We start from the raw sequence: 56140 nt of genomic DNA, 5'->3' as shown, positions 1-56140 counted from the left end.
CGTGACCCGGCCCTTGCTCGACAAGCTGGGGCTGCACCCGGCCGACCTGTCGGCCCGCACCAGCGCCGGGCTGACCGACAACAAGGTCTGCGTCGACATGGCCAGCGTGATTCCCGGCGCCAGCATGGCGTTCGAGATGTCCGACCTGCGCCTGGACACCAGCGTGCCGCAGGCCTACCTGGGGCAGCAGGCACGCGGCTACGTCGACCCGAAGTACTGGGACTCCGGTGTCAACGCCGGCCTGCTCAACTACAACTTCAACAGCTACCGCACCAGCAGCCACGGGCTGTCGCAAACCTCGTCGTACCTCGGCTTGAACGCCGGCCTGAACCTGGGCCGCTGGCACCTGCGCCACAACTCCTCGCTGAGCTGGCAATTCGGCGGTGGCGCGCGTTCCGGCCACCACTGGCAGAACATCGCCACCTACGCGCAACGCGACCTGCCGCAACTGCACGCGCAGCTGACCCTGGGCGATGCCTGGACCAGCGGCGAGATCTTCGACAGCATCGGCCTGCGCGGCGTGCAGATCGCCACCGACGACCGCATGCTGCCGCAGTCGCAGCGCGGCTACGCGCCGACCGTGCGCGGCATCGCCGACAGCAACGCCAGGGTGACCGTGCGCCAGAACGGCATGCTGATCTACCAGACCACGGTGGCGCCCGGTCCGTTCGTCATCGACGACCTCTACGCCACCGGCTACGGCGGCGACATCGAGGTCAGCGTGACCGAGGCGAATGGCCGCGTACACACGTTCTCGGTGCCGTACGCCTCGGTGCCGCAGCTGCTGCGCCCGGGCGTCACCCGCTTCAGCGTGGCCGCCGGCCAGCTGCGCAACGCGACGATCGAGCACCAGCCGAACCTGGTGCAGGCGACCCTGCAGCGCGGCTTCTCCAACCTGCTGACCGGCTATGCCGGCGCGGCGGCTTCGCCCGGCTACGGCGCGCTGCTGCTGGGCGGCGCGCTGAACACGCGCTACGGCGCGCTGGCCATGGACATCACCAGCGCGCGCACGCGCATTCCGGGGCTGGACACGCTGTCCGGCCGCAGCGTGCGCCTCAGCTACAGCAAGATACTGGCGCAGACCGGCACCTCGCTGACCGTGGCCGCCTACCGCTATTCGACCAGCGGCTTCCTCGCCCTCGGCGATGCCGCGCGCGCGCGCGACTATGCGCGCCGCGGCCTGCCGGTCTTCGCCAGCGGCCCGGCCCGGCCGCTGACGATCAACGGCATGCCGGTTTCCGACCTGCTCACCCCGGCGCAGCAGGCCGCGCTGGCCGGCGTCGACTACCGCGACTATCTGGTGCCGAACGGCGTCGACCGCCAGCGCAACAGCTTCAGCCTCACCCTCAGCCAGCGGCTGGGCAGCCGCGGCGGCTCGCTCTATGTCAACGGCTCGGTGCGTGACTACTGGAACCGCGGCGGCACCGATACCCAGTTCCAGCTCGGCTACGACAACTCGATCGGCCGAGTGAACTACAACCTCTCGGCCGGCCGCGAACGCGACCTGTTCGGGCGCAGCGACAACCGCTACATGGTCAACCTCACGATCCCGCTGGGCAACGGTTCGCACAGCCCCATTTTCACCGGCAGCCTCAGCCGCGACGGCAACGGCGGCATGCAGGAACAGGCCACGCTCGGCGGCAACGCCGGGGCCGACGACCGCTTCTACTACGGCGCCACCGCCACCCACGACAGCGGCCCCAGCGCCACCGGCAGCACCGCCAGCGTCAACGCCGGCTACCGCGGCAGCCATGCGCAGCTCAACGCCAACTTCGGCGCGGGCAGCGGCTATTCCCAGGCATCACTGAACGTGGCGGGCGGCATCGTCGCGCACCCAGGCGGGGTCACCTTCGGCCAGCCGCTGGGCGACACCGTGGCGATCGTGCAGGTGCCCGACGCCGAGGGTGCGCGCGTCGGCAATGCGACCGGCGTGCGCATCGACCACACCGGCTACGCGCTGGTGCCCTACCTCAGCCCCTACGTGCTCGACACGATCGAGATCGACCCCGCCGGCCTGCCGCTGGACGTGCAGCTGGACAACACCAGCACCCAGGTGGCGCCGCGCGCCGGCGCCGTGGTGATGGTGAAGTTCAAGAGCCAGAGCGGCCGCTTCATGCTGGTCCGGGCGCACCAGGCCGACGGCACGCTGCTGCCGTTCGGCGCGGAAGTGGAAGACGGACAGGACCAGGTCATCGGCATCGTCGGCCAGGCCGGACACATCATGATGCGGGCCAGCCGGGAAGCCGGCCGCGCCACCGTGACCTGGCAGGACGCAGGCCACGAGCGCCGTTGCAGCTTCACCTACCACGTCCCCGCCGCCCGCGGCGAGGGGGTCGGGCGCTATGCCGTGCAGGACGCCGTCTGCAGCGAGTCGCCCGCCACCGGTCCGGCCGCCGCTTTCGAGAGCACGCCGCCATGAGCATCCATCCACCGCGCCAGCGGACACCAACCATGGGCCTGGCCCGCGGCGGGCTGCTGCTGCTCATCGCGTTGCTTGCAATCATGCCCGGCCGCGGCTGGGCCAAATGCTATTTCGATCCGGGCAACTCGCAGGGGACCTACTCGGTGGCGCTGCCCGCGACTATCGTCAACGATCCGGCCACCCCGGTCGGCAGCGTGCTGTACACGTCGTATCCCACGCCGATCAACCAGCCGGTTTCCTTCACCTGCGACAGCAAGGGCGGCAACGACCGCTGGGGCCTGGTGAACAAAGCCGGCAGCACCCCCGCGACGACAGACAACCTGTTCCCGATCGGCACTACCGGCATGGGCTACCGGGTACTGCAGCGCGGCAGCTATATCTACCCGTACGACTACTTCAACCTGGGAAACGGCGCCTGGTACGAGAACGATGCCGTCACCATCGAGCTGGTGAAGACCGGCACGATTGCCAACGGCACCACGCTGCAGGGTCCGCTGGCCAGCTTCAAGGCGGGCACACCGGGCAACTTCATCTACGACGCGATGATCAACCTGGCCAACAGCCTGACCTTCACCGCGCCCGCCTGCCAGGTCAGCACCAGCAACATCACCGTGGCGCTGCCCACGGTCACCAGTCAGGCCTTCAGCGGTGTCGGTTCGGTCGCCGGCACGACGCCGTTCTCGATCGGGCTGACCTGTTCCAGCGGCGCCACCGTGCGCATCACGCTGGACACGGCCACGCCGGTCGCCGGCAAACCAGGCGTGATCGCGCCGTCGAGCGGCAGCACCGGCGGCGTCGGCGTGCAGGTACTGGATTCGTCGGGGGTGACACCGGTGTCATTCGGCGTGGCCCAGACCATTGGCGCCACGCCGAACGGTACGCTCACGGTGAACTATTTCACCCGCTACTACCAGACCGGGAGCACGATAAGCGCCGGCCTGCTTGGCGCCACGGCGACGTTCACGCTCTCCTACCAGTAATTTCGGACGCGTCACCAGGGCTCGCGCGGCAGGCATCCGCGCCTACGCGGCGTCGCTCGGTTCAATCGTAGGTGTGCACGACCAGCTTCGCCGCGGCGGCGCCGTCGGCATTGCGCCGGGCGTAGCTGACGAAATAATCCAGCAAACGATCGTGGCCGCGGTTGGCCGCAGTCAGGTCGATCACCTCGCGCGTGTAGCTGCGGCCGGCATCGGTGGCGGTGCGGCCGCAAGCCAGATGCTGCGCCGCCGGGCTGCCGGCTTCCTGCGCGATGGAACCGGCTTCGGCGACGACACACGTCGGCTCGACCACCGCACCGGAAAACACGACGCGACCGCTCGCCGCCCAGACGTTCGACGCGCCCACGAGCATGGCCAGACCTGCCAATGCAAAGCCAAGCGGACCGCTCATACCGCTCACCTCGTCGAGATACCGCTCCCTTGAACATGGAGCCTCTCAGCGGGCTATCGACCCCAGTCCGTCCGACCTTGATCGATTCCGGCGCACCCATTGCCGGAAATGTGATGGCGATCACATTGACCGAGCGAACCGTGACCCTGACGCGACTGGTCCGTCACTCCGCCACGGTCATTTAGCCTTGGGCAAGTGAAACGGCCGTGACGCGTCGGTGAACGGTAACCCCGCCGGGCGTCACAGCCGGGCGCCTCGCCGCGGCCGTGTTCAGCGCGACGAGATGTATTTCTCGCGGCGGATCTGCGCCACCGGCAGGCCGAAATCCTTCAGCGCATTGAAGGCGGCGTCGACCATGTTGGGGTTGCCGCACAGGTAGGCGATGTCGCGGTCGGCGTGGGGGCCGAGTTCGGCCAGCACGTTCTGCACGTGGCCATAGCGGTCGTCGGGACGCGACACGGCGCGGGCCTCGCGGCTGAGACAGGCATGGAAGGCGAAGCCGGGGTGGACCTGGGCGAACGCCTCGAATTCCTCGCCGTAGAGCAGCTCGGCCTCGCTGCGGGCGCCGTACAGCAGCACCACTTCGCGGCCGCCCGCGGCCAGCAGCTTCCCGATCTGCGGCAGCATGGCGCGATACGGGGTGACGCCGGTGCCGGTGGCCAGCAGCAGGTAGCGCGGGTGGCGATCGCTTTCCTGCAGATAGAAGCGACCGTAGGGACCGCTGGCATCGACCACCCCGCCGACCGGCAGCTCGCCGAGCAGTTTCGTCGCCGCGCCGCCCTCGACATAGCTCACCGCAATTTCGATGCGCCCGACTTCTGTCAATCCGCCCGGCAAGCTGCCGTCGCCGACGGTGCCCACCGAGTAGCTGCGCTTGGTCGCCGTGCCGTCGTCGTAGTGGAAATGCACCTGCACGAACTGGCCCGGCTGGAACGCCAGCGGCTGGCCATCGACGCGCTCGAGCACCAGGTGGCGCACGGTGGGCGCGAGCATGCGGCTGTCGACGAGGCGGAGCTGGAAGGGGTCGGCCATGGAGCGTTTCCGGAAACGGTGAGTGCCATCCGGCAGGGCCGGACGACGGGGCGTGGCCCGCTATAATACGGGTTAACCCCTCCGGTGCAGCCCATGTCCCCGCAGCTTCCCGATACGGTCCCGGCGCTCGCCGTCGACAACCTGCGCAAAACCTACGGCAACGGCGTCGAGGCCCTGAAGGGCATCAGCCTCACCGTGCAGCCCGGCGACTTCTTCGCCCTGCTCGGCCCGAACGGCGCCGGCAAGTCCACCCTGATCGGCATCCTGTCCTCGCTGGTGAACTCCACCTCCGGCGACGCCCGGGTGTTCGGCGTATCGGTCAACAAGCAGCGCAGCGAGGCAATGAAGTTGATCGGCCTGGTGCCGCAGGAGATCAACTTCAACCAGTTCGAGAAGTCGTTCGACATTTGCGTGAACGAGGCGGGCTTCTACGGCATTCCGCGGAAGATCGCCGCCGAGCGCGCGGAGAAGTACCTGAAGGAGCTGCGCCTGTGGGACAAGGCGCACGACCAGGCGCGCATGCTTTCCGGCGGCATGAAGCGGCGCCTGATGATCGCCCGCGCGATGATGAACGAGCCCCGGTTGCTGATCCTCGACGAGCCTACCGCGGGTGTGGACATCGAGATCCGCCGCTCGATGTGGCAGTTCATCAGCGGTATCAACGCGGCCGGCACCACGGTGATTCTGACCACACACTATCTGGAGGAAGCCGAGTCGCTGTGCCGCAACATCGCGATCATCGACCACGGCCGCATCATCGAGAACACCAGCATGAAGCGCCTGCTGGCGACGCTGGACGTGGAGACCTTCGTGCTCGACGTGGCCGCCATCCCGGCCGCGCTGCCAAGCATCCCCCACGTCACCCTGCGCCGCCGCGACGACCACACGCTGGAAGCCGAGATGGCCCGCTCGCACGACCTCAACTCGCTGTTCGCCACGCTGTCCGCGCACGGCATCACGGTGACCTCGATGCGCAACAAGACCAACCGGCTGGAGGAACTGTTCGTGCGGCTGGTGGAGAGCGGCCGGCACGCGCCGGATCGGGAGCGCGCTGCATGAGCCGCAACGCCGCCGCCAACCTGGTTGCACTGAACACCATCCTGCGCCGCGAAATCGTGCGCATCATGCGCATCTGGACGCAGACGCTGATCCCGCCGGCGATCACCATGACGCTGTACTTCGTGATCTTCGGCAAGCTGATCGGCAGCCGCATCGGCAGCGTCGAGGGCGGCTTCAGCTACATGCAGTACATCGTGCCCGGGCTGGTGATGATGAGCATCATCACCAACAGCTACGGCAACATCTCCAGCTCGTTCTTCGGCGCCAAGTTCAGCCGCGCGGTGGAGGAGATGCTGGTGTCGCCGATGCCGAACTGGGTGATCCTGACCGGCTATGTCGCCGGCGCGGTGGTGCGCGGCCTGGTGGTCGGCGTACTGGTGCTGCTGATCGCACTGTTCTTCACTGACCTGCACGTGATGCACCCGCTGATCACCTTCACCTCGGTGCTGCTGGGCGCCACCATCTTCTCCCTGGCCGGCTTCGTCAACGCGGTGTACGCGAAGAAATTCGACGACATCGCGCTGGTGCCCACCTTCATCCTCACTCCGCTGACCTACCTCGGCGGCGTGTTCTACTCGATCAACATGCTGGGCGAACCGTGGCAGGCGATCTCGCGCGCCAACCCGATCCTGTACATGGTCAACGCATTCCGCTACGGCGTGCTCGGCATCAGCGACGTGCACGTGGGCTGGGCCTTCGTGGTGATGCTGGGCTTCGTGGCGGTGCTCAGCGTGTTCGCACTGCAGCTGCTCAAGCGCGGCGTGGGGCTGAGGTCTTGAAGGCCGGGATTCGGGATTCGGGATTGGGGATTCGCAGAAGCCACAAGCCCGCGGGAATGCGCCTTGCCGAATCCCCAATCCCGAATCCCCAATCCCGGTTCTAATCCCATGCGCGTCAACAAGTACATCAGCGAAGCCGGCCTGTGCTCGCGTCGCGAGGCGGACGAGTGGCTGGCGGCCGGGCGCGTGACCATCAATGGCGAAGTGGTCTCGACCGGGGCCAAGGCGCTGGAAGGCGACGAGGTGCGGGTGGACGGCGAAATCGTCAAGGCGCGCATCCTGGCCGCCACGCCGGCGGCGAAGAAGGCGGTCTACATCGCACTGAACAAGCCGGTGGGCGTCACCTGCACCACCGACCAGGCGGTGGCCGGCAACATCGTGGACTTCGTCGACCACCCGCAGCGGATCTTCCCGATCGGCCGGCTGGACAAGGATTCCGAGGGGCTGATCCTGCTCACTAGCAACGGCGACATCGTCAACGAGATCCTGCGCGCCGAGAACCACCACGAGAAGGAGTACCTGGTGGCGGTGAACAAGGCGGTGACCGACGAGTTTCTCGCCGGCATGGCGAAAGGCGTGCGCATCCATGGCCAGATGACCCGGCCCTGCCGCACCCGCCGCATCGCGAAGTTCGGTTTCTCGATCGTGCTGACCCAGGGCCTGAACCGGCAGATCCGGCTGATGGCGGCCGCGTTCGGCTATCGCGTCACGCAGCTGCGCCGCGTGCGTATCGACAACGTGAAGCTGGGCCATCTCAAGCCGGGCCAGTGGCGCAACCTCACCGAGGCGGAGCTGAAGGGCCTGCTGCCCGGCCGCATGCAGTGGTGACCCCCACCTGCACTCGTAGGAGCCCGCTGGCGGGCGATGCTTTGAAGTCCGGGATTCGGGATTGGGGATTCGGGATTCGAAAAAGCGAAAGCATCGCCCGCGAGCGGGCTCCCCAACACAAGGTCGTGCCTGTCGCTCAGGCTGCCGGCAAAGTCTGCAGATCCCAGCGCGGGCGCACCTGCACGGTTTCGTCCTGATGCTGGCCGCCGGCCAGGCGGATCGCGCCGGCGAGCGCGATCATCGCGCCGTTGTCGGTGCAGAAGTCCAGCCGCGGGAAGTACACCCGGAAACCATCCTTTTCGCCAGCCTTGGCCAGCTCGCTGCGCAGGTGGCGGTTCGCACCCACGCCGCCAGCGATCACCAGCCGCTGCGCGCCGGTGGCCGCAAGCGCGCGGCGGCACTTGATGACCAGCGTGTCGACGATCGCTTCCTCGAACGCGCGGGCGATGTCGGCGCGGGTCTGCTCGGACTGGTCAGACTGCTGCCAGGCCAGCAACACCTGGGTCTTCAGCCCGGAGAAGCTGAAATCCAGCCCCGGCCGGTCGGTCATCGGGCGGGAAAAGCGGAACGCGCCGGCCGTGCCCTGCGTCGCCAGCTTCGCCAGCGCCGGACCGCCCGGATACGGCAGGCCCATCAGCTTGGCGGTCTTGTCGAAGGCCTCGCCGGCGGCGTCGTCCAGGGTGTCGCCCAGGATCGTGTAGCGACCAATGGCCTCGACCTCGACCAGCATCGAATGGCCGCCGGAAACCAGCAGGGCCACGAACGGCGGCTGCGGCGGATCGGCCTCCAGCAGCGGCGCCAGCAGGTGGCCTTCCATGTGGTGCACCCCGATCGCCGGCACGCCCAGCGCCCAGGCCAGCGCGCGCCCGGCCGAAGCGCCCACCAGCAGGGCGCCGACCAGGCCCGGGCCGGCGGTATAGGCCACCCCGCCCAGGTCGCGCACGCCCAGCCCGGCCTGGGCCAGCGCCTCGCGGATCAGCGGCAGCAGCTTGCGCACGTGGTCGCGGCTGGCCAGTTCCGGCACCACCCCGCCGTAGTCGGCGTGCAGCTTGATCTGGCTGTACAGGGTGTGGGCCAGCAGGCCGCGGCCGGGCGCGTCCGGCTCCCAGCGCAGCAGGGCCACGCCGGTCTCGTCGCAGGAGGTCTCGATGCCCAGCACGGGCTTTGAAAATTTGCCTGTTTCCACGGTATACTTCGCGGCTCGCTCTACCCAATAACCCCGTCAGCGGGGCAGATTACCACTCGGAGTTTCCATGCCCAACGTAAAAGTTCGCGAGAACGAGCCGTTCGAGATCGCACTGCGTCGTTTCAAGCGTACCTGCGAAAAGGCCGGCGTGCTGGCTGAGACGCGCAAGCGCGAGTTCTACGAAAAGCCGACCCAGGAGCGCAAGCGCAAGCGTGCCGCCGCGGTGAAGCGCCACCTGCGCCGACTGTCGCGCGACGTCTCGCGCAAGGTCCGCCTGTACTGAGTTTCCGCCCGCTCGCCCGTCGGCGAGCCGCCCGCGTCCTCACGCGGCGCATGCAGGAAACACGGTTGGCGCGGCCAGTCGCAGCCACCGCAAGCACTCCGGATTCGACCTCAGCCGGTGTTGTCCTCAGGACAACGCCGGCTTTGTCGTTTCCGTAGAATCATTACATCCACCTTCCGAGGTTCCGCCCATGACGCTCAAGCAGCAGATCACCGAAGACATGAAGACCGCCATGCGCAGCGGCGACAAGCACCGGCTGGGCGTGATCCGGCTGATGCTGGCAGCGATCAAGCAGCGCGAGGTGGACGAGCGGATCGAGCTGGACGACACGCAGGTGCTCAGCGTGCTGGAGAAGATGCTGAAGCAGCGCAAGGATTCAGTCAGCCAGTACGCCGCCGCCGGCCGCGAGGACCTGGCCGACGTCGAGCGCGCCGAGATGGTGGTGATCGAGGGCTACCTGCCGGCCAAGCTCGGCGACGAGGAGATCGACGCGCTGATCACCGCCGCGATCGCCGCCACCGGCGCCAGCTCGCCGCGCGACATGGGCAAGGTGGTGGCCGCGGTGAAGGAGAAGGCCGCCGGTCGCGCCGACATGGGCGTGGTCTCAGGGCGGATCAAGGCGCGCCTGGCCGGCTGAGCGTGCCGGCCAGGAACAGCAGCCCCAGCAGCACCAGCACGCCGGTGATCACGGCCAGCGCAATACGTTGGCGGCGCCGGCGCAGCCGCTGCCAGTTCTCCATGTCGAGGAAATAGCGGCCCTCGCCCGGACAGCGCAGCACCGCCAGGCTCACCAGCCGATGCCAGGCCATGCCCGGCTTCAACCCTAGCAGCCCCGCCGTGCAGGCGGTCGCCGCCGTGGTCGCGGCCGCCCGCTCGAACGCGCGCACGATCGCGCGTTGCCTGAGCATCATCACTGCATTGATCAGCATGGTTCGTCACTCCGGGCGGGCCAGGAAGCTTGCCGCGCCGCCGGCGCACCGGCAAGCCGCCATGCATCGCATTCACGCCAGCTCCGCTACAACCGGGGCAACGGGCGACCCCACCGTGCCGCGGGCGCCGCCGCAGGAGAAGCGCATGCTGAAGTGGGCCATCATCTTCGCCATCGTCTCGCTGGTCGCCGGCTGGCTCGGCTTCGGCAGTCTCTCCGGCGCCACCGCCACCATCGCCAAGGTGTTGTTCGTGTGCTTCCTGATCCTGTTCCTGCTGGCCGTGCTGGCGGTGATCGGCGTGGTCAGCCTGGTCTAGCAACGCTTCGGATCGGCGGCGGGACGGGAACGGCCTGGAGACGGCAGCTCGCCGTCCTCCCTGCGACATTTCGCCCCAGGTCAGCGCAAGCCGCCCAAGCCTCGTCGGCGGCGACCGACTAGACTAGGCGGTCTATGCGCGGCCTGATCCCCGACAGCTTCATCGACGAACTGCTCGCCCGCGTCGACATCGTCGACGTGATCGAGCGGCGCGTGCCGCTGAAGAAGGCCGGGCGCGAGTGGACCGCCTGCTGCCCGTTCCACAACGAGCGCACGCCCTCGTTCTACGTGAGCCCGGCCAAGCAGTTCTTCCATTGCTTCGGCTGCGGCGCGCACGGCAGCGCGGTGAAGTTCCTGATGGACTACGAGCGGCTGGAGTTTCCCGACGCCGTCGAGGAGCTGGCGCAGTCGGTAGGCCTGACGGTGCCGCGCGAAGGCGGCCGCGACGAGCGCCCGCGCGAGGACAAGACCGACCTGTACGCGCTGCTCGATGCCGCCACGGCCTGGTACGAGGGCGAGCTGCCGCGCAGCGCCGATGCCCAGGCGTATTGCAGGAAACGCGGCCTGGACGCGGAGACGATCAAACGCTTCCGCCTCGGCTGGGCGCCGGCCGGCTACGATGGCGTGATCAAGGCGCTGGGCAACACGCCGCGGCGGATGGAACTGCTCAACGAGGCAGGCATGGTCGCGTCGAGCGAGCGCGGCAGCAAGTACGACCGTTTCCGCGAGCGGCTGATGTTCCCGATCCTCGACCGCCGCGGCCGCGTGATCGCGTTCGGCGGTCGCATCATTTCCAGCGCACCTCCTGCGCGCGAAGATCAAGAAGCAGGCATCCCCGCCCGCACTTCTCAACAAAGCTCATCCCCCAAGTACCTCAACTCCCCCGAGACTCCGCTGTTCCACAAGGGCCGCGAGCTGTTCGCGCTGTGGCAGGTGAAGCAGGCCAACCCCAAGCTTGAGCGCATCGTGGTGGTGGAGGGCTACATGGACGTGATCGCGCTGCACCAGGCGGGCCTGCCGGTCGCGGTGGCCACGCTGGGCACGGCGACCACGCCGGAACACACCGAGGTGCTGTTCCGCGCCGCACCCGACGTGGTGTTCTGTTTCGACGGTGACCGCGCCGGCCGCGCCGCGGCGTGGAAGGCGCTGGAAGCGGCGCTGCCGCGGCTGCGCGACGGGCGCCAGGCGTACTTCCTGTTCCTGCCCGACGGCGAGGACCCGGACACGCTGGTGCGCAAGGAAGGCAAGGAGGGTTTCGAAAAGCGCATCCGGGAAGCAATGCCGCTGTCGGACTATTTCTTCAACGAACTGGCGCGCGACGTCGACATGGCCAGCCTCGACGGCCGCGCCCGCCTCGCCGAGCGCGCCCGCCCGCTGATCGCCCGCCTGCCCGACGGCGCCTTCCGCGACCTGATGGCACAGGAGCTGGAGAAGCGCAGCGGCGCCCGCGCGGTACTGCAGGCCGACCCTGCCACACGTCGCGCCGTGCAGCGGCCCACCGCGGTGCAGCGCAGCCTGGTGCGCAGCGCGATCTCGCTGCTACTGGCGCAGCCGGGCATGGCCGACCAGGTGGAGCGGCCTTACCGCTTCCTGCGCCTGGACAAGCCCGGCGTGGCGCTGCTGGCCGAGCTGCTCGACCTCGCGCGCGCGCGGCCCGGCATCAACTCCGCCATGCTGGTGGAGCATTTCGCCGAGCGGCCGGAATACCCTTCGCTGCAGAAGCTGATGGCGGCGCTGGCGGTGGGCGAGCCCGAGGCGCAGCGCAGCGAGTTCTTCGACGCACTGGCGCGGATGGAAGACCAGGCTGCGACCCAGCGTCGCGACGCGCTCACCGCGAAGAGCCGCGAGAGTACGCTCGACCCCGCCGAGAAGGCCGAACTGCGCGAACTGCTGGCCGCCCGCGTGCGTCCGCCGGTGACCTCGGCCTGACCACGATGAGCTGCCACCAGTCCACCCTTGCCGCAGCGGCCGCCGGACTCCACCCGACTGTGGGATCATGCCCGGCTGCGGCCGGCCAGGGCCCGCACCGGGGGGCACAAGGACACTGATGGACCTGCTGCAGCAACTGGTGACGATCTTCGCCGAGAACGGCTACGTGGCCGTGTTCATCGCGCTGATGATCTGCGGCGCCGGCCTGCCGCTGCCGGAAGACGTCACCCTGGTCGCCGGCGGCGTGATCGCCGGGCTCGGCTACGCCAACGTGCATACGATGTTCGCGCTGGCGATGTCCGGCGTGCTGCTGGGCGACTGCGCCATCTTCCTGCTCGGCCACCACTACGGCGCGCGCATGCTGCAATGGCGCTTCGTGGCGCGCGTGCTGACCCCGGCGCGCTACGTCAAGGTGCAGGAGAAGTTCGACCAATACGGCAACCGGCTGCTGTTCCTGGCCCGCTTCCTGCCCGGCATGCGCACCACCGTCTACCTCACCGCCGGCACCACCCACCGGGTGTCGTTCCTGCGCTTCCTGCTGATCGACACCATGGCCGCGCTGATCAGCGTGCCGATCTGGGTCTACCTGGGCTACTTCGGCGCCGACAACCACGAGTGGCTGGTGAAATGGATCCACCGCGGCCAGAGCAGCCTGTGGGTGCTGGGGGGAATCCTGCTGCTGACCGTGCTGGTGCTGTGGTGGAGGCACCGGCGCCGCACGCGTTGCGGGCTGGATTGAGCTGGCCGCATGTCGCTGCGTCGCTTTCGTCCGGACAACTTCACCCTCGCCCTGCTCGCCACCGTGCTGCTGGCCACGCTGCTGCCCTGCCGCGGTGGCACCGCACGGGTGCTCGACGGGATCACCGACGCGGCGATCGCACTGCTGTTTTTTCTGCACGGCGCCAAGCTGCCGCGCGCGGCGATCGTGCAGGGGCTGACCCACTGGCGGCTGCACCTGACCGTGTTCGCCAGCACCTTCGTGCTGTTTCCGCTGCTCGGGCTGGCGCTGCGACCGCTCGGCCACGCGCTGCTGACGCCGGAGCTGTATCTCGGCGTGCTGTTCGTCTGCACGCTGCCTTCCACGGTGCAGTCGTCGATCGCGTTCACCTCGATCGCCGGCGGCAATGTCTCCGCTGCGGTGGTCAGCGCGTCGATGTCGAACCTGATCGGCATCGTGCTGACCCCGCTGCTGGTCGGCCTGCTGCTGGCCAGCCACGGCGGCGGCGCCTCATGGCGCGGCGTGCTGGACATCATGCTGCAACTGCTGTTGCCGTTTGCGCTCGGCCATGTCGCGCGGCGCCGGATCGGCGGCTGGGTCGACCGCCACCGGCCGCTGCTCGGCTACACCGACCAGGGCACGATCCTGCTGGTGGTCTACACCGCGTTCAGCGCCGCCGTGGTCGACGGCCTGTGGCGCGACACGCCGGTCTCCGCCCTGCTCGCCACCCTGGCGATGTGCGCGCTGCTGCTGGCGCTGGTGATGCCTACGCTGACCTGGGCCGCACGCCGGCTCGGCTTTTCACGCGAAGACGAGATTGCCATCGTGTTCTGCGGCTCCAAGAAGAGCATGGCCAGCGGCATCCCGATGGCGAAGATCCTGTTCGCCGGCCAGCTCGGCGGCCTCGGCGCGCTGGTGCTGCCGCTGATGATCTTTCACCAGCTGCAACTGATCGTGTGCGCGGTGGTGGCGCGGCGCTACGCCACGCGGGCGGCGGCGACGGATGACACATTGGAAGCGGACTGACGCCGGCGCCGCTCGCCCAGGCGTCAGGAGTCGCCCGGCGCGTAGTTGAAGCCGAAGGTGAGCCAGCGCCCGTCGCGGTCGTGGCCGGCGAGCAGGTCGAAGCTGAGACCGTGCGCAAACGAGCGCCGCAGCCCGGCCTGCGCCGCGCCACCGACGACGCCGCGCGGCGTAGAGTTCGGCGAGGCCGCTCCAGTGCGCTGCCAGCGCGTACTGCATGCCCATGCCGCCGCTTGGTCGCGGTGGCCCTTCGCACGCGGTGTTCCAGCCCAGGTTGACGTGCACGGCCCAGGACGGATCCAGCGGCAGGCTGACGACGAGGTTGGCCGTACCCGCCGCCAGGCGGTGATCGGAGCGGCGCCCGCTGCTGCCCAGCGAGACGGCGGCGCCCGGGGCGGCCTCGTCCATGTCGAGCATGGGTGCGCTTGAGGCCGGCGCTCAGCCACGGCCCCGACGGCGCCCCGGCGCTGGCGCTGCCGCCCAGGCTGTACTCCACCCCGCCCAGCCGCAGGCCGGCACGGCCGTGACCTCACCACCGCCGCGCAAGCGCAACCAGGATTCGAGCTGGCAGCGGCCATCCGGCACGGTGCCGGCGTCATCGACCAGCAGACTGGCTCCCGCCCGCGCCGCGCACGGCGACAGCAGCATGGCGGCCAGCACGAATGGCACCACCAGGTGGCGCATGGTCGCTGCTCCCGGCCATGGTCACAGCCAGCGCCCGTAGCGGCGGATGTACACCAGCTTCATCAGCTGGGTCAGCACGCCGTAGGTGAGCACGGTCAGCGCCACCCAGCCGAAGAACGCCGGCGGCAGCGGCACCATGCCGATCTTGGCGCCGAGCCCGATGAACGGGATGAACAGGCCGATCAGGATGATCGCGCTGGTCAGCGCCAGCACCGGGGCCGAGGCGATGCTCTGCAGGAACGGAATCCTGCGCGTGCGGATCATGTGCACGATCAGCGTCTGCGTGAGCAGGCTCTCGACGAACCAGCCGGACTGGAAGAACGACTGGTGCGCCACCGAGTTCGCGCCGAACACGTGCCACAGCAGCAGGAACGTGGTGATGTCGAAGATCGAGCTGACCGGGCCGATCCACACCATAAAGCGTCCGATGTCGCTGGCGTTCCACTTGCGCGGCTTGCGCAGGTACTCGTCGTCCATGCGGTCGAACGGGATCGACAGCTGCGAGATGTCGTAGAGCAGGTTCAGCACCAGGATCTGCAGCGGCAGCATCGGCAGGAACGGCAGGAACGCACTCGCCACCAGCACCGAAAACATGTTGCCGAAGTTCGAGCTGGCGGTCATCTTGATGTACTTGATGATGTTGCCGAAGGTGATGCGGCCCTCGATCACGCCCTCCTCCAGCACCATCAGGTTCTTTTCCAGCAGGATGATGTCGGCCGACTCCTTGGCGATGTCGGTGGCGGTATCCACCGAGATGCCCACGTCCGCCTCGCGCAGCGCCGGCGCGTCGTTGATGCCGTCGCCGAGGAAGCCCACCGTGTGACCCTGACGCTGCAACGACTTCACCACGCGCGCCTTCTGCAGCGGCGACATCTTGGCGAACACGGTGGTGCGCGCCACCAGCGCATCCAGCGCCGCGTCGTCCAGCGGCTCGATCTGCCGGCCCTGCGCCGAATGCTCCACGTCCAGCCCCACCTCGCGGCAGATCTTGCGCGTCACCGCCTCGTTGTCGCCGGTGATGACCTTCACCTGCACGCCATGGTGATGCAGCGCGGCGATTGCCGTGGCCGCCGAATCCTTCGGCGGATCGAGGAAGGCCAGGCAGCCCACCGCGGTCAGCCCACTCTCGTCGGCGACGCCGTACGGCCGCCCGGCCGGCGGCTGCTGCTTCACTGCCACCACCAGCACGCGCAGGCCGTCTTCGTTGAGCCCGTGCGTCATCTCCTTGATCTCGTCGCGCTGGGCGTCGGTCATCGGCACGACCTCGCCGCCGGTCCTCGCCCAGGCGCAGATCGACAGCATCTCCTCCACCGCGCCCTTGCACACGATCAAGTCGTGGCCGTCGCCGTTGCCGAGCACCACCGACATGCGCCGGCGCTGGAAGTCGAACGGGATCTCATCGACGATGCGGTAGTGCGCCGCGGCTGGCTCCAGGTCGCGATGCTCCAGTACCGCCTTGTCCATCAGATTCTTCAGGCCGGTCTGGAAACGGCTGTTGAGGTAGCCGTACTCCAGCGCCTCGTCGGACTCCTCGCCATGCAGGTCGAGATGCCGCTCCAGCACGATCTTGTCCAGCGTGAGCGTGCCGGTCTTGTCGGTGCACAGCACGTCCATCGCGCCGAAGTTCTGGATCGCGTTGAGCCGCTTCACCACCACCTTGCGGCCGGACATCGCCAGCGCGCCCTTGGCCAGGTTCGCGGTGACGATCAGCGGCAGCATTTCCGGGGTGAGTCCGACCGCCACCGACAGTGCGAACATGAACGCCTGCAGCCAGTCGTGCTTGTCGAAGCCGTTGATCAGGAACACCACCGGCACCATCACCGCCATGAAGCGGATCAGCAGCCAGCTGACGCTGTTCACGCCGCGGTCGAAGCTGGTCTGCACGCGCTGGCCCACGATGCTGTGCGCCAGCGAGCCGAGATAGCTGCGCGGGCCGGTCGCCACCACCACCGCGGTGGCGGTACCGCTGACCACGTTGGTGCCCATGTAGCAGATCGTCGGCAGGTCCAGCGGGCTGGCGTGGTCCGCCCCGGCCACGCCAGGCGCGTCCGGCGCCGCCTTCTCCACCGGCAGCGACTCGCCGGTGAGGATCGCCTGGCTGATGAACAGGTCCTTCGCGTGCAGCAGGCGCAGGTCGGCGGGCACCATGTCGCCGGCGGCCAGGTGCACGATGTCGCCGGCGACCAGTTCGCCTACCGGCACCTCGATGCGCTCGCTGTGGCCGTCGGAGGCACGCCGCGTCACCGTGACGGTGTTGCGGACCATCGCCTTCAGCTTCTCCGCCGCCTTCGAGGAGCGGAACTCCTGGGTGAAGCTCAGCAGTACGCTGATGCCCACCATCACCGCGATGATCGCCGGCCCGGTGAGGTCGCTGGAATCGGTGAACAGCTGCACCCCGGCCAGCGCCAGCAGCACGATGATGAACGGGTTCTTGAACGCGCGCAGCAGCTGCACCGACCAGTGCGGCGGCTTCTCGTGCGAGACCTCGTTGACGCCGTCGCGCCCCAGCCGCGCGGCGATCTGCCCCTCGTCGAGGCCGGCCGGCGTGGTGTCCAGCGCGGCAAGCAGCGCCTGGTTGTCGCGGAACGCCTCCTGCGCGGCCGCCACGTGCGCCGGTGCCGGCGCGCTCTTGCCCGGCGCCTTCGGGAGGGCGCCCTGGATGGATTGCTTGATCATGACCCGCTTCCGTGAACCCGCTGTTGCCTGCCACCGGTGCGAGTCCGCGGAATCAATCCGCCAGACGCGCCGGCATGGTTGCGCATGGCCGCGCACGCGGCCGCGATGGCTCCGCCGCTGGCGGAGGCCACCCCTTGCATGAGGTCGGGGCGACCATCAGCGACTGGATACCAGCGCGAGATGGCCGGACGATGGCAAGCGGACCTGTTGCGTCGACGCGGCGCGCTCGCCGGCGTCAGCACGGCGCGGCAGCTCGACCACGCTGCCGCCGGCGGGACGTTCCAGCGGGGCGGGCACGGTGATGGTGTAGGGCGCGCGCACGGTCTTGCGACGGTCGACCAGCAGCCGGCACAGTGTGCGCAACAGAGCGGAATCGCGAAGGAGCTTCATGGCCCATCTCCTCGTTACGGCGCCCACGGCGCCGCGGGAGGTGGGCCGGTCTTCCCTAGTCGAGGAAAGCGCCAGCCGACCGCGGGCGGTCGCCGCAGATCATCAGCTTGTTATGCAATGCCGGCACCCGATGCGAGCGGATGTCGACGTTGCGACTAGGGTAAACGTCCATATGCCTTGGTTAGTCAGGACAGGAAGCCAGCCAGCGCGAGCGCGCCGGAGGGCGCGCGTATTGTTGTATTGCAGCAGCGCATTGTCAATGCCCGCGACGACGAAAGTTCGCACGATCGCCGCTCAGCGCTTGTGAAGAAAACCACTTCCCGTGGTTTTCTTCAGTCGCGAGTCCGGTACACGCCCGGACTCGCTCACATGAAACAGTCACTCGCGTGACTGTTTCATGCCCGGCCATCGGGCAACCGCTCCTGCGTTGCCTCAACTCGGGCATCGGGCAACCGCTCCCTGCGTTGCCTCAACTCGGGCATCCATGCCCTCGCCATGCCCTCGCCCTGGCCGACCTGAGAGGTTGAAAAAATCACAACCTCTCAGCCGATCGATACCGACGACGGGCCTGAAGGCATCAGCGGCGGCAGCAGCCAGTGGTCGACCAGCAGGAACGCGAACAGCGCCATCAGGTAGACGATGGAGTAGCTGAACACCCTCATCGCGTACAGCTCGTCCGGCGGATTCAGCAGACGCACCGCGTAATAGAGGAACGCCCCGCCCAGCACCGCGGCACCACCCAGGTAGACCAGCCCGCTCATCCCGGTCAGCGCCGGCAGCAGGGTCACCAGCACCAGCAGCACGGTGTAGAACAGGATGTGCCAGCGGGTGAACACCACGCCGTGGGTCACCGGCAGCATCGGCACCTGCGCGCGCGAGTAGTCGTCCCGGCGGAAGATCGCCAGCGCCCAGAAGTGCGGCGGCGTCCACACGAAGATGATCAGGCACAGCTGCAGCGCGTACGGGTGCAGCGCGCCGGTAACCGCGGTCCAGCCCAGCACCGGCGGGATCGCCCCGGCCAGGCCGCCGATCACGATGTTCTGCGGCGAGGCGCGCTTCAGGAACGCGGTGTAGATCACCGCGTAGCCGATCAGGCCGGCGAAAGTCAGCACCGCGGTCAACGTGTTGACCCACAGCACCAGCACCAGCATCGAGGCGATGCCCAGCACCAGCGCGAACACGAACACCTGGCGCGGATTGAGATGGCCGGTGGCCAGCGGCCGGTGCGCCGTGCGCACCATCACCTTGTCGATGCGCTGGTCGATCAGCTGGTTGAACGCGGCCGCCGAGGACGACGCCAGCCAGATGCCCAGCGTGCCGAACACCAGCACCCGCCACGGCGGCACCCCGGGCACGGCGAGGAACATGCCGATCACCGCGCAGAACACCAGCAGCGCGACGATGCGCGGCTTGGTCAGTTGCAGGTACTCATGGAAAACGCTCATCTTCACGCTCGCCCCAACGACAGGAACATCGACGCGTCATGCCGCCGCTGCGTGCGCGCCAGCGTGGCCAACAGGGTGAACAGCAGCAGGGCCGCTATCCCATTGTGTGCGGTCGCCACCGCCAGCGGCAGGCCGAAGTACACGTTGCTGATGCCCAGCAGCACTTGGGCCGCCAGCGCCAGCGCGATCGCCAAGCCCAGCGCGCGCAGGCCATGCCGCGCCGTGCGAACCGCCAGCCAGCCGAGGTAGCAGAACACCACCAGCGCGCCCAGCCGATGCGCGATCTGGATCGCGCTGCGCGCGGCCATGTCGAGCACGCCACCCTCGTAGTTCACGCCGATGCCGCGCCACAACACGAAGCCCTCGCGGAAATCGGCGGGCGGCGCCCACTGGCCGAGGCACTCGGGGAACGAGCCCGGGCCGTAGCCGCAGGCCAGCGCGGCGTAATTCGCCGAGGTCCAGCCGCCCAGCGCGATCTGGCACAGCAGCAGCACGATGCCGACGGCCACCAGCCGGCGCAGGTCGGCAAGGCCATCGCCCGCTGCCGCCACGCCGGCGAAACGCAGCGCGGCGTAGGCCAGCAGCGCGAACGTGGCCATGCCGCCGAGCAGGTGGCCCATCACCACGATGGGCTTGAGCAGCAAGGTCACCGTCCACATGCCGAGCATCGCCTGGAAGATGATCACCGCCAGCGCCAGCACGCAGATCTTCCAGGCGCCGGGCCGCGGCAGGCGGATCGCGGCGATCAGCGGCAGCGCGATCGCGCAGGCCGCCAGCAGCGACGACCACAGGTGTTCGCCGCGCATGTACAGGCCCACGCCGAACGCGGCGAATACGGCGCCGGCGAGTACCGCCAGCAGCGCATCGCGACGCCGCCAGCTCGCCAGCAACGCCAGCAGCAGCACCAGCACGCCGAGCGTGCCGGCGAGGAAGCGGTGCACCTGCTCGCGCCAGGCCTTGTGCGCCTCGTACGGGCGATCCGGGAACGCCGCGTCGGCATGCGCCACCGCCTGCGCATGCTGCGGCCAGGTCACCTGGCCGTAGCAGGTCGGCCAGTCCGGGCAGGACAGGCCGGCATTGGACAGCCGCACGAAGGCGCCAAACATCACCAGTCCAAACGCGAACACTGCCGCGAACAGTGCCAGCCAGCGCAACCAACGCAGCGAGCGCGACGACATCACTTGATCACCTTCTGCAGGTCCTTGCGCAAGCCGCTCGGATCGAAGCCGGCGCGATACAGCGACAACGCGGTGCCGTTGGATTCCACCAGCAGCGCGCTCACGCTGTCCGGCGCGTCCGGGCGGAACCCGGCCAGCTTGCCGTCGATGTCGGTGCCGAGCTGCCAGTAGTTGCGCATGCCATCGCGCGCGTCATCCACAGGCGGCGTGCCCAGGTAGAGCAGGCGCAGGCGCGACTGGTTGCGGTTCAGCGTGACTCGCGCGGCGGCCATGCTGGTCAGCGTGGCCAGGCAGCGCGCGGCGCACTCGGGGCCAGCCAGCGCCACCAGAGTCAGCCGCGGCTGGGTGTCGCGCCAGGCGTAGGCCTGGCCATCCGCCAGCCGCACGCGCAGCTGTTCGTCGACAAAGTTGCGTTGCGGCAGGATCGGCTCGCCGTTGCCCCTGGTGCCAGGCTGCCAGCCGCTCCAGCTGAGCAAGCCGGCGACGATCATCGGCACGACGAACGCCAGCACGATCAGCAGCAGGAAGAGTCGACTCTTGCGCACGTTGGCGGGGTCAGCGGCTTTCATCGGTTCTCATCGACCTTGGTGGAATCGGAGCGGCGCGGCTTGCGCTTGCGATGCACGACCAGCAGGATCACCACCGCGGCCAGCGCGAAGGTGAACCACTGGAACGCGTAGGCACGATGCCGCGCCGGCGGCATCGAGGAAAAATCGAGGTTGCGCTCGCGCTCGTAGATCGCCGCCAGGTCAGGGTCCAGCGCCAGCACCCTCGGATACAGCGGCCGTCCGAGATCGGCGGCGACCTGCGCGGGGTCCAGGAAGATCGAGCTCTTCGGCCACTGCGTCTGCCGCGCCAGCGCATTGCCGCCCATCTCGAAGCCAACCGGCGGCGGCGGCACGTACAGCCCCTGCAGGCTCACCCTGCCGATCGGCAATGGGGGCACCTGGGGCGGCTTGTCGCTACCGTTGCCGGGCAGGAAACCGAGGTCGACCAGCAGCAACGGCGCGTGGCCATCCAGTACCAGCGGCGCGTACACCTGCACACCGCCGCGGCGGTCATGCTTCGGGTTGTCCAGCAGGTACACGCGGTCGGCCAGGTAATGGCCATCGACTCTGACCCGCGGGAAGCCGTCCGCCGGCGGCGCCTCGGCCACCCCGGCAAAGTCCTGCAGCGGCGCCGCCGCGGCCGCGGCATACCGTCGCAGAAGGTCTTCCTTGAAGTCGGCGCGATGCAGCTGCCAGACGCCAAGACGCACGAACAGCAACGCTCCGGCCACGGTCAGCAGCAGCGCCCACCACGAAGGACGGCGGAATCCGCTCACGCCGGGCGCCTGCCGGTGGCCGCTATACTCGCCATGTCGAACTTGACCGGATCAATCACGTGGAAACCATCTATAAAATTGCGCTGGTAGTGGTGCTGCTGGTGGTGATCTTCAGCCTCGGTCAGGCGCTGTACTTCATGATGACCGACAAGGACGACGACCGCCGCACGGTATGGGCGCTGACCCGCCGCATCGGCCTGTCGCTGGTGTTCATCGCCATGGTCGCGTTCGGCATCTGGATGGGCTGGCTGCACCCGCACGACGTGGGCCAATGATTGTAGCCGCCACGACCGCGGCCATTTCCCGCCAAACGAAAAGCCCGCTATCCGGCGGGCTTTTTTCATGCCCGAACCCGATCCGGAGCAATGCTCCTATGAAGAATCCCGCCATGGATGGCCGGTTTTGATCTTGCCTTTCGCGACACGACGTCGCGTGAAAGCAAGAACCGGCCATGACGAGGGCATGGCGAGGGCATGGATGCCCGAGTTGAGGCAACGCAGGAGTAGCTGCCCGATGGCCGGTTCTTGATTCGCTCTCCGCAGCAGGATCTCGCGTCGCTCTTCTGAAAAGTCCGGCCACGGATGGCCGGTTTCTTGATCTTTGCCTTTCGCGACAGGACGTCGCGTGAAGTCAGAGGATATAAACGAACATGAACAGGCCGAGCCAGACCACGTCGACAAAGTGCCAGTACCACGCCACCGCCTCGAAGCCGAAGTGATGGTCCTTGTCGAAATGCCCCTTCAGTACGCGCAGCCAGATCACCGCCAGCATGATCGTGCCCAGCGTCACGTGCAGGCCGTGGAAGCCGGTGAGCATGAAGAAGGTCGAACCGTAGACGCCGCTGTGCAGGGTCAGGTTCAATTCCTTGTACGCCTCCATGTACTCGTGCGCCTGGAAGTACAGGAAGGTGGCGCCCAGCAGCACGGTCAGCCCCAGGAACAGCAGGATCTTGCCGCGATGGCCGGCGCGCAGCGCGTGGTGCGCGATCGTCACGGTGACGCTGGAGGTGAGCAGGATCACCGTGTTGAGCAGCGGCAGGCCCCACGCCGGCACGGTGCGGAACGCGCCGCCGGCCTGTTCCGGGCCGTTGCCGCCATTGGCGCCCCACGCGGCCGTGTAGTCGCTCCACAGGAATTCGTGGGTCAGCACGCCGTGGCCGTGACCGCCGAGCCACGGCACCGAGAACATGCGGATGTAGAACAGCGCGCCGAAGAATGCGCCGAAGAACATCACCTCGGAGAAGATGAACCACATCATGCCCATGCGGAATGAGGTATCCACCTGGTGGTTGTAGCTGCCGGCCAGCGACTCGTTGATCACCGAGCGGAACCAGCCGAAGAACATGGCCAGCATGCCGATCACGCCGATGGTCAGCACGGACTTGCCGAAACCGCTCTCGCCGGGCTCCGCGCCCAGCCAGTGCGCAGCTCCGAACACGGTGGTGAACATGACCACTGCGGCCACGAACGGCCAGTAGCTCTTGGTCGGAACGAAGTAAGCGTCGTGTTGCTGACCCATGGTGTAACCCCGTGGATTTCTCTTGATGACTTTGCCCCGTCGCAGCGACCGGGGAACTGCACGCCGGCCGCCGAACCGCGCCGGTTGAAGGACACCTGTAACGCGTGGACCGCTATTTCATCAGCAGAATCTGCAGGAACGTCGACAGGTAGACCGCCAGCGCGACCACGGCAAGTATCGTGACCGTGCGCCGCACGCCGCGGCGGGATTTCCCGTCCGGCTGGGCCGTTGCCGTATGAATCGTCTGCTGCGCCATCTCTGCTTGCTCCCGAGGTCATGCCGGCCACGGCCGGCATGACGGTCAATCGTTGACGTGGCCGTGAGCCAGTTCATCGTCGTTGATCACCGGCGGCACCTCGAAGGTGTGGTGCGGCGCCGGCGACGGGATGGTCCACTCCAGGCCCTTGGCCCCTTCCCATACGCGATCGGTGGCCTTCTTCTTCGAGAAGAACGCGCAGTGGATCAGCACGCCCACGAAGATCAGCTGGGTGGCGCCGAACAGGAAGCCGCCGATCGAGCTGATCATGTTGAAGTTGGCGAACGCCACGTTGTAGTCGGGGATGCGGCGCGGCATGCCGGCCAGGCCCAGGAAGTGCTGCGGGAAGAACAGCACGTTGACCCAGATCACGCTGTTCCAGAAGTGCACCTTGCCCCAGAACTCGTTGTACATGTTGCCGGTCCACTTCGGCATCCAGTAGTACGCAGCGCCGATGATCGCGAACAGTGCGCCGGTGACCAGCACGTAGTGGAAATGCGCCACGATGAAGTAGGTGTCGTGATACTGGAAGTCGGCCGGCACCAACGCCATCATCAGGCCGGAGAAGCCGCCGATGGTGAACAGGATGATGAAGGCGATGGCGAACAGCATCGGCGTCTCGAAGGTCATCGAGCCGCCCCACATGGTGGCCACCCAGTTGAACACCTTCACGCCGGTCGGCACCGAGATCAGCATGGTGGCGTACATGAAGAAGACTTCGGCGCCCAGTGGCAGGCCCACCGCGAACATGTGGTGCGCCCACACGATGAACGACAGGAAGGCGATGCAGGCGATCGCGAACACCATCGCCTTGTAGCCGAAGATCGGCTTGCGCGCGAAGGTCGGCACGATCTCCGAGATGATCCCGAACGCCGGCAGGATCATGATGTACACCTCGGGATGGCCGAAGAACCAGAAGATGTGCTGGTACAGCACCGGGTCACCGCCGCCGCCCGGGTTGAAGAAGTTGGTGCCGAAGTACTTGTCGGTCAGCAGCATGGTCACCGCGCCGGCCAGCGCCGGCATCACCGCGATCAGCAGGAAGGCGGTGATCAGCCAGCTCCACACGAACACCGGCATCTTCATCAGGTCCATGCCGGGCGCGCGCATGTTGAGGATGGTGGCGATGATGTTGATCGCGCCCATGATCGAGCTGATGCCCATCAGGTGGATGGCGAACACCGCGTAGGCCAGCGAGCCGCTCTGCAGCGACAGCGGCGGGTACATGGTCCAGCCGCCGGCCGGGCCGCCGCCGGGCAGGAACAGCGTGGACAGCAGCAGCACGAACGCGAACGGCAGGATCCAGAACGACAGGTTGTTCATGCGCGGCAGCGCCATGTCCGGCGCGCCCACCATCAACGGGATCATCCAGTTACCGAGGCCGACGAAGGCCGGCATGATCGCGCCGAAGATCATCACCAGCGCGTGCATCGCCGTCATTTCGTTGAAGAAGTACGGCTGCATCAGCTGCATGCCGGGCTTGAACAGCTCGGCACGGATCAGCATGGCGAAGCTGCCGCCGATGAACAGCATGGTCAACGAGAAAATCAGATACAGCGTGCCGATGTCCTTGTGGTTGGTGGACATGCACCAGCGCTGGAAGAAACCTTTCGGCGCGCCGTGGTGATCGTCGTGCTGATCATGGGTGGCTGCGTAGGACATGGCCTTGCACCTCTAACCTTGATATGGAATGCGACTGCAAAAAAACCGTAGCGGCAAGCGGCCTCAGCCCTGCTTGCCGGCCGGCGGAGCGGCGACCTGGGCGGTTTGCGCCGCCGCAGCGGGCGCCGCCGACGACGCCTCCTGCTCGGCCAGCCACTTGGCGAAATCGGCCTTCGACTTCACCACCACCACGATCGGCATGAAGCCGTGGTCCTGGCCGCACAGTTCGGCGCACTGGCCGCGATAGGTGCCCGGCGTGGTGAAGTTGGCCCACGCCGCATTGATGATCCCGGGGATCGCGTCGATCTTCCAGCCGGTCGCCGGCACCCACCAGGAGTGGATCACGTCGCCACTGGTGATCACGAAGCGGATCTTGGTGTCGACCGGCACCACCAGCGGCTTGTCGACGTCCAGCAGGTAGGTGTTCTCGTTGCCGACCTTGACCGCGAACGGATCCATGCCCGAGCCGAGCTGGCGGGTCTGGTCGCTGCGCGTGTCCAGCCTGGACATGAAGCCGACCTTGTCGATCGACTTGCCCAGGTAGTCGACATAGTCGTAGCGCCACTTCCACTGGTAGCCGGTGACCTTGACGGTCATCTGCGAACCGGTGGTGTCGGCCCAGCTGGTCAGGCCGCTGGTGGCCAGGTAGGCCAGGGTGATCAGGATCAGCACCGGGATGGTGGTCCAGACCACCTCCACGGTGGTGTTGTGCGACCACTTCTCGGCCACCGCGCCGCGCGATTTGCGGAAGCGGAAGATGGCGATGAACATGGCGCTGAACACCAGCACGCCGATTACCGTGCACACGCCGAGCGCCACGTTGTTCAGGTGGTACGGCACCGGCGACCAGGTGCTCGCGCCGCGCTCCATGTTCAGCTGCCACGGACCGGGAGCGGCTAGCGCCGCGCTGCCGAACGATGCAAGGGCGAGGGCCGCCACTGCCGTGAATGATCGCCTGATGCCGCCAGATGTCATGTCTTGCACCTTAGGGTCTGTATTCATGATCCAAGTACGTCGCGTTGCCCTGCAGCGGCTGGCAGGTGGTGGTCCGTGGTGAAGCCCATGCTGGCTGCATGGGCAAGCCGCGAGCTGGCGCGTGACGGCCGCTGCAGGGCAACCCGCAGGGCCGGGTCCGTTTGCCCACGGAGCGGCGTCATCGCTCGGTCATGTATCGACATACATTCCCTCCCTCTTCCTTGCCCCGCGGGCAAACAGCTCCCGGCGCGGCGTACTTGGATAATCAACACAGACTCTTTTGAACCTACTTGCGTGGCTGCCCGTTGAAATCGGCCAGCAACACCATGAGCTTCTTCGACAGCGCGGCACGTTCCTGTTCCGCCAGGAAAGCGCCGATCTCCAGCTCGCGTCCATGTGACGACAACAGCAACCGCTGACGACTGCCGCCTGGCTCCAGCAGCACGCGCACCCAGTACGACGGGAAACGCGTGCGGCGCCGACCCGGCAGCGATTGCACCTCCAGCGACTCTGCGTCGAGGGTGATGCGCTCGCTACGGTCGCCAGCCCGCCAGGCCACACTCAAGGCGATGGCCATGGCAGCGGATTCCACCAAGGCAAACAGCGGAGCGAACACATTCCCCTGCCACGCCACCAGTCCAGCCGTCATCAGCACCAGCGCCGCCAGAACCACGATCAGCCGACGCAGACCGCGCCGGCTTAGCGTGCGGTTGGGCTTGAGCCACATCGTCACGCGGGGCAAGCCGGCGGTAGCTGGTCGAAGCACGATCATCGAGACCCGGCGTGCCTGGAACACAGGAATCATAGGCCGCGACAACGCAACGGGCAACAATGTCGCACCTGCTTGACCTGGATCAAGGAATGATGTTGCGCGACAGAGCTCCCCCTGCGCGACGCCCCGACTCCCGCGGATTGCACGGCACGCGTACAATTCCGGGCTCCCTCCACATCCGCACATCCCAGCGACAAGCCCGTGACCCAAGCCATTCTCCGCCCCGAACTTCCCCCCGACGGCGCGCCCGCGCGCGCGCGGATCACCGCCGCCTGGCTGCGCGACGAGACCGAAGCGGTCAACGACCTGCTCGCCCAGGCCACCCTGCCGCCGGCCGAGCGCGAGCAGGTGATCGACGTCGCCGCCGGCCTGGTCACGCGCGTGCGGGCACGCGCGAAGGACCAGAGCGCAGTGGAATCCTTCATGCGCCAGTACGACCTGTCCTCCGAGGAGGGCGTGCTGCTGATGTGCGTGGCCGAGGCGTTGCTGCGCATCCCCGACAAGGCCACCGCCGACAAGCTGATCCGCGACAAGCTCGGCGAGGCGGACTGGAAGAAGCACCTGGGCCAGAGCGAGTCGCTGTTCGTCAACGCCTCCACCTGGGGCCTGATGCTCACCGGCCACCTGGTGCAACTGGCCGAGGACACCCGCCGCGACTTCACCGGCGCGCTGAAGCGCCTCGCCGGTCGCGCCGGCGAGCCGGCGATCCGGCTGGCGGTGCGCCAGGCGATGCGCATCATGGGCCACCAGTTCGTGATGGGCCGCAGCATCGACGAGGCGCTGGACCGCTGCGCCAAGAAGGAATACGCGGTGTACCGCTATTCCTATGACATGCTGGGCGAGTCGGCGCTCACTGCGGAAACCGCCGAGCGCTACCAGGAAGACTACCGCCGCGCGATCGCCCGCATCGGCGCGCGCGGCCCGTTCGCCAACCACACCGACGCGCCGTCGATCTCGGTCAAGCTGTCCGCGCTGCACCCGCGCTACGAGGTGGCCAGGCGCGAAGACGCACGGCGCATGCTCACCGCGAAACTGCTGGAGCTGTCGCAGCTGGCGATGAAACAAGGCATCGCGCTGTCGGTGGATGCCGAGGAAGCCGACCGGCTGGAACTCTCGCTGGACATCATCGGCGACGTCTTCGCGCACCCCTCGCTGGCCGGCTGGAACGGCCTCGGCATCGTGGTGCAGGCGTACTCCAAGCGCACCCCGTTCGTGATCGACTGGCTGGTCGAAACCGCGCGTGCCACCGGCCGCCGCTGGTACGTACGGCTGGTCAAGGGCGCCTACTGGGACGCCGAGATCAAGCGCGCGCAGGAACAGGGGCTCCCGGGCTATCCGCTGTACACGCGCAAGCCGAATACCGATGTCTCCTACCTCGCCTGCGCGCGCAAGCTGTTCGACGCCGGCAGCGAGCTGATCTACCCGCAGTTCGCCACCCACAACGCGCACTCGATCGCCGCCGTGCACCACATTGCGCGCGGCCGACCGTTCGAGTTCCAACGCCTGCACGGCATGGGCACCGACCTCTACGCCGAGGTGATCGGCGCGAACAAGCTCAACGTGCCGTGCCGCGTCTACGCGCCGGTGGGCACGCACGAGGACCTGCTGCCCTACCTGGTGCGCCGCCTGCTCGAGAACGGCGCCAACACCAGCTTCGTCAACCGCGTGGTGGACGAGACGCTGCCGGTGCGCGAGCTGGTGGCCGATCCCTGCGAGACGGTGCGCCACTTCGCGTCCATTCCCCACCCGCGCATTCCCTTGCCGGTCAACCTCTTTGGCGAACTGCGGAAGAATTCCATGGGCATCAACTTCTCCAACGACAACGAACTGAAGGCCCTCGCCGAGGCCGTCAACGCGAAGAGCGGCCCGTGGCACGCCGCACCACTGGTCCCCGGCGGCAAGGGCAACGGCCCGACCGTCACGGTGACCAACCCCGCCGATCGCCGCCAGACCGTGGGCAGCTACGTCAGCGCCGATGCCGCGCTGGTCGACCGGGCGCTGGCCAACGCCGTCGCCGCCCAGCCCGACTGGGACCGCTTGCCCGCCGCCAGTCGCGCCGCGATCCTCGAACACGCGGCGGAACAGCTCGAAGCGCGCCGCGCCGAGTTCATCGCGCTGTGCGTGCGCGAAGCCGGCAAGAGCCTGCCCGACGCGATCGCCGAAGTTCGCGAGGCCGCCGACTTCCTGCGCTACTACGCGACGATGTCGCGCCGCCTGTTCGGCCAGCCCGAGCAGTTGCCCGGCCCCACCGGCGAGAGCAATCAATTGTTCCTCAACGGCCGCGGCGTGTTCGTCTGCATCAGCCCGTGGAACTTCCCGCTGGCGATCTTCCTGGGCCAGATCAGCGCCGCGCTCGCCGCCGGCAACAGCGTGATCGCCAAGCCCGCCGAGCAGACCAGCCTGATCGGCTATGCCGCAGTGAAGCTGCTGCACGAGGCCGGCGTGCCCGAGGCCATACTGCAATATCTGCCCGGCGACGGCGCCACCGTGGGCGCCGCGCTGACGAAAGACCCGCGCGTGGCCGGCGTGGCCTTCACCGGCTCCACCGAAACCGCCTGGGCGATCAACCGCGCACTGGCCGCGCGCAATGCACCGATCGCCGCGCTGATCGCCGAGACTGGCGGCCAGAACGCGATGATCGCCGACTCCTCCGCGCTGCCCGAGCAGATCGTCAAGGACGTGATCGCCTCCGCGTTCCAGTCCGCCGGCCAGCGCTGCTCGGCTGCGCGCGTGCTGTTCGTGCAGGAGGACATCGCCGACAAGGTGACCAGCATGCTCGCCGGCGCGATGGCCGAGCTGAAGGTGGGCGACCCCGGCCAGCTGTCCACCGACGTCGGTCCGGTGATCGACGAGGATGCGAAGCAGATCCTGGTCGACCACGCCGCACGCATGGACAAGGAAGCCAAGCTGATCGCCGAGGCGACGCTCGACGCCGAGGTCGCCGCCCACGGCACCTTCTTCGCGCCGCGCGCCTACGAGATCCCCGTGCTGTCCACGCTCACCCGCGAGGTGTTCGGCCCGGTGCTGCACGTGCTGCGCTGGAAGGGCAGCGAGCTGAAGCAGGTGGTCGAGCAGATCAACGCCACCGGCTACGGCCTCACCCTGGGCGTGCACAGCCGCATCGACGACACCGTGGAATACATCCGCAGCCACGCCCGCGTCGGCAACTGCTACGTCAACCGCAACCAGATCGGCGCGGTGGTCGGCGTGCAGCCGTTCGGCGGCGAAAGCCTCTCCGGCACCGGCCCCAAGGCCGGCGGTCCGCACTACCTGCTGCGCTTCGCCGGCGAGCGCACGCTCACCATCAACACCACCGCCGCCGGCGGCAACGCGTCGTTGCTGACTATCGGGGAGTAGGGAATAGAGAATCGGGAATAGCAGAGCCAGGCTTTGCCCCTCCTCCCAAACGGCGCTCGGGAAGAGGGGCGAGGGAAAAGGGAAACATTCCGGCGTTGCCATACCGCAGCCTTCGTAAGCCTGCGCGTGGCCTTCCAGGCCAAGCGCTACAAGGACACCGTCACCCGCAGCGCGGTGGGCGAGTTCCACAATGCCCTGCTTGGCCGCGCCGAGAAGGGCGTGTTCATCACCACCGGCCGCTTCACTCCGGATGGCGAGGCCGAAGCCACGCGCGATGGCGTGGTGCCGATCGAGCTGATCGACGACGGGCAATTGGTCGAACCGTTCCAGGACAAACTCATCGGCATCAGGCCCAAAATGGTGTATGAGGTCGACCATGCCTTCTTTGACGAATTCCGCCGTGAATCCTGAGCGAAGCGCCGCGCGCGATGCGACGGACGCCGATCTCGCCAGCATGCTGCAGCGCCTGCACGAGGCGCAGGCGCGCGAGCCGATGCCCGACTGGCCCATCCGTGCGCAACGCCTGCGCAAACTGGAGCAGATGCTGCGCGAACAGCGCGCGGCGTTCGCGGCAGCCATCAGCGCCGACTTCGGCTGTCGGCCGCAAGAGGAAACCGACATGCTGGAGATCTTCCCCAGCCTGTCGGCGATGCGCCATGCGCTGCGCCATGGTCGCCGCTGGATGCGTCCGCGGCGCTCGCTGGCGGGACTCGCCTTCCTGCCCGCCCACAACGTGCTGATCCCCCAGCCGCTAGGCGTCATCGGCATCATCGTGCCATGGAACTACCCGCTGTACCTGGCTGTCGGCCCGCTGGTCGACGCGCTGGCCGCCGGCAACCGCGCGATGCTGAAGATGAGCGAGTTCACTCCGCGCTTCTCGGCGCTGTTCGCCGAACAGGTGGCGAAATACTTCCCGCCCGACGAGGTGGTCGTGGTGAACGGCGACGCGGACGTGGCGCAGGCATTCTCTGCGCTGCCGTTCGATCACCTGCTGTTCACCGGCTCCACCGCGGTCGGCCACCATGTGATGCGCGCGGCCGCCGCCAACCTCACCCCGGTGACGCTGGAGCTGGGCGGCAAGTCGCCGGCGATCATCGGCCCGGGTGCGCGTTTCGAGCACGCGGTGGAGCGCATCGTGTTCGGCAAGCTGGTCAACGCCGGGCAGACCTGCATCGCGCCGGATTACGTGCTGCTGCCGCGCGCACGTGTGGCGGAGTTCATCGAGCTGGCCGGCAAGGCGGTGGCGCGGATGTACCCGCAACTGGAGCGGAGCACGCAGTACGCCAGCATCGTCTCCGACCGCCAGTACCGGCGCCTCGTGGCGCTGCGCGACGATGCGCTGGCGGCCGGTGCACACGCGCATCCGCTCGGCGAAGCAACGGCGGACTCGGCGCGCCGGCTGCTGCCGCCGCAGCTGATGACCGACGTCGACGACGGCATGGCGGTGATGCGCGAGGAGATCTTTGGCCCGCTGCTGCCGCTGCTGCCCTATGACGCACTGGACGACGCGATCGCCCAGGTCGCCGCCCGCCCGCACCCACTGGCGCTGTACCTGTTCGAACAGGACCAGGCGAGCATCGACCGCGTTTTGGCGCGCACCCGCGCCGGCGGCGTCAGCATCAACGACACCCTGTACCACATCGCTCAGCACGACCTTCCGTTCGGCGGTGTCGGCGCTTCCGGCATGGGCGGCTATCACGGCGAGGCCGGCTTCCGCACGTTCTCGCACCTGAAGCCGGTGTTCCGCCAGGCCCGTTGGAACGGCGCCGGCCTGCTCAATCCGCCCTACGGCGAACGCTTCCGGCGCATGCTCATTCTGTTGCTGCGCCGCGGCTGACATTCCCCCCCGAGCATAAAAAAACCTCCCCGCCGGGGCGGGGAGGTTTCACTCGTACGGTTACCGCATGCCAGGCGTCAGAACTTGTACATCGCCGACACGCTCAGCAGATTGCCGTAGTCGTCGAAGTTGCCGGTCAGCGTGTCGCGGGTGCTGTCGGTGACATTGACGTGCGCGTTGTTGACAAAGATGTGCGCATACGAGGCATTGATCTCGAGGTGCTCGCTGGCCTTGTAGCCGATGCCGACAGTGACCATCTTGCGGGTCGAATCGGGCACGCGCGGGCTGCGGGTGCTCAGGTGGGTCGGGCTGCTGTCGACCGCGATGCCGCCGCGCAGGGTCAGCCTGTCGTTGAGGTAGTAGTCGCCGCCGATCGAGGCGTAGATGGTGTTGCGCCAGTTGTACGCTTCGGATGTCCGCGGCTGTGAGTTGCCGTAGTTCACCGTCAGGTTCTTGAACACGTCCCACTTGGTCCAGGCCACGTCGACGCCGAAGCCGAACTTTTCGGCCTGATGCCAGTAGCTTGCGCTGGCCACTGCCGGGGTGGTGAAGTCGGCGCTGCCAGTGGTGTGGGAGAACGGCGGGATCGAACTGGCCAGCGACGGATTGGCGAGCAGCAGATCGTAGCCCGGCGTGGTCGTGAAGTTGCCGGTGCCTTCCAGGGTGTGGCTGATCTTGGAACGGTAGTTCAGCGCCAGCTTGTCGTTCGGGGTCAGCTTCCAGTAGCCGCCCAGCTGCCAGCCGTAGGCCCAGTCGTCGCCCTTGATGCGGGCATAGCCATCCGAACCCGGAGGCGTCACCGCCGCCACGCCGGCCGCGGCAGCCTGACCCTGCTGCACGGCTGCCTGGATCATGGCGGCAGCCTGGGCCGACGAGAGCTGCCCGGCGGCGGCCGCGGCCTGGATCTGTGCGACGCCGGCGGCGGTCTTGGCCCCGATGCCCTGCTGGATGCCCAGGCCCACGGCGTTGTAGTTGACCGCGCTGGTCAGCTCGGCACTGGTCTTCTGGGCGATGAAGCTGGCGCCCAGGCTGAAGTTGTCGGTGACGTCGAACGACGCCGACAGCGTGGCGTCCAGCGACTGGAACTTGGACTTGATGCCGTTATAGCGGCCGACCCAATTCTTGTCGTATTCGGTCTGGAAGCCGAACGGCACCGAGAAGCCGGCGCCCACGTGCATGCGGTCGCTGACCTGGGTGGCGAAGAACAGCGCCGGCACCGGCAGGGTGGTGCCCGCGTCGCCGCCGTTGCCACCGCTGATCGGGCGACCCAGTACGTCATGCGCGCTGCCGTCGAACTTGGCGCTGAAATTGATGGCGGTGACGTCGGCCTGCAGGTAGGTACCCTTCAGCTCGGACATCGCGGCCGGGTTGTTGACCACCACCGAGGCGTCGCCGCCGGCAGTAGCGGAACCCGCGTAGGCGCGGCCCAGGCCCTTGGCGCTGTTTTCCTTGAGCTGGAACGCACTGGCATCCGCGCTCGCGGGTGCGACCAGGGCGCCCACAAACGCGATGCTCAGCGCGGCAAGCGCCAGTGGACGGGCGGCGCCCGTGAGGGAACGGAAAGACGTATGCATCGCTAGCTCCTGCATGGTGTTGGAACAGCTCGGGTAGTGACGATGGATCGGCCGGAAGAACAATTTCATACGTGCGTTTGAACTTCCTTTGCAGGACTTTGCCCTGTTGGACAAGGCGTTGCAAGTGCGGTCGCAACAAATAACTAACGAGCGCATTTCAATCGGACAGGCAAACTGGAGGGCGGAGGGTCCCGTACCCCGCGCTGCTACTCTCGCCACCCCGCGTCCGCCCACCCATCCACACGGTGCCGCCATGCAATGTTTCGTCTACGCCAGCCTGCGCAAAGCCGACAGCTATCTATGGCTGGCGCAGCGCGACGCGTTCGACACGCTGCCCGAGCCGCTGGCGCTGCTGCTGGGCGAGCTGCGTTTCGTGATGGAGGTGCAGTTGGAGGAGGCCCGCAAGCTGCCGGTCGAGGATACCGCGCAGGTGCTCGAGCACCTGCGCACGCAAGGCTGGCACCTGCAGCTGCCGCCCCAGGAAACCCTGGCCGCCGCCAACCACCCCGCCTATACCCACGCGCCGCGGGATGATCGGGACGAATGAATCGCGCATCATCGGCTTGCGTTAACGCCTGGTTACCGCCTGCGCCGCCAACGATTTCTATACTGCCTCCCATGACCCAGCCCAAATCGCGCCGCCGCCCGCCCCTCCTGCACGCCCTGGCCTGGTTCATTCCCGGATGGTTCGCGGTCGCCGTTGCCGGCTTGGTCACGCACCCGCTGACCCTGGTTCCGCTGCTGCTGGCCAATGCGCTGACCATGGCGGCGACCTGCCACGCGATCGGCTTCGACCCCGAGCCGCGCTTCGGCCGCACCGTGCTGCGCCGTGGCGCTGCGCACCTGGTGATGTTCACCGGCTACACCGTGCTGGTGTTCGTGCTGGTGGCCTGGCCGATGCTGCAGCTGACCCACGAACCCAGCCTCGGCGCGGCGCTGGTGCTGGCCGCGGCGCTGGTGCTGGCGCTGGTCGCGCTGTGGCGGCTGTGGCCGGCGTTCGGCCTGGTGTTCGTGTGGGACGACGCCTATCCGAGCCAGCGCGACGGCTCGTGGATCTTCACCGCCACCTTGCGCAGCATCGCGTTCAGCCGCCACCTGTCGCGCGAGGAGCGCTTCTTCAGCCACTTCCTGCCGGCCGCGTTCGCGCTGCTGGTGCTGGCCTTCGGCGCGATCGCGTTGACCGGCCTGTACGGCGTGCTGCCGCCGGAGCCGCGCGTCGCCGCGCTGGCGATCTACGGCGCCGTGCTGCTGCCGCTGGGCTGCTTGGTGATCGCCAACCGCACGCTGCGCGCGCTCTTGTGCGAACGCCAGCAGCCGCGTCGCCGCGGCGACCCCGACCCGCGCGTCGACACCGCGCCGCGCCCGGTGCTGAGCGAGCAGGAACGCACCGCCGGCACGCCGGAGCAGGCCGCCGCGCTGCTGGCCGCCACCCGCGACGGCGACATCGAGCGCGCGCTGGCGCTGGTCGATGCCGGCGCCGCCCCCGACACCGTGCCCCCCGGCGACGACCGCGATCAGCGCCCGGTGCTGATGCTGGCCGCCCTGCTGCCCGACACCCGCCTGCTGCGCGCGCTGATCGCCAAGGGCGCCGACGTCAATCGCGCCAGCGGCGGCATCACCGCGCTGCTGGCCGCCACCCGCGACAGTTGGCACGGCCGCGCCGAGGCGGTGCTGACCCTGCTTGCCAACGGCGCCAGCCCGCTGGTCACCGACGCCGAGGGCAACACGCCGCTGCACGGCGCCGTGCTCAGCGGCGATGCCGGCGTGGCCGCGATGCTGCTGGACGCGGCCGCGCCGATCAACGCCCTGAACAAGGCCGGCGTCAGCCCGCTGGCCACCGCCTGCCGCGCCGCCAACTGGCCACTGGTGAAATTCCTGCTGGAACGCGGCGCCAAGCCAGCCCCGGCCGACGGCGAACCGGCGCTGGTCGCCGCCGCCGGCATCGCCGACGACGACGCCGAAGGGGTGAAGCTGCTGCTCAAGCAGCGCGCCGCGGTCAACGCGGTCGACGCACGGCACCGGCATGCCCTGCTCGCCGCCGCCGCCGAAGGCCATGAACAGATTGCCCGCGCGCTGTGCGCCGCCAGCGCCGACGTCAACCTGGTCGATCGCCACGGCAGCAGCGCGCTGATGGAAGCGGCGCGTGCCGGCGCCGGCGGCATCGTGCAGCTGCTGGCCGAGGCGCAAGCGGACGCCGGCCTGCGCGACAGCCACGGCCGCGACGCGCTGACCCTGGCCTGCCAGTCGCCGCGCGCGCACGCCGACACGGTGCGCGCCTTGCTGGCACTGGGCGCCGATGCGAAGGCCGCCGGCGGCGACGGCCGCAGCGCGCTCGATCATGCCGCCGGGGCCGGGCGCTGGGATCTGGTCGCCCTGCTCGACCCCGACACGCCGCTGCCGGCCAGCCTCAGCCATGACGTGCTGGCCGAAGGCAACGACACCCCCGCCCATCTGCTGGACGCGCTGCGCTTCGGCCACTGGGCGATCGCCTCCGGCTTCGCCGAGCGGGTGCGCGACTGGCCGCAGGCGGAGCTGGCCCGGTTGTACCTGGAACTGGCCGGGGCGGGCCACGGCGCGGCGCGCCGCTGGCTGCTCGACCACGGCCTCGATGCCGAGGCCCGGCTGGAAGCGCCGCGCATCGACGACGCCGAAACCGCCGACGCACCGCATCTGCCGCCGCTGGGCCAGCGCCTGTTCGACGCCTTGCTGCCGCAGCTGCCGGACGCCACCGAGGCGCTGGATGATTTGCTGCAGGCCGGCGCCAGCGCGGCCGGCGCCGGCCTGCTGGCGCAGGCGCTGGCGCATTTGAACGGGGCCGCCGAGGGCGCCGCGCTGCCGCTGAACCTGCTCGAACGCGGCGCCGACCCGTTCGGCGCCGACGCCCGCGAGCGCACGCCGCTGCAGCTGGCCGCGGCCAACGCGCAGTTGCCGCTGCTGCAGGCCCTGCTGGCGCGCGGTGGCGACCCGAACACCCGCGACCGCGACGGCCGCACGCCGCTGTTCGCCGCCCTGGAGCACGGTGCGCAAGCGTTGCCGCTGGTGCGCGCGCTGATCGCCCACGGCGCCAACCCCGAGGCCACCGACGCGAACGGCGAGACCCCGCTGGGCCTGGCGCTGGAGCACCCGGCGGTGGAGCGCTGGCTGGACTGGCGCGACTGGCCGCGGCCGAACCGCGCGCTGCGCGCCGACGACCTGCCCGCCGCCGCCAAGGCCGGCGCGCTGGCCAGCGTGCAGCGTCTGCTGGAACTGGGCTTCGCCGTGGACACCCGCGACGATCAGGGCGCCACCGCGCTGCTGCACGCCTGCGGCGCCGGCCACCGCGACATCGCCGCCTGCCTGCTCGGCGCCGGCGCGGACGCCACACTGCCCGCGCGCAGCGGCGTCACCCCGCTGGCCGCCGCGGTGGCCGCGCGCCGCGAGGCGCTGGTCGCCCTGCTGCTGCAGCACCAGGTTGCCGTCGACCAGCGCCTGCCGAACCAGGCCACCGCGCTGATGGTGGCGGCCGCGATGGGCTACCCGGAGATCGTCGAGCAACTGCTGGACGCCGGCGCGGCGGTCAACGCGGTCGACGACGCCGGCCGCAGCGCGCTGCATGCGGCGGCGCAGTTCGGTTTCGAGCACAACGACAGCCTGCGCGCACGGCGCCTGTTCGACCGCCTGCTCAAGCACGGCGCCGACATCAACCACGCCGACCACGAGGGCAAGACGCCGCTGCTGTTGCTGCTCGGCGCGCAACTGCGCCCGGGCAGCGCCTGCGACGCCACCCATCTGGGCGCGCTGGTGCCGCTGCTACTGGAGGCCGGCGCCAAGGTCGAACCCGCCGACCAGCGCGGAGTCACCGCGCTGCACGCCTGCGCCATGCATGCGCTGCTGCCGCCGGCGCGCGTGCTGCTGTCGCGCGGCGCCGACCGCAACGCGGCCGATGCGTTTGGGCGCACCGCGGCCGACGTGGCGCGGCAGCTGGGCTATGTCGACATCGCCCACGAGCTGGCCGCGCGCAGCAGCGCGATCCCCAGCGTGCGGCAGACCCTGCGCCAGCCGGCGCAGCCGTCGGACTGAGAGGTTGTGATTTTTTCAACCTCTCAGGCCGGCCACGGCGAGGGGCATGGCGAGGGCATGGATGCCCGAGTTGAGGCAACGCAGGAGCAGTTGCCCGATGGCCAGACATGAAACAGTCACTCAAGTGGGTGTTTCATGTGAGCGAGTCCGGGCGTGTACCGGACTCGCGATCGAAGAAAGCCACAGGAAGTGGTTTTCTTCACAAGCTCTGAGCCGCCGCTACTCCCCTTCCTCGCCGGCCAGCGGCGTATCCGCGTCGCGCTGGCGCTCGCGTTCCGCGCTGCGCTCGGCATCGGCCTCGAACAGCTGCTGCAGGTCGACCATCGCCTCGCGCGTGCTCTGGATCAGCTTGGCCTCGTCGTCGTAGACCAGCGCCTGCTTCTTCAGCAACTCCTCGTCGTAGCGGCGGAAGCGCTCGACCCGGTCGACCGCCAGCTCGTGCGGCAGGCCCAGCGCCTCCAGCGTCTTGCGGGTCATCTTGAGGCTGGAGTGGAAGGTCTCGCGCACCGGCTCCTCCACGCCCATGTCCATCAGCCGGAACACGTGCTGGCGGTTGCGTGCGCGGGCGATGATCTTCAGATGCGGGTACTGCCGCCGCACCAGCCGCGCGGTGCGCAGGTTCGCCTCCGGGTCGTCGGTGGCCAGCACGAACACCTCGGCCTTGTCGGCCCGCGCCGCGCGCAGCAGTTCCGGCCGCGCCGGGTCGCCGAAGAACAGGTTGACGCTGCCGAAGCGGCGCGACTGGTCCACCTGGTCGGCCGAATGCTCCAGCGCCACAAACGGGATGTTCTGCGCGCGCAGCACGCGGGCGATGATCTGGCCCACTCGACCGAAGCCGGCGATGATCACCCGCGGCGTGCCGGCGTCGATCGCGTCGAACTCGCGCGACGGCTTGTTCGGCCGCACTTCCAGCACCTTCGCCGCCAGCACCACCAGCAACGGGGTCAGCGCCATCGACAAGGTGATCGCCAGCACCAGCGCGTCGCGCTGGACCGCGTCGATCAATCGCTGTTCGGCCGCCTGGCGCAACACCACGAAGGCGAACTCGCCGCCGCAGGCCAGCAGCACCACCAGGCGCAGCGTGTCGGAACGGTTGAGCCCGCCCAGCAGCCGCCCCAGCGGCCACAGCAGCACGCTCTTCAACAACAGCAGCGCGCCGACCAGGCCGAACATCAGCCCGGGCCGGTGCAGCAGCAGCGACAGGTCCATCGACATGCCGACGCTGATGAAGAACAGCCCCAGCAGCAGACCCTTGAACGGCTCGATGTTCGATTCCAGCTCGTGCCGGTACTCCGAGTCGGCCAGCAGCATGCCGGCCAGGAACGCGCCCAGGGTGGCCGAGACGCCGGCCATCTCCATCAGCAGCGCCACGCCCAACACCACCAGCAGCGCGGTGGCGGTGAACACCTCCGCCGAATCGGCCTTCGCCACGAAACGGAACACCGGGCGCAACAGATAGCGGCCGCCGACGATTACCACCACGATCACGCCGACCGTACGCAGCACCGCGAGCAGGTTGAAATCCTGCGCGGTGGAAGAAGCCAGCAGCGGCACCGCGGCGATCAGCGGGATCGCCGCCAGATCCTGGAACAGCAGGATCGAAAACACCTGGCGGCCGTAGGCCGAACCGGCCTCCTTGCGCTCGACCAGGATCTGCAGGCCGAACGCGGTGGACGACAGCGCCAGGCTGCCCCCCACGATCGCCGCGCCCTTGCCGCTGAGGCCGAACAGGAAATAGCCCGCCGCCGCGATCGCCACGCTGGTCGAGAGCACCTGCAGCAGGCCGGTGCCGAACACCGAGCGGCGCATCACCCACAGGCGTTGCGGCGACAGCTCCAGGCCGATCACGAACAGCATCAGCTCGACGCCGACCTCGGAGATCGTCGCCACCCCCTCGGTGTCGCTGACCAGGCCCAGCAGCTGCGGCCCGATCACCACGCCGGCGATCAGGTAGCCGAGCACCGCACCCAGCCGGAAGCGCTTGGTCAGCGGCACCACGATCACGGTGGCGAGCAGAAACACCACCGCAGTCTGCAGGAAATGATGGCTGTCCAAGCGCTGGCGGCTCCGGTCGGGGAGCTTCGATTATTCCACGCGGTCGAAGCCGTGCGCGCCACCGCCGTCACTCGGCGGGCGATCGGACCGGGAGCTCGTCTCGTACGCCAAGGTGAGCGATGCGGAGCACTACGCCCGGCTGGTGCCCAACGACACCATCGCCGCCAATGGCTAGACTCGCGGAATTGCCCTGCCTGGCTGGCCGTGACACAGTTCAGAGCTACAGGGGACAGTGAGCATCCGTATATCGGGATTGTTCAGGCTGTCGCCGCCCGACGAGCGATGCGCATGGACGAACGCCTGATCCTGACCGAAGGTGAAGAACTGGTTTTACCGGAAGCGTTGGATGCCTGCTTCCGCACGCCATCGGTGTGGCCCGAATTGTCGGCGTTGAGTGGCGGCACCAACCTGCGCCGCCGACGCCTGCAACCATCGGCATTTCTGGCGTACAGGATGCCCACGTCACCGATGGAAGCTCAACTCAAGACCCGCGAGTTGAGCAAGCGCGTCAAGGCCCTCAAGGCTCATCACAGAATCTTGCACGAAGCCAACGCCACCGTTCTACCCGCCACCCTCGAACGCCTGTTCGCCTGAGCTGGAAGGATGCCGCTACGGTGATTGCCAAGCCCATCGGATCCATCACGGAAGCCGATCTATTGCAATTGATCCAGGCGGGTACGCCGGAGAGCAAGCACATCAAGTACAAACGCACACTGCCTGACGGCGGCGACTCGGGCAAAGTGAAGTTCCTCAGGTCGGTGACCGCATTGGCCAACACACAAGGCGGCGACTTGATCTACGGCATGGAGGCGTCGGACGGCATTCCTCAACAGCTATGCGCCCTGACAATGCCATCTGCCGATCAAGTCCTGCAGCGGCTGGAAAGCCTTTGCGCCGACGGCGTTTCACCGAGATTGGCTGGCGTCCAGTACCGCTTCGTGCCGCTCTCCGGTGGTGGCGAGGTGCTAGTAATCCGGATCCAAAAGAGCTGGAACGCGCCTCATCGGGTCACTGCGGGAGGGCATGCGCACTTCTATGGACGCAATGCAGCAGGCAGCTACCCGTTGGACGTTGGCGAACTGCGCCAGGCATTCACGCTCTCAGAGTCGGTGGCTGAGCGCATTCGCGCCTTCCGTGCCAAACGATTGCTGGCACTAGGCAATGGCGAAGTACCGATTCCGCTCGTACCCGGTGTGCGGGTTGTCCTGCACATTGTTCCACTGCAGAGCCTGACCAGTGAGTTTCTCGTGGATATCAGTCCACGTACTCAGCAACAGATGCAGGCGTTAAATCGAGTCGAGCCGCCTGGGGCGGGTGGGTGGAGTCAACGAGTCAATCTGGACGGCCGCGTCAAGTACGACAATGAGTGCGATGGAATGGCCAGAGCCTATGCTCAGCTATATCGCAGCGGCATGATTGAGGCTGTACAAGTTTGGCCTGAATAGCAGGGTGAGAAAGTCCTGCCAAGCCAACTCTATGAGCGCGACATCATCAACGCCTTGCGTTCCTATCAGCAGGCGTTGCCGGACCTTGGGTTGGCAGCGCCGGCATACATCTTCTTCTCGTTGCTTGGTGTGACAGGGTGTGTCTTGGCCGGAGACAACCGATTCACACGCAGGGCCTACTACGCCGACCGCGATGCACTGATTCTGCCGGAGCTTCTGGTCGAAGACTGGTCGATCGAATCCGCCGAAGCCATGCGGCCCCTGTTCGATATGGTTTGGAATGCCTTTGGCTACGAACGATCCTTCAATTACGACGAAAACGGCCACTGGACGGAGCGTTGAGGTCAGACCATGCCGATCCAGCCGTTGCAGATTGTCGAGATACTGGAGCGCAGCGAGCAGGGTGTGACTCGCCCGTTTCTCTGTCGATGCAACGACGACCAGCTCTACTACGTGAAGGGTCAGGGTGCCGGCCGGCGAAGTCTGTTATGCGAGTGGTTCGCCGGCCATCTCGCGCAAGCATTGGGTCTGCCGCTGCCGCCATTCGCCATCGTGCAGGCGCCGCGGGAACTGGTCGAGCTGCATCCGGAAGGAAGCGACCTTGGCGCTCGGCCAGCCTTCGGCTCCCGAGTGGTTGCGCATACGCAGGAGCTGACTGTTTCCCACCTGCATGACGTGCCCATGCCCTTGCAACGGGACGTACTGGTATTCGACTAGTGGATACACAACCCGGATCGCACCCTGACCACGCAAAGCGGCAACCCGAACCTGCTGTGGGACACCGACAACGGCCAACTGGTGGTGATCGACCACAACGTGGCTTTCGATACGGCGTTCGATGCCCGCGCGTTCAGCGAGACGCATGTGTTCGCTGGTGTGATTACGATACGTTTCATGACCTTGTGGAGCGGCTGAGCTATACCCAGCGACTCCGTTCGGCGCTGGCGGCGTGGCCGACGGCCTGCCAGAATGTGCCCGACGAATGGTGGTTCGCAGACGAGGAACGCACGGTTCCTGCAAGCTTCGACCCCGACGCCGCACTGGCGCTGCTGAACCGCTGCACGCACGAGGATTTCTGGAGGCTCGCGCCATGAACAGGTACGCCTGCCAATACGCCATCATCCGTTTCCTGCCCTACGCGGAGACGGGCGAGTTCGCCAACGTGGGCGTCGTGTTGGCGTGCCCGGCTACGGGCTACCTGGAAGCGCGTCTGATGCTGCCCCGCAGGACGGCTCGCATCACCGGCTTCTTCGAGAAGTTGGACCGACGCATCTATCGCGAGGCCATGGACTACCTGAAGGAAGAGCTGACGCGGGTCGGCAAGCTGGTGGCCGATCGCGGCCATGGCAACCCGACGTTCGCACAGCAGGCCTTTGCCGGGTTGGTTCGCCCGCGCGAGGCCTTGTTGCGATTCAGCGAGACTCGCGTAATTCTAGCCGAGCAGCCGGCGGACACCTTGCACAAGCTGTTCGCCACGATGGTCGAACGCGACTTTGCGGACAAGGCCTACCACGACCAATGGTTGGAGCGTGGCGTGAGGGAGACCTTGCGCAAGGCTAAGTTGCGCGACTACTTCCAGCCGGGCGACATCGGCAATCAGGATCTGCACATCCACGTTCCGTTCCTTCATCAGAGGGAAGGCCGGCCACAGCTCGCCATCAAACCGCTCGATTTGGCCAAGGACGAACCGAATTTGGTATACGGCATTGGCGCTCGCTGGGTAGGCCAGATGCGCTTGTTGCAACGGCATCAATTGCTGCCGGAAAGTCTGCTTTTCGCAGTCAGCATGCCTGATGCGAAACACGAGCGCGTCCATGCTGCCGTCGAGGAGATCCTTAATGATCTTCGCGGCACCGCGGCCGTCCAAGCCGTGCCGATCACAGACGTCGCCGCGATCACGACTTTTGCCAACGCTGCAACGACTGTGTACTGACGCCTGCGGCGTCGGTGACTTCGAAGGGTAAGTCCCCGCACGACGCGCACTAGATTGCATCCCCAGGCAATTGCCTGGGGATGCTGTGTTGCTAGAAGTTTCCGTCCAAACGGACTTTCGTTCTTTGAGCGGTTAAGGGGTCGTACAACTCCTTACGAAGGAAGCGCTCAAGCCCGGGGAAACCCAAGCTGTCATCGACAATACCTTTCGCGATAGCCCCATCCCGACCACCGACACAACGACCATCGGGATTCTGCCGCCGTTCTCACGCTTAGCCACCAGCAATGGCCACGCGGCCAAGAAGCAGACTGCGCGGGGCAAACTGATGGCGTCTTCGAGCGTTGCTATGGTCGGTCTTGATGTCGGTCTGTGGCGGTTAGATCACCACAAACCATCGAGAGGAGTCCCCACTTCAGACTCCAACCACGAAAAAGGCCGGCAATACCGGCCTTTTTCACACCCTGAGCCTACGACTTACTTCTTCGGCGCGTCCTTCAGCCCGCGGTTTTCCAGCATCGGCTCGATCTCGGGATCGTGGCCGCGCCAGTCCTTGTACATCTTCGCCAGCTCCTCGGTGTTGCCGCGCGAAAGCACCATCGCGCGGAAGCGGTCACCGTTTTCGCGGCTCAGGCCGCCGTGTTCCTTGAAGCCGATGAAGGCGTCGTCGGCCAGCATCTGCGTCCACAGGTAGGCATAGTAGCCGGCGGCGTAGCCGTTGCCCCAGATGTGCTGGAAGTAGCTGGAACGGTAACGCGGCGGCACGTAGCTGAGGTCGATGCCGTCCTTCTTCAGTGCGGCGGCCTCGAACTGATCGGCGTCCTGCAGCGGCGCGTCGGCGCCGAGCGTGTGCCAGTTCATGTCGAGCAAGGCGGCGGCGACCAGCTCGGTCATGTCGTAGCCCTTGTTGAACTTGCCGGCCTTCTTCATCTTGTCGACCAGCGCCGGCGGCATCGGCGCGCCGGTCTGATAGTGCTTGGCGTAGTGGGCGAACACCTTCGGGTCGGTGGCCCAGTGCTCGTTGAACTGCGAGGGGAACTCGACGAAGTCGCGCGCCGTGTTGGTGCCGGACAGGGTCGGGTACTGCTCGTCGGCGAAGATGCCGTGCAGCGCATGGCCGAACTCATGGAACATGGTGATCACGTCGTCGAACGACAGCAGCGCCGGCGCTCCCGCGGCCGGCTTGCTGAAGTTGCACACGTTGAAAACTACCGGCTTGGTGCCGAGCAGCTTTGACTGGTTGACCAGGTTGTCCATCCAGGCGCCGCCGTTCTTGTTGTCGCGTTTGAAGTAGTCGGTGTAGAACAGCGCCAGCGACTTGCCGTCCTGGTCGAACACCTCGAACACGCGCATGTCCGGCTGGTACACCGGAATGTCGTGGCGCTCCTTGAAGGTCAGTCCGTACAGCTGGTTGGCGGCGTAGAACACGCCGTTCTGCAGCACGTCGTCGAGCTCGAAGTACGGCTTGATCTGGTTCTCGTCGAGGTCGAACTTCGCCTTGCGCACCTGCTCGGCGTAGAAGTTCCAGTCCCACGGGGCGAGCTTGAAGCTGCCGTGCTGCTGGTCGATCACCGCCTGGATGTCAGCCGCCTCGGTCTTCGCGCGAGCGGTGACCGCGGGCACCAGGTCGTGCATGAACTTCAACGCCGTTTCCGGCGTCTTCGCCATCTGGTCGTCCAGCTTCCACGCCGCGTAGTTCGGGAAGCCGAGCAGCTTCGACTGTTCGGCGCGAATCTGCGCCAGCCGCTCGATGGTCTTGCGGGTGTCGTTGGCGTCGCCCTGCTCGGCACGGTTCCACGAGGCCTCGAACAACGCCTGGCGAGTGGCGCGGTCGGCGAGGTCCCGCAGCTCGGGCTGCTGGGTGGTGTTCTGCAGGCTCAGCACGTATTTGCCTTCCTGCTTGCGATCCTTGCCGGCCTGGCCGGCGGCAGCCAGCTCGGCGTCGGACAGGCCGGCCAGCTTCGCCTTGTCGGCGATCACTGGCGCGGCGTCCCTGGTGGCGGCCAGCAGCTTGTTGGTGAACGCGGTGCTCAGCGTGGACGCTTCCTTGTTGAGCTCCTTCAGCTTCACCTTGTCGGCGTCGGAGAGCTTCGCGCCGGCGTGCACGAAGTTCCTGTAGACCACCTCGACCAGGCGGGCGGATTCCGGGTCGAGCTTGAGCGTGTCGCGCTGGTCGTAGACCGCCTGCACGCGCTGGAACAGCTTGCCGTTGAGGTGGATCGCGTCCTCGTGCGCGGCCAGCTTGGGCGCTTCCTCTTCCTGCACCTTCTGCAGCGTGTCGTTGGTGTTGGCGCCGGTGACCGCGCTGAACGTCGCCATCACCCGGTGCAGCATCGCGCCGGATTTCTCCATCGCCACGTAGGTGTTCTCGAACGTGGGTGCGGCCGGGTCGTTGGCGATCTTCTCGATCTCGGCCAGCTGCTGGCGCATGCCTTCCTCGATCGCCGGCTGGTAGTCGGCGTCATGGATCTGGTCGAACGGCGGTGCCTGGAACGGCAGCGTACTGGCGCTGTAGAACGGGTTGCTGGTCATGGCGGTGGTGCTGCTGGCGGCGGCGACGGAAGCGGCCTGCGCGGGTGGATTGGCGGCCCCGCGCGGCGGCTGCGAGCAGGCGGCGAGGGCCATGGTGGTGGCGATCATGATCATGCGCAGGCGAAGCATGCGGTCTCCCAGGTTGAGATGTGCCCGTCGGCGGGCAGGGCAAGTCGTGACCGTCGACTGTAGCGACAGCGCGGCGAGTTTCCAAACCGCGGGATCCCGCGTCAGCGCCTGCGCGCCACCTCAGGCCGCGCGCAGGTCGCGCAGCTGCCACGCCGCGCCGATCAGCAGGTACAACCGGTGACGCACCACGCTCATCGGCAGATCGGTGAGGAGGTCCACGTCGGTGCGCAGGTCGGCGACCTTCGCCCGCACCTGCGCCGCCGGGTCGGTCGCGCCAAGGCTGGCGTCGACCGCATCCGGGTCGGGCTGCGCCGCACGCCAGCGCTGGAACAGGCCGTCGTCGCGCAAGGCCTGCTGCAGCGCCGCAGCGAAGTCGCTCGGGCCAGCGCCGTCGTAGGCGAAGCGCGGATCGTCACCGCGCGCATGCGCCAGGTCGGCGATCGAGAGGTAATAGTGGTTGCGGGCCATGGGGACTCCGGAATGCCAGACGGACATCCATCCCAGCACGCCGCACGTGAAGTTCAGTCCAACGCCGCCACCGCGGCACGCAGATAGCCGACGGCCTGCGCCGGCGCCACGCCGTGCGGCAACACGCCCAGGCATGGCGCTGGCAACAGCTCACGCAAGGTGGCCAGGTTCTCCTGGGGCACGTCCATCGCCGGGTCGACGCCATTGCCGATCCAGCCGAGCAGGCGGCAGCCGTCGGCCACGATCGCGCGCGCGCTGAGCTGGGCGTGGTTGAGACAGCCCAGCCGCAGGCCGACCACCAGGATCACCGGCAGCTGCCACTGTTTGGCGATGTCCGCGGCGAACAGCCCCGGCGCCAACGGCACCAGCCAGCCACCGACGCCTTCCACCACCACCGTGCCATGCGCCGCCTGCAGCCGCTCGAAGGCCACGCGCAGCGGTGCCAGCGTGATCGCCACACCGTCGTGCGCCGCCGCCAGGTGCGGCGACAGCGGCTCACGCAGCGCCACCGGATTGACCAGCGCGTACGGCAGTTCCACGCCACCGGCCGCCAGCAGCGCCAGCGCGTCGTCGTTGCGCAGGCCGTCGGGCGTTTCCGCGCAGCCGCTGGCCACCGGCTTCATGCCGCAGGCATCGCGGCCCGCCGCACGCAACGCATGCAGCAGGGTGCAGGCGGCATGGGTCTTGCCGATGCCGGTGTCGGTGCCGGCGATGAACACCGCGGCCGTCATGGCTGCGCGTAGCGCCGGTTGAAACGATTCGTCACCGGACCGATCAGGAACAGCAGCGCGTACATGAAGCTGGGAATCGACTCGCCGCCGATCAGCAGCAGGGTGAGGATGAACGCGAACGCGCCATCCACGAACATGTCCAGCCGTCCCGCCTCGATTCCCTCGCCCTGCTCGGTCAGACTCATCATGCATCTCCATGCTGGTAGCCGGCGCATAATACGGGTTTTGCTGCAGGCCACGGCGCATGTTCGATCTGAAAACCCACAGCTACGCCAGCAAGCGCGAACACTACGACGACCTGCTGCGGCAGGCACGCGGCATCCTCGCCGGCGAGCGCGACCTGATCGCGAACGCGGCGAATTTCAGTGCGCTGGTTTACCACAGCCTGCCGCAGCTGAACTGGGCCGGCTTCTACCTGTACGACGGCACCGAGCTGGTGGTCGGCCCGTTCCAGGGCAAGCCGGCGTGCATCCGCATCGCGCTGGGCCGCGGCGTCTGCGGCACCGCCGCACAGACGCGGCAGACCCAGCTGGTGCGCGACGTCAATGCGTTCGCCGGGCACATCGCTTGCGACGCCGCCTCGCAGTCGGAAATCGTGGTGCCGCTGGTGAAGGCCGATGGCGGCCTGCTCGGCGTGTGGGACGTGGACAGCCCGGTCACCGACCGCTTCGACGAGGACGACCGCGCCGGCATGGAGGCGCTGTGCGCGGTGTTCATGGATGCCACATGCCGCTGACCACCCTTCGCGTCCGAGCGTAGGAGCCCGCTCGCGGGCGATGCTCTTGGAGCCGGGAGCCGGGATTCGGGATTCGGGATTTGCAAAAGCAGAGCATCGCCCGCGAGCGGGCTCCTACGCGTTAGCCTTCGCGATTTTGGTGCGTGCCTTCGCGCGGCTGCCGCAACAGCGCTACCACCGCGGCGCGCGCCTCGTCCACACCGCTGCCGGCGGTGGAGGAGAACACTTGCGCGGTGGCGTGCAGACCATCGGGAAAGCTCTTGCGCATCGCCGCCAGCGCCTGCGCGGCCTGGTTGCGCGAGAGCTTGTCGGCCTTGGTCAGCAGCAGGTGGCAGGGCAGGCCCGTGGCGAAGCAGAAGTCCAGCATCATCCGGTCGAACTCCTTCAGCGGATGGCGGATGTCGGCAATCAGCACCACGCCGCGCAGGCTGCGCCGCTGGTGCAGATAGCGATCGATCTCCTGCCGCCAGTGCTCGCGCAGCTCCTGCGGCACCTTGGCGTAGCCGTAGCCGGGCAGGTCGACCAGGCGCACCTCCAGCGGCGGCTCACCCTCGGCCTGCGCCAGCGGTGGTCGCTCCTGCGCATCCTGCGCCCGCGACACTGGTACATCCTTGTACGGCGGCAGCGAGAACGCCACCATCTGCTGGGTACGCCCCGGCGTCTTCGAGGTGCGCGCCAGGCCCTTGTGCCCGGTCAATGCATTCAGCGCGCTGGACTTGCCGGCATTCGAGCGCCCGGCGAACGCCACCTCGGCACCGCGGTCGGCGGGAAGCTGGCTGACACGATGGGCGGCGAGTACGAACTGCGCGCCTTGCAGGGGATTGGACATGGGGGTGGTTTGACCAAGCTATGGTGGCACGGGGATAATTCTGCGGCTTCTGCCTGTCGCAGGCCGCGTGGCCATCATCCCTGGCAGTGTTCGCAAGTCTCTCGGGAGTCAAGTGTATGAGTTTTCGGTCCGCTGGTTTTCGGCCCGCTGTCCTCAGGTCCGCCGTAGCCCTGGTATTTGCGCTGACCAGCACTGCACTGCTTGCACAGGACGCCCAGCCGGCCGCAGCCGGCACCGCGGCAACCCCGCCGGCTGCAGTTGCCGCGCCGGTGCCCGCCGCCAGCGTCGCGGTCAAGCCCGGCGACGCCACGGCCGGCCAGGCCAAGGCCGCGGTCTGCGGCGCCTGCCACGGCATGGACGGCAATTCGGCTGACGCGCAGTACCCGAAGCTGGCCGGCCAGAGCGAGCAGTACATCGCGCGCCAGCTGACCAGCTTCAAGGCCGGCAAGCGGCAGAACCCGATCATGATGGGCATGGCCACGCCGCTGTCCGAGCAGGACATGCACGATCTCGGCGCCTACTTCGCCAGCAAGACCGCGTTGCCCGGTGTAGCCGACCAGGCGCTGGTGGCACACGGCCAGACCCTGTTCCGCCAGGGCGACGCCACGCGCGGCATTCCGGCCTGCATGGCCTGCCACAGCATCGACGGCCGCGGCAACCCGGGCGCGATGTACCCGCAGCTGGCCAGCCAGCATGCGCAGTACGTCGAGGCCACGCTGAAGGCCTGGCACGACGGCACCACCTGGGGCGACGACGCCCACGCGCAGGTCATGCCGGCGATCGCCAAGCAGCTGAGCGCCGACGACATCGCCGCCCTGGCCAGCTACATCGAGGGCCTGCACAGTGCCGCCAGCCAGCCGGCCAGCGCACCCTGATCGAAACGCGCCGGGCACCCTCCCGGCGCTGCCGTTTCACGTTCCGCCTTTTCGAGGTTCACCATGCTGCAGCGTTTGCCGTTCCTGTGTGCCGCCCTGCTCGCGCTTGCCGCGTGCAGCCATGACAGCAACAGCGGCAACACCGCCCAGCCCGCGGCACCGGCCGCCGCCCGCAGCGCCGAGGCCGCGCCGGCCAGCCCCGCGAGCAGCACCGCACCGGCAACCGCCGGCAGCGCGGTGCCCGCCAGCGCCGCCGCGGCGACCGCCCTCGGCGAGCCCGCACCCGCCGTGACCGCCCCGGCCGTGGCCGCGGCGCCGTTCGTCGACAACGGCAAGTGGGTCGAAGGCAAGCACTACTTCCTAATCGACCCGGCGCAGCCGACCAGCCATCCCGGCAAGATCGAGGTGACCGAGGTGTTCTCCTACGGCTGCCCGGCCTGCAACGGCTTCCATTCCACCGTCGAGCAGATCGCCAGTAGCCTGCCGCCGAACGCGGTGATGAACTACCTGGCCGCCTCGTTCCGTCCGGACGAAAACTGGCCGATGTACCAGCGCGCGTTCTACGCGGCGCAGGCGCTGGACCTGGTCGGCAAGACCCACGACGCGATGTACGACGCGGTGTGGAAGAGCGGCGAGCTGTCCACCTACAACCTGAAGGCCAGCGGGCTGAAGCCGCGCTCGGCATGGCCGACCATCGAGGACGCGGCGAAGTTCTACGCCAAGTACGGCGTCGACCCGAAGGAATTCGTCGGCGTCGCCAACTCGTTCACCGTCAACACCAAGATGAAGCGTGCCGACGACCTGGTGAAGGCCTACGGGGTGGACAGCACGCCGACCATGATCGTCAACGGCAAGTACCGCTTCACGGCGAGCTCCGCCGGCGGCTACGCGCAGTCGATCGAGCTGACCCAGTGGCTGGTGGCCAAGGAAGCCGCCGGCAAGTAAGCCGGTCTGGTCAGGCCTGTTCGGTTAATCTGGCCCGCACGGCGACCCCACCGCCTACCCGCGAAGAGAGACCTGCATGTTCAAGCGATTTCCCCACCTGCGCGTGCTCACCCTGCTCGCCGGCCTGCTGCTGGCCAGTGCCTGCACCGCGCAGTCCGGCGCGCCGGCGCCGTATACCGAAGGCAGCGAGTACGTCACCCTGCCCGCTCCGCACCAGCGCTACAGCAGCGAGGGCAAGGTGGAGGTGGTCGAGGTGTTCTCCTACGGCTGCATCCACTGCGCGCAGTTCGCGCCGGCCGCCGAGAAGCTGCGCCAGCAGCTGCCGGCCGGAGTCGAATTCAAGCTGGTGCCGGCACCGTTCAGCGCGGAGTGGCTGCCGTATGCGCGGGCCTACTACGCGGCAAAGCAGCTGGGCGTAGTCGCGCGCACCCATCTGAAGCTGTTCGACGCCAAGTTCGCCCAGCACTACCCGATCAACTCGCTGGACGAACTGGCCAACTTCTACGCCCGCGAGGGCGTCGACCGTGCCGAGTTCATTCGCCTGGCCACCTCGCCCGAGGCCACCGCGAAAATGAAGGAAGACCTCGCGCTGATCCAGAAATGGCAGGTGGACGGCACCCCGACCATCGTGGTCAACGGCAAGTACCGCGTGGCCACCGTGCACTCGTTCGACGAAATGCTGGCGGTGACGCAGTGGCTGGTCAAGCGCGAGCTGGCCGGCAAGTAGGCACTGCCGGCAGCGGCAGCTGACGCGCCGTTCATCTGCGCTGGATCATGCTGGGCGCAGTGCCCGGCGCCAGCGTATGCGCGCCGGTGCCCCTTTCCCGTGTAGTGTGTCGCGATGACCCGTGCCGCCCTTTTCCCTGCCGCCCCTGCCGAACGCCATCTGCGCCTGCTGAGCTGCAACATCCTGGCCGGCGCCAGCGTGCAGCGTTACAGCGAGTACGTCACCCGCAGCCTCAACGCGGTGCTGCCGGGGCGCAGCAAGATGGACAACCTCGACCGCCTGGCCGAGGTGCTGGCGCAGTTCGACGTGATCGGCCTGCAGGAAGCCGACGCCGGCAGCCTGCGCTCGGGCTTCCTCAACCAGACCCGCTACCTCGCCGAGACCGCGGGCCTGCCGTTCTGGAGCCACCAGCCGAACCGCGCAATGGCCCGGCTGGCGCACTCGGCGAACGGCCTGATCAGCCGGCTGGAACCGCACACGGTACTGGACTACCCGCTGCCCAGCCGCATCCCCGGCCGCGGCGCGCTGCTGGCCCAGTTCGGCGAAGGCGACCACGCGCTGGCGGTGATGATCGCGCACCTGTCGCTGAGCGCGCCGGCGCGCGCGCGCCAGCTCGGCTTCATCGCCGAGCTGCTGCACGACTTCCCGCACGCGGTGCTGATGGGCGACCTCAACACCGAGCCCGGCAGCACCGAGATGCGCCAGCTGTTCGCCAAGTCCACCCTGCAGCCGCCGGCGCAACCGACGCCGACCTTCCCCAGCTGGAAGCCGCGGCGCGCGCTGGACCACATCCTCACCTCGCCGGCGATCCGGCTGGAGAAAACCTGGGCCTTGCCGCAGGCGTTCTCCGACCACCTGCCGCTGGCGGCGGAGATCAGCCTGCCGGCGCACGTCGGCGGCCAGCCCGTGCCGACCACACGCCGATGAGCGCACCGATGGCGAAGCAGGCGCTGGCCTGGCTGGCCCTGCTGACGGTAGCGGCGCTCGCCGCCTGGCTGCGCTACGGCCTGGTCGAATCCAGCGCGATCGGCCAGCTGTGCAGCGCCGGCCACACGCCGTGGTGGTGCCGCTGGCGGCAGTGGCTGGTGCTCGGCTTCCTCTATGACGTCTACGGCATCGCGGCGCTCGCCGCCACTGCGCTGGCGCTGCTGCAGAAGCGCGCCTGGCTGGCCTGGCTGGCCGCCGCGCTTGGCATGTTCGCGCTGCTGCTGTACTGCTTCGAGAGCGGCGCGCTGGCCCTGTTGCTGGGCAGCCTACGCCTGCTGCGGCTGCAGGCGCCGCGCGCGCTGCCAGTCGAGCAGCACCGGCACGGCCAGCAGCAGGTTCAAGCCCAGCCATAGCCACGCCACCACGGTGAGGCCGGCTTCCTGCAGCAGCACCGCCACAGCCAGCAGCGGCAGCCCGGGGGCGAGGAAGCGCTCCTCCAGCAGCGGCAGCCCCGGCGCGCGGCGCTCGCCCAGCCAGCCGAGCAGCGCGTAGCCCAGGCACGGCAGCCAGAACAGGCCGAGCGGGAAATCCCGGTAGCGGCCGTCGACCGCCAGCAGCAGGCCGTAGTAGGCCAACGCGAACAGCCAGCCCGCGCGCAGCCAGCGCGGCGGCGCGGGCGGCGCCGCTTCGCCGGCCAGCCGCGCGGCGATCCAGCGCGCCAGCCGCAACGCGGTGAGCAGGGCCAGTGCGCCGGCGGCGAGCGACAGCGCCCACTCCCAGCCGTCGCGGCAGGCGTACAGCATCTGCCGGAACTGCCACGCCAGCGCGCCGCCGCTGGCCGCGCCGGCCAGTGCCAACGCCAGCCAACCGCGCCCCCCGCGCCAGCGTCGCCGCCAGCCGCCGACCAGCGAGAACAGGGCCGCACCGGCGGCGCCGGCGAGCCAGCCGGCCCACCAGTGCGGCTCCTCGGTCACCGGCCCCTGCATGGCGAACTTCGGCCGCGCCTGTGCGTCGAAAATGCCCCAGTAGCCGCCGGCAGTGCCTTCCTGCGCGCGCTTCCACGGCTGATCGAATGCCTCGATCACGTTGTACGGCATGTGCACGGTGGCGGCGTAGCGCAGGAACTCGCGCAGGTAGCGCGCCTCGTTGACCACGCTGGCGCTGGCCGCCTGGCGCGGCCGTCCCGCGCTCGGCCAGCCGGTCTCGCCGATCATCACGCGGCGGCCGGGAAATGCCTGCTGCACCTTCGCGTACACCGTCGCCACGTGCTGTACCGCGCATTCGGGGGGCACCGGCTGGTCTTCCCAGTACGGCAGGATGTGGATGGTGAGGTAGTCCACCGAGCCGGCCAGCTCGGGATGGCGCAGCCAGAATTCCCACACGTCGGCATAGGTCACCGGCACGCCGACCGCCGCGCGCACCTGATGCAGGTAGCCGGCCAGTTGCGCCGAAGTCAGCTCGCCGCGCAGCAGCACCTCGTTGCCCACGATCACCCCGCGCAGCACCTGCGGGTACTTGTTCGCGGTGGCGATGCCCAGCGCGATCTGCTGCGCGTTCGCCTTCGCATCGCCGCTCAGCCAGATGCCCAGCAGCACCTTCATGCCGTAGCGCTCGGCGATGGCCGGCACCGCGCTCAGGCCTTGCCCCTGCGAGTAGGTGCGCACGCAGTCGAAGCGCTGCGACAGCGCGCGCAGGTCGGCGTCGATGCGTTCGGGGCTGATGAAGGCGCTCGCGTCCAGCGGCGTCTCGCCGGCCAGGCGGAACGGCGCGTACGAGACGCAGGCGATCCGCGTCGACGGCGCGTCCGGCAGCGCCACCGGCCGGCCGACCGACCACCACCAGCTCGCCCCGGCCAGCGTGGCCAGCAGCAGCGCCAGCCACGCCGGCCAGGCGCGACGAAAGACGGGCGAAGCTGCTGGCGACATGCCGGTTCCGTGGATGCATGGAGACGAAGCGTGCCAGCTTAGCAGGGGGGCCAACGCTCACCGAATCGCGACAAGCGGTTCAGGCGCATCGACTACACTGCCCGCGATCCAGCGCAGGAGTCTGCATGTCCGTCTTCCTCTCGCCGCGGCGCATCCTGCTCGTCGGGCTGCTGCTCGCCGGCTGGCTGCTGGCGGGCGTGCCGACGCACGCCGCCGAACCCGACGCCGCCCAACGTGCCGCCTTCAGGCAGGCCTACGCCGCCGCCCAGCAAGGTGGCGATGGCTGGCGATCGCTGGCCAGCGGCCTGCGCGACTACCCGCTGTACCCGTACCTGCAGGCGGCGGCCCTGCAACACGACATCCGGCAGCTCGACCGGGCCAGCGTGGAGGCGTACCTGGCGCAGTACCCGGACTGGATCCCCGCCGCCGACCTGCGCCGCGCGTTCCTGCTGGAACTGGCGCGCCGGCAGGACTGGAGCACGTTCCTCGCGCTGTACCAGCCCGGCCTCGGCGACACGCTGGCCTGCGACGCGCTGCAGGCGCGGCTGGCCGGCGGCGGCACGCTGGAGTTCGAACGCGACCTGGCCACGCTGTGGACCCGGCCGAGCCTGCCCGACGCCTGTGACCCGGTGCTCGCCGCCGCGCACGACCAGGGCCTGCTGACCGACGCGCGGCTGTGGACGCGGATCGACCGCGCCGCCGACGCCGGTCAGGCCGGCACCATCGCCAACCTGGCCGGCTGGCTCGCCGAACCCGACCGCGCCAGCGCGCGGCAGCTGGCGCAGGCACTGCGCGACCCGGCCGCCGCGCTGAACGCCGCGCGCAGCTGGCCCGACCAGCCGCGGCAGCGCCAGGCGGCCACGCTGGCGCTGACCCGCCAGGCCCGGCACGATGCCGACGCCGCCGACGCCGCCTGGCAGCAGCTGCGCTCCCGCTTCCGCTTCAGCGAGGCGCAGCGTAACCAGATCCTGCAGACCCTGGCGCTGTACCACGCCACCGATTTCGACGGCGGCGCACTGGCCCGGCTGATCGCCCTGCCTGCCGCCGCACAGACCGACGGCACACGCGAGTGGCGGGTACGCGTGGCGCTGGCGCAGCAGGACTGGAACGCGGTGCTGGCCGGCCTCGACGCGATGCCGGCCAGCCAGCAGCAGGACGGTGAATGGCAGTATTTCCGCGGCCGCGCGCTGGCCGCACTGGGCCGTGACGACGAGGCGCGCCGGCTGTTCGACGCCCAGGCCGACAAGCCCACCTTCTTCGGCTTCCTGTCCGCCGACCGGCTCGACCAGCCGTACGCGATCTGCCCGCTGACCCTGGCCGACGACCCGCAACGCGAACAAGCCCTGCTGGCCAACCCCGGCCTGCTGCGTGCGTTCGAGCTCTACGCGGTGAACCTGCCGAAGCTGGCCCGGCGCGAATGGGCGCGCGCCTTGCAGGATGCCGACCCGGCAGCCCAGCGGGTCGCCGCCGACATGGCCAACCGCCGCGGCTGGTACGACCGCGCCGTGTTTACCATGAGCAGCGGCGATGCGCTGCGGCTGTACGACCTGCGCTTCCCGCTGGCCAGCCAGGACGGCCTGGTGCCGCAGGCCGAACAGGCCGGAATCGAGCCGGCCTGGGCCTACGGCCTGCTGCGCGCGGAAAGCGCCTGGATGAGCGACGCGCAATCCGGCGCCGACGCCCGCGGCCTGATGCAGCTGCTGCCGGCCACCGCCGCGCTGGTGGCGAAGCGCAACGGGCTCGACTGGGGCGGCGGCGACACGCTGTACGACCCGGTCACCAACATCGCGCTGGGCACGCGCTACCTGGCGCAGATGGCTGCGCGCTTCGGCGGCTCGCCGTGGCTGGCCAGCGCCGCCTACAACGCCGGGCCGAACAAGGTCGAGCAGTGGCTGGCCGCACGCGGCACGCTGGCGCCGGACCTGTTCATCGCCACCATTCCGTACAAGGAAACCCGCGAGTACGTGGCGCGGGTGATGGCGTTCAGCGTGATCTACGATTGGCGCCTGCGCGGCGACACGGTGATGCCGATGGCCAGCCGCCTGGGCGCGATCGGCCAGCCGTACGCGCTGCCCACCGCCGCCGCGGCGCACCGGACGGTGGCCTGCCCGGCCGAGGCGGCGGCGACCTCGGCCGGCGCCGGCAGCGTCTCGCCCTGAAGGTCCATCGAGGGTCGTTCCCATGGCCGCACAGCAACTCGTCATCCTCGGCGGCACCGGCTTCGTCGGCAGCCACCTGGTGCCGCGGCTGGTCGCCGACGGCCACCGCATCGTGCTGCTCAGCCGCA

54 protein-coding genes and 1 pseudogene (2 of these 55 cut by a window edge) are annotated in these 56140 nt (G+C 68.2%); 31 read left to right on the top strand and 24 right to left on the bottom strand.

The genetic code is table 11. The annotated features are described in order from the left end of the window. Nucleotides 1-2419, top strand: partial view of a fimbria/pilus outer membrane usher protein gene (locus LRK53_RS01405; protein WP_235642457.1) — the 3' portion only. It extends 347 nt beyond the left edge of the window; only the last 2419 of its 2766 coding nucleotides appear in the window; its start codon lies beyond the left edge, outside the window; its stop codon occupies nucleotides 2417-2419. Continuing rightward, on the top strand, nucleotides 2416-3402 hold the full coding sequence (locus LRK53_RS01400) for a fimbrial protein (RefSeq protein ID WP_081666656.1): 987 nt from the start codon (nucleotides 2416-2418) through the stop codon (nucleotides 3400-3402). Before LRK53_RS01405 ends, LRK53_RS01400 begins: the two co-directional genes overlap by 4 nt. Nucleotides 3403-3463: 61 nt before the next feature. On the opposite strand, the gene LRK53_RS01395 is transcribed toward LRK53_RS01400, so the two are convergent. Continuing rightward, nucleotides 3464-3811, bottom strand: a complete 348-nt coding sequence (locus tag LRK53_RS01395) for a hypothetical protein (protein ID WP_235642456.1) — start codon at nucleotides 3809-3811, stop codon at nucleotides 3464-3466. 270 nt (nucleotides 3812-4081) lie between these two features. Then, nucleotides 4082-4843, bottom strand: coding sequence for a ferredoxin--NADP reductase (locus tag LRK53_RS01390; protein ID WP_027493479.1), 762 nt, complete (start codon nucleotides 4841-4843; stop codon nucleotides 4082-4084). A gap of 93 nt (nucleotides 4844-4936) precedes the next feature. Here LRK53_RS01390 and LRK53_RS01385 point away from each other — a divergent pair, with 93 nt between their 5' ends. The 3 genes from LRK53_RS01385 (at nucleotide 4937) to LRK53_RS01375 (ending at nucleotide 7509) form a co-directional block, all read left to right on the top strand. Beyond that, nucleotides 4937-5902 (top strand): ABC transporter ATP-binding protein, encoded by a 966-nt coding sequence (locus LRK53_RS01385; protein ID WP_027493478.1) that lies wholly within the window; start codon nucleotides 4937-4939, stop codon nucleotides 5900-5902. Next, a complete protein-coding gene (locus tag LRK53_RS01380) occupies nucleotides 5899-6681 on the top strand; it encodes an ABC transporter permease (RefSeq protein WP_235642455.1) in 783 nt (260 codons plus the stop codon). Before LRK53_RS01385 ends, LRK53_RS01380 begins: the two co-directional genes overlap by 4 nt. Nucleotides 6682-6789: 108 nt before the next feature. Beyond that, a complete protein-coding gene (locus LRK53_RS01375) occupies nucleotides 6790-7509 on the top strand; it encodes a pseudouridine synthase (protein WP_027493476.1) in 720 nt (239 codons plus the stop codon). Nucleotides 7510-7645: 136 nt separating this feature from the next. Here the strand turns inward: LRK53_RS01375 and tsaD are convergent, their stop codons facing one another. After that, nucleotides 7646-8695 (bottom strand): tRNA (adenosine(37)-N6)-threonylcarbamoyltransferase complex transferase subunit TsaD, encoded by a 1050-nt coding sequence (tsaD, locus tag LRK53_RS01370; RefSeq protein WP_235642454.1) that lies wholly within the window; start codon nucleotides 8693-8695, stop codon nucleotides 7646-7648. Between the two features lie 67 nt (nucleotides 8696-8762). On the opposite strand from tsaD, the gene rpsU reads away from it, so the two are divergent. Both rpsU and LRK53_RS01360 read left to right on the top strand, forming a co-directional pair. Continuing rightward, entirely contained in the window at nucleotides 8763-8978 is a 216-nt protein-coding gene (gene rpsU, locus LRK53_RS01365; protein ID WP_007081639.1) for a 30S ribosomal protein S21, read from the top strand. 190 nt (nucleotides 8979-9168) lie between these two features. Continuing rightward, complete coding sequence (locus LRK53_RS01360; protein ID WP_027493475.1) at nucleotides 9169-9615, top strand: GatB/YqeY domain-containing protein; 447 nt, start codon at nucleotides 9169-9171, stop codon at nucleotides 9613-9615. Here the strand turns inward: LRK53_RS01360 and LRK53_RS01355 are convergent. Continuing rightward, nucleotides 9593-9907, bottom strand: a complete 315-nt coding sequence (locus tag LRK53_RS01355; RefSeq protein WP_027493474.1) for a hypothetical protein — start codon at nucleotides 9905-9907, stop codon at nucleotides 9593-9595. The two genes, LRK53_RS01360 and LRK53_RS01355, sit on opposite strands and share 23 nt — an antisense overlap. Before the next feature lie 145 nt (nucleotides 9908-10052). Between LRK53_RS01355 and LRK53_RS01350 the strand changes: the two genes are divergently transcribed. The 4 genes from LRK53_RS01350 to LRK53_RS01335 all read left to right on the top strand — a co-directional run bounded on the left by LRK53_RS01350 (nucleotide 10053) and on the right by LRK53_RS01335 (nucleotide 13895). After that, the gene (locus LRK53_RS01350; RefSeq protein ID WP_027493473.1) at nucleotides 10053-10223 is read left to right on the top strand and encodes a DUF1328 domain-containing protein; all 171 of its coding nucleotides are present in this window, start codon (nucleotides 10053-10055) and stop codon (nucleotides 10221-10223) included. Between the two features lie 134 nt (nucleotides 10224-10357). Then, nucleotides 10358-12151 (top strand): DNA primase, encoded by a 1794-nt coding sequence (dnaG, locus tag LRK53_RS01345; protein ID WP_027493472.1) that lies wholly within the window; start codon nucleotides 10358-10360, stop codon nucleotides 12149-12151. Between the two features lie 118 nt (nucleotides 12152-12269). After that, nucleotides 12270-12890, top strand: coding sequence for a DedA family protein (locus LRK53_RS01340; protein WP_027493471.1), 621 nt, complete (start codon nucleotides 12270-12272; stop codon nucleotides 12888-12890). Between the two features lie 9 nt (nucleotides 12891-12899). Continuing rightward, nucleotides 12900-13895, top strand: coding sequence for a bile acid:sodium symporter family protein (locus LRK53_RS01335; RefSeq protein WP_027493470.1), 996 nt, complete (start codon nucleotides 12900-12902; stop codon nucleotides 13893-13895). A 435-nt stretch (nucleotides 13896-14330) separates the two neighbouring features. On the opposite strand, the gene LRK53_RS01330 is transcribed toward LRK53_RS01335, so the two are convergent. The 7 genes from LRK53_RS01330 to LRK53_RS01300 form a co-directional block, all read right to left on the bottom strand. Next, nucleotides 14331-14576, bottom strand: a complete 246-nt coding sequence (locus LRK53_RS01330; RefSeq protein WP_027493469.1) for a hypothetical protein — start codon at nucleotides 14574-14576, stop codon at nucleotides 14331-14333. Nucleotides 14577-14597: 21 nt separating this feature from the next. Beyond that, nucleotides 14598-17252, bottom strand: coding sequence for a magnesium-translocating P-type ATPase (gene mgtA, locus LRK53_RS01325; protein ID WP_027493468.1), 2655 nt, complete (start codon nucleotides 17250-17252; stop codon nucleotides 14598-14600). A 156-nt stretch (nucleotides 17253-17408) separates the two neighbouring features. After that, entirely contained in the window at nucleotides 17409-17642 is a 234-nt protein-coding gene (locus tag LRK53_RS01320) for a hypothetical protein (protein WP_027493467.1), read from the bottom strand. Nucleotides 17643-18184: 542 nt separating this feature from the next. Next, nucleotides 18185-19087, bottom strand: coding sequence for a heme o synthase (cyoE, locus tag LRK53_RS01315; protein ID WP_027493466.1), 903 nt, complete (start codon nucleotides 19085-19087; stop codon nucleotides 18185-18187). Between the two features lie 2 nt (nucleotides 19088-19089). Next, nucleotides 19090-20265 (bottom strand): COX15/CtaA family protein, encoded by a 1176-nt coding sequence (locus LRK53_RS01310; protein WP_027493465.1) that lies wholly within the window; start codon nucleotides 20263-20265, stop codon nucleotides 19090-19092. After that, nucleotides 20265-20834 (bottom strand): hypothetical protein, encoded by a 570-nt coding sequence (locus LRK53_RS01305; RefSeq protein WP_027493464.1) that lies wholly within the window; start codon nucleotides 20832-20834, stop codon nucleotides 20265-20267. The genes LRK53_RS01310 and LRK53_RS01305 overlap by 1 nt, the downstream gene beginning before the upstream one ends. After that, complete coding sequence (locus LRK53_RS01300) at nucleotides 20831-21589, bottom strand: SURF1 family protein (RefSeq protein ID WP_027493463.1); 759 nt, start codon at nucleotides 21587-21589, stop codon at nucleotides 20831-20833. Before LRK53_RS01300 ends, LRK53_RS01305 begins: the two co-directional genes overlap by 4 nt. Nucleotides 21590-21648: 59 nt before the next feature. Here LRK53_RS01300 and LRK53_RS01295 point away from each other — a divergent pair, with 59 nt between their 5' ends. Then, the gene (locus LRK53_RS01295) at nucleotides 21649-21864 is read left to right on the top strand and encodes a twin transmembrane helix small protein (protein WP_008436668.1); all 216 of its coding nucleotides are present in this window, start codon (nucleotides 21649-21651) and stop codon (nucleotides 21862-21864) included. A 355-nt stretch (nucleotides 21865-22219) separates the two neighbouring features. Here LRK53_RS01295 and LRK53_RS01290 read toward each other — a convergent pair whose 3' ends face one another. From LRK53_RS01290 to LRK53_RS01270, 5 genes are all read right to left on the bottom strand, one after another. Beyond that, a complete protein-coding gene (locus LRK53_RS01290; RefSeq protein WP_027493462.1) occupies nucleotides 22220-23107 on the bottom strand; it encodes a cytochrome c oxidase subunit 3 in 888 nt (295 codons plus the stop codon). Between the two features lie 112 nt (nucleotides 23108-23219). After that, complete coding sequence (locus LRK53_RS01285; RefSeq protein ID WP_185754682.1) at nucleotides 23220-23363, bottom strand: hypothetical protein; 144 nt, start codon at nucleotides 23361-23363, stop codon at nucleotides 23220-23222. 45 nt (nucleotides 23364-23408) lie between these two features. Beyond that, nucleotides 23409-25025 carry a cytochrome c oxidase subunit I gene (gene ctaD / locus LRK53_RS01280; RefSeq protein ID WP_008436673.1) on the bottom strand — a complete coding sequence of 539 codons (1617 nt, stop codon included), beginning with the start codon at nucleotides 25023-25025 and terminating at the stop codon, nucleotides 23409-23411. Between the two features lie 63 nt (nucleotides 25026-25088). Beyond that, nucleotides 25089-26000 carry a cytochrome c oxidase subunit II gene (gene coxB / locus LRK53_RS01275; protein WP_027493461.1) on the bottom strand — a complete coding sequence of 304 codons (912 nt, stop codon included), beginning with the start codon at nucleotides 25998-26000 and terminating at the stop codon, nucleotides 25089-25091. 286 nt (nucleotides 26001-26286) lie between these two features. Beyond that, nucleotides 26287-26727 carry a DUF2244 domain-containing protein gene (locus tag LRK53_RS01270; RefSeq protein ID WP_027493460.1) on the bottom strand — a complete coding sequence of 147 codons (441 nt, stop codon included), beginning with the start codon at nucleotides 26725-26727 and terminating at the stop codon, nucleotides 26287-26289. A 246-nt stretch (nucleotides 26728-26973) separates the two neighbouring features. Between LRK53_RS01270 and putA the strand changes: the two genes are divergently transcribed. The 3 genes from putA (at nucleotide 26974) to LRK53_RS01255 (ending at nucleotide 31966) form a co-directional block, all read left to right on the top strand. Continuing rightward, nucleotides 26974-30129: a bifunctional proline dehydrogenase/L-glutamate gamma-semialdehyde dehydrogenase PutA gene (gene putA, locus LRK53_RS01265; RefSeq protein WP_027493459.1), complete on the top strand. Its 3156-nt coding sequence runs from the start codon at nucleotides 26974-26976 to the stop codon at nucleotides 30127-30129. A 126-nt stretch (nucleotides 30130-30255) separates the two neighbouring features. After that, entirely contained in the window at nucleotides 30256-30540 is a 285-nt protein-coding gene (locus LRK53_RS01260) for a restriction endonuclease (RefSeq protein WP_235642453.1), read from the top strand. Nucleotides 30541-30583: 43 nt separating this feature from the next. Next, nucleotides 30584-31966: a coniferyl aldehyde dehydrogenase gene (locus LRK53_RS01255; RefSeq protein ID WP_235642639.1), complete on the top strand. Its 1383-nt coding sequence runs from the start codon at nucleotides 30584-30586 to the stop codon at nucleotides 31964-31966. A 77-nt stretch (nucleotides 31967-32043) separates the two neighbouring features. Here LRK53_RS01255 and LRK53_RS01250 read toward each other — a convergent pair whose 3' ends face one another. Beyond that, a complete protein-coding gene (locus LRK53_RS01250) occupies nucleotides 32044-33540 on the bottom strand; it encodes an OmpP1/FadL family transporter (protein WP_027493456.1) in 1497 nt (498 codons plus the stop codon). 253 nt (nucleotides 33541-33793) lie between these two features. Between LRK53_RS01250 and LRK53_RS01245 the strand changes: the two genes are divergently transcribed. Then, a complete protein-coding gene (locus tag LRK53_RS01245; RefSeq protein ID WP_008436685.1) occupies nucleotides 33794-34087 on the top strand; it encodes a YcgL domain-containing protein in 294 nt (97 codons plus the stop codon). 71 nt (nucleotides 34088-34158) lie between these two features. Beyond that, complete coding sequence (locus LRK53_RS01240) at nucleotides 34159-37599, top strand: ankyrin repeat domain-containing protein (RefSeq protein WP_027493455.1); 3441 nt, start codon at nucleotides 34159-34161, stop codon at nucleotides 37597-37599. Nucleotides 37600-37818: 219 nt separating this feature from the next. Here LRK53_RS01240 and LRK53_RS01235 read toward each other — a convergent pair whose 3' ends face one another. Further along, on the bottom strand, nucleotides 37819-39654 hold the full coding sequence (locus LRK53_RS01235) for a monovalent cation:proton antiporter-2 (CPA2) family protein (RefSeq protein WP_027491453.1): 1836 nt from the start codon (nucleotides 39652-39654) through the stop codon (nucleotides 37819-37821). 288 nt (nucleotides 39655-39942) lie between these two features. On the opposite strand from LRK53_RS01235, the gene LRK53_RS01230 reads away from it, so the two are divergent. The 6 genes and pseudogenes from LRK53_RS01230 to LRK53_RS01210 all read left to right on the top strand — a co-directional run bounded on the left by LRK53_RS01230 (nucleotide 39943) and on the right by LRK53_RS01210 (nucleotide 43032). Continuing rightward, nucleotides 39943-40248, top strand: a complete 306-nt coding sequence (locus tag LRK53_RS01230; RefSeq protein WP_185754558.1) for a hypothetical protein — start codon at nucleotides 39943-39945, stop codon at nucleotides 40246-40248. Between the two features lie 20 nt (nucleotides 40249-40268). Next, entirely contained in the window at nucleotides 40269-41099 is an 831-nt protein-coding gene (locus tag LRK53_RS01225; RefSeq protein ID WP_027491455.1) for an AlbA family DNA-binding domain-containing protein, read from the top strand. Between the two features lie 54 nt (nucleotides 41100-41153). Next, the gene (locus LRK53_RS01220; protein ID WP_037088843.1) at nucleotides 41154-41441 is read left to right on the top strand and encodes a hypothetical protein; all 288 of its coding nucleotides are present in this window, start codon (nucleotides 41154-41156) and stop codon (nucleotides 41439-41441) included. Nucleotides 41442-41450: 9 nt separating this feature from the next. After that, nucleotides 41451-42014: pseudogene (locus tag LRK53_RS19310) on the top strand (HipA family kinase). Then, entirely contained in the window at nucleotides 42002-42193 is a 192-nt protein-coding gene (locus LRK53_RS19365) for a HipA family kinase (protein ID WP_027491457.1), read from the top strand. The pseudogene LRK53_RS19310 and the gene LRK53_RS19365 overlap by 13 nt, the downstream one beginning before the upstream one ends. Further along, nucleotides 42190-43032 carry a DUF3037 domain-containing protein gene (locus tag LRK53_RS01210; RefSeq protein ID WP_051257476.1) on the top strand — a complete coding sequence of 281 codons (843 nt, stop codon included), beginning with the start codon at nucleotides 42190-42192 and terminating at the stop codon, nucleotides 43030-43032. The genes LRK53_RS19365 and LRK53_RS01210 overlap by 4 nt, the downstream gene beginning before the upstream one ends. A gap of 474 nt (nucleotides 43033-43506) precedes the next feature. On the opposite strand, the gene dcp is transcribed toward LRK53_RS01210, so the two are convergent. The 4 genes from dcp to LRK53_RS01190 all read right to left on the bottom strand — a co-directional run bounded on the left by dcp (nucleotide 43507) and on the right by LRK53_RS01190 (nucleotide 47077). Continuing rightward, nucleotides 43507-45690, bottom strand: coding sequence for a peptidyl-dipeptidase Dcp (gene dcp, locus LRK53_RS01205; RefSeq protein WP_027491458.1), 2184 nt, complete (start codon nucleotides 45688-45690; stop codon nucleotides 43507-43509). Nucleotides 45691-45810: 120 nt separating this feature from the next. Then, entirely contained in the window at nucleotides 45811-46158 is a 348-nt protein-coding gene (locus LRK53_RS01200; RefSeq protein ID WP_027491459.1) for a hypothetical protein, read from the bottom strand. Between the two features lie 53 nt (nucleotides 46159-46211). Beyond that, nucleotides 46212-46889 (bottom strand): dethiobiotin synthase, encoded by a 678-nt coding sequence (bioD, locus tag LRK53_RS01195; RefSeq protein WP_027491460.1) that lies wholly within the window; start codon nucleotides 46887-46889, stop codon nucleotides 46212-46214. Beyond that, nucleotides 46886-47077, bottom strand: a complete 192-nt coding sequence (locus LRK53_RS01190) for a hypothetical protein (RefSeq protein ID WP_027491461.1) — start codon at nucleotides 47075-47077, stop codon at nucleotides 46886-46888. The genes bioD and LRK53_RS01190 overlap by 4 nt, the downstream gene beginning before the upstream one ends. Before the next feature lie 56 nt (nucleotides 47078-47133). Between LRK53_RS01190 and LRK53_RS01185 the strand changes: the two genes are divergently transcribed. Continuing rightward, nucleotides 47134-47625: a GAF domain-containing protein gene (locus LRK53_RS01185; protein WP_027491462.1), complete on the top strand. Its 492-nt coding sequence runs from the start codon at nucleotides 47134-47136 to the stop codon at nucleotides 47623-47625. A 121-nt stretch (nucleotides 47626-47746) separates the two neighbouring features. Here LRK53_RS01185 and LRK53_RS01180 read toward each other — a convergent pair whose 3' ends face one another. After that, nucleotides 47747-48454 carry a GTP-binding protein gene (locus LRK53_RS01180; protein WP_027491463.1) on the bottom strand — a complete coding sequence of 236 codons (708 nt, stop codon included), beginning with the start codon at nucleotides 48452-48454 and terminating at the stop codon, nucleotides 47747-47749. Nucleotides 48455-48570: 116 nt separating this feature from the next. Here LRK53_RS01180 and LRK53_RS01175 point away from each other — a divergent pair, with 116 nt between their 5' ends. The 5 genes from LRK53_RS01175 to LRK53_RS01155 all read left to right on the top strand — a co-directional run bounded on the left by LRK53_RS01175 (nucleotide 48571) and on the right by LRK53_RS01155 (nucleotide 52341). After that, nucleotides 48571-49329 (top strand): c-type cytochrome, encoded by a 759-nt coding sequence (locus LRK53_RS01175; RefSeq protein ID WP_027491464.1) that lies wholly within the window; start codon nucleotides 48571-48573, stop codon nucleotides 49327-49329. 63 nt (nucleotides 49330-49392) lie between these two features. Next, nucleotides 49393-50274 carry a thiol:disulfide interchange protein DsbA/DsbL gene (locus LRK53_RS01170; RefSeq protein WP_027491465.1) on the top strand — a complete coding sequence of 294 codons (882 nt, stop codon included), beginning with the start codon at nucleotides 49393-49395 and terminating at the stop codon, nucleotides 50272-50274. Nucleotides 50275-50350: 76 nt separating this feature from the next. Then, entirely contained in the window at nucleotides 50351-51001 is a 651-nt protein-coding gene (locus LRK53_RS01165) for a thiol:disulfide interchange protein DsbA/DsbL (protein WP_027491466.1), read from the top strand. A 114-nt stretch (nucleotides 51002-51115) separates the two neighbouring features. Then, a complete protein-coding gene (locus LRK53_RS01160) occupies nucleotides 51116-51928 on the top strand; it encodes an endonuclease/exonuclease/phosphatase family protein (protein WP_235642451.1) in 813 nt (270 codons plus the stop codon). Then, nucleotides 51925-52341: a hypothetical protein gene (locus LRK53_RS01155; protein WP_027491468.1), complete on the top strand. Its 417-nt coding sequence runs from the start codon at nucleotides 51925-51927 to the stop codon at nucleotides 52339-52341. The genes LRK53_RS01160 and LRK53_RS01155 overlap by 4 nt, the downstream gene beginning before the upstream one ends. Here LRK53_RS01155 and LRK53_RS01150 read toward each other — a convergent pair. Continuing rightward, entirely contained in the window at nucleotides 52255-53853 is a 1599-nt protein-coding gene (locus LRK53_RS01150) for a glycoside hydrolase family 17 protein (RefSeq protein WP_235642450.1), read from the bottom strand. The two genes, LRK53_RS01155 and LRK53_RS01150, sit on opposite strands and share 87 nt — an antisense overlap. Nucleotides 53854-53978: 125 nt before the next feature. Between LRK53_RS01150 and LRK53_RS01145 the strand changes: the two genes are divergently transcribed. Together LRK53_RS01145 and LRK53_RS01140 are read left to right on the top strand one after the other, a co-directional pair. Beyond that, on the top strand, nucleotides 53979-56012 hold the full coding sequence (locus LRK53_RS01145; protein ID WP_027491669.1) for a transglycosylase SLT domain-containing protein: 2034 nt from the start codon (nucleotides 53979-53981) through the stop codon (nucleotides 56010-56012). A gap of 22 nt (nucleotides 56013-56034) precedes the next feature. Then, nucleotides 56035-56140: the start of a complex I NDUFA9 subunit family protein gene (locus tag LRK53_RS01140; protein ID WP_027491668.1), read on the top strand. The gene runs 833 nt beyond the window's last position; the window shows 106 of its 939 coding nt (coding positions 1-106); the start codon lies at nucleotides 56035-56037; its stop codon lies off the right edge, out of view.

Source organism: Rhodanobacter thiooxydans, from assembly GCF_021545845.1.
Classification (GTDB): Bacteria; Pseudomonadota; Gammaproteobacteria; order Xanthomonadales; family Rhodanobacteraceae; genus Rhodanobacter.
This window is presented reverse-complemented; position numbering and strand designations above follow the sequence as displayed.

Coding starts and splice junctions, on each gene's coding strand:
- LRK53_RS01400 (WP_081666656.1), top strand. CDS start 2,416: ATGAGCATCCATCCACCGCGCCAGCGGACACCAACCATGGGCCTGGCC.
- LRK53_RS01395 (WP_235642456.1), bottom strand. CDS start 3,811: ATGAGCGGTCCGCTTGGCTTTGCATTGGCAGGTCTGGCCATGCTCGTG.
- LRK53_RS01390 (WP_027493479.1), bottom strand. CDS start 4,843: ATGGCCGACCCCTTCCAGCTCCGCCTCGTCGACAGCCGCATGCTCGCG.
- LRK53_RS01385 (WP_027493478.1), top strand. CDS start 4,937: ATGTCCCCGCAGCTTCCCGATACGGTCCCGGCGCTCGCCGTCGACAAC.
- LRK53_RS01380 (WP_235642455.1), top strand. CDS start 5,899: ATGAGCCGCAACGCCGCCGCCAACCTGGTTGCACTGAACACCATCCTG.
- LRK53_RS01375 (WP_027493476.1), top strand. CDS start 6,790: ATGCGCGTCAACAAGTACATCAGCGAAGCCGGCCTGTGCTCGCGTCGC.
- rpsU (WP_007081639.1), top strand. CDS start 8,763: ATGCCCAACGTAAAAGTTCGCGAGAACGAGCCGTTCGAGATCGCACTG.
- LRK53_RS01360 (WP_027493475.1), top strand. CDS start 9,169: ATGACGCTCAAGCAGCAGATCACCGAAGACATGAAGACCGCCATGCGC.
- LRK53_RS01355 (WP_027493474.1), bottom strand. CDS start 9,907: ATGCTGATCAATGCAGTGATGATGCTCAGGCAACGCGCGATCGTGCGC.
- LRK53_RS01350 (WP_027493473.1), top strand. CDS start 10,053: ATGCTGAAGTGGGCCATCATCTTCGCCATCGTCTCGCTGGTCGCCGGC.
- dnaG (WP_027493472.1), top strand. CDS start 10,358: ATGCGCGGCCTGATCCCCGACAGCTTCATCGACGAACTGCTCGCCCGC.
- LRK53_RS01340 (WP_027493471.1), top strand. CDS start 12,270: ATGGACCTGCTGCAGCAACTGGTGACGATCTTCGCCGAGAACGGCTAC.
- LRK53_RS01335 (WP_027493470.1), top strand. CDS start 12,900: ATGTCGCTGCGTCGCTTTCGTCCGGACAACTTCACCCTCGCCCTGCTC.
- LRK53_RS01330 (WP_027493469.1), bottom strand. CDS start 14,576: ATGCGCCACCTGGTGGTGCCATTCGTGCTGGCCGCCATGCTGCTGTCG.
- mgtA (WP_027493468.1), bottom strand. CDS start 17,252: ATGATCAAGCAATCCATCCAGGGCGCCCTCCCGAAGGCGCCGGGCAAG.
- LRK53_RS01320 (WP_027493467.1), bottom strand. CDS start 17,642: ATGAAGCTCCTTCGCGATTCCGCTCTGTTGCGCACACTGTGCCGGCTG.
- cyoE (WP_027493466.1), bottom strand. CDS start 19,087: ATGAGCGTTTTCCATGAGTACCTGCAACTGACCAAGCCGCGCATCGTC.
- LRK53_RS01310 (WP_027493465.1), bottom strand. CDS start 20,265: ATGTCGTCGCGCTCGCTGCGTTGGTTGCGCTGGCTGGCACTGTTCGCG.
- LRK53_RS01305 (WP_027493464.1), bottom strand. CDS start 20,834: ATGAAAGCCGCTGACCCCGCCAACGTGCGCAAGAGTCGACTCTTCCTG.
- LRK53_RS01290 (WP_027493462.1), bottom strand. CDS start 23,107: ATGGGTCAGCAACACGACGCTTACTTCGTTCCGACCAAGAGCTACTGG.
- LRK53_RS01285 (WP_185754682.1), bottom strand. CDS start 23,363: ATGGCGCAGCAGACGATTCATACGGCAACGGCCCAGCCGGACGGGAAA.
- ctaD (WP_008436673.1), bottom strand. CDS start 25,025: ATGTCCTACGCAGCCACCCATGATCAGCACGACGATCACCACGGCGCG.
- coxB (WP_027493461.1), bottom strand. CDS start 26,000: ATGACATCTGGCGGCATCAGGCGATCATTCACGGCAGTGGCGGCCCTC.
- LRK53_RS01270 (WP_027493460.1), bottom strand. CDS start 26,727: ATGTGGCTCAAGCCCAACCGCACGCTAAGCCGGCGCGGTCTGCGTCGG.
- LRK53_RS01255 (WP_235642639.1), top strand. CDS start 30,584: ATGCTGCAGCGCCTGCACGAGGCGCAGGCGCGCGAGCCGATGCCCGAC.
- LRK53_RS01250 (WP_027493456.1), bottom strand. CDS start 33,540: ATGCATACGTCTTTCCGTTCCCTCACGGGCGCCGCCCGTCCACTGGCG.
- LRK53_RS01245 (WP_008436685.1), top strand. CDS start 33,794: ATGCAATGTTTCGTCTACGCCAGCCTGCGCAAAGCCGACAGCTATCTA.
- LRK53_RS01240 (WP_027493455.1), top strand. CDS start 34,159: ATGACCCAGCCCAAATCGCGCCGCCGCCCGCCCCTCCTGCACGCCCTG.
- LRK53_RS01230 (WP_185754558.1), top strand. CDS start 39,943: ATGGACGAACGCCTGATCCTGACCGAAGGTGAAGAACTGGTTTTACCG.
- LRK53_RS01210 (WP_051257476.1), top strand. CDS start 42,190: ATGAACAGGTACGCCTGCCAATACGCCATCATCCGTTTCCTGCCCTAC.
- dcp (WP_027491458.1), bottom strand. CDS start 45,690: ATGCTTCGCCTGCGCATGATCATGATCGCCACCACCATGGCCCTCGCC.
- LRK53_RS01200 (WP_027491459.1), bottom strand. CDS start 46,158: ATGGCCCGCAACCACTATTACCTCTCGATCGCCGACCTGGCGCATGCG.
- bioD (WP_027491460.1), bottom strand. CDS start 46,889: ATGACGGCCGCGGTGTTCATCGCCGGCACCGACACCGGCATCGGCAAG.
- LRK53_RS01190 (WP_027491461.1), bottom strand. CDS start 47,077: ATGATGAGTCTGACCGAGCAGGGCGAGGGAATCGAGGCGGGACGGCTG.
- LRK53_RS01185 (WP_027491462.1), top strand. CDS start 47,134: ATGTTCGATCTGAAAACCCACAGCTACGCCAGCAAGCGCGAACACTAC.
- LRK53_RS01180 (WP_027491463.1), bottom strand. CDS start 48,454: ATGTCCAATCCCCTGCAAGGCGCGCAGTTCGTACTCGCCGCCCATCGT.
- LRK53_RS01175 (WP_027491464.1), top strand. CDS start 48,571: ATGAGTTTTCGGTCCGCTGGTTTTCGGCCCGCTGTCCTCAGGTCCGCC.
- LRK53_RS01170 (WP_027491465.1), top strand. CDS start 49,393: ATGCTGCAGCGTTTGCCGTTCCTGTGTGCCGCCCTGCTCGCGCTTGCC.
- LRK53_RS01165 (WP_027491466.1), top strand. CDS start 50,351: ATGTTCAAGCGATTTCCCCACCTGCGCGTGCTCACCCTGCTCGCCGGC.
- LRK53_RS01160 (WP_235642451.1), top strand. CDS start 51,116: ATGACCCGTGCCGCCCTTTTCCCTGCCGCCCCTGCCGAACGCCATCTG.
- LRK53_RS01155 (WP_027491468.1), top strand. CDS start 51,925: ATGAGCGCACCGATGGCGAAGCAGGCGCTGGCCTGGCTGGCCCTGCTG.
- LRK53_RS01150 (WP_235642450.1), bottom strand. CDS start 53,853: ATGTCGCCAGCAGCTTCGCCCGTCTTTCGTCGCGCCTGGCCGGCGTGG.
- LRK53_RS01145 (WP_027491669.1), top strand. CDS start 53,979: ATGTCCGTCTTCCTCTCGCCGCGGCGCATCCTGCTCGTCGGGCTGCTG.